44 protein-coding genes (2 of these 44 running past the window's edge) are annotated in these 57,671 nt (G+C 68.2%); 20 read left to right on the top strand and 24 right to left on the bottom strand.

The window, feature by feature from the left end:
* The 4 genes from ACCD06_RS25285 to ACCD06_RS25270 form a co-directional block, all read right to left on the bottom strand.
* A protein-coding gene (locus tag ACCD06_RS25285; protein ID WP_413344360.1) for a tetratricopeptide repeat protein crosses the window boundary here: on the bottom strand, positions 1-102 show its 5' portion. The gene continues 3,924 nt to the left of window position 1, outside the view; only the first 102 of its 4,026 coding nucleotides appear in the window; its start codon is at positions 100-102; its stop codon lies off the left edge, out of view.
* Entirely contained in the window at positions 99-2,102 is a 2,004-nt protein-coding gene (locus ACCD06_RS25280) for a tetratricopeptide repeat protein (protein ID WP_413344358.1), read from the bottom strand. Before ACCD06_RS25280 ends, ACCD06_RS25285 begins: the two co-directional genes overlap by 4 nt.
* A 142-nt stretch (positions 2,103-2,244) precedes the next feature.
* The gene (locus ACCD06_RS25275; protein ID WP_413344356.1) at positions 2,245-4,554 is read right to left on the bottom strand and encodes an NADP-dependent malic enzyme; all 2,310 of its coding nucleotides are present in this window, start codon (positions 4,552-4,554) and stop codon (positions 2,245-2,247) included.
* Positions 4,555-4,793: 239 nt separating this feature from the next.
* Positions 4,794-6,125, bottom strand: coding sequence for a dicarboxylate/amino acid:cation symporter (locus ACCD06_RS25270; protein ID WP_136703838.1), 1,332 nt, complete (start codon positions 6,123-6,125; stop codon positions 4,794-4,796).
* Positions 6,126-6,396: 271 nt separating this feature from the next.
* Between ACCD06_RS25270 and ACCD06_RS25265 the strand changes: the two genes are divergently transcribed.
* Both ACCD06_RS25265 and ACCD06_RS25260 read left to right on the top strand, forming a co-directional pair.
* Complete coding sequence (locus ACCD06_RS25265) at positions 6,397-8,232, top strand: ATP-binding protein (protein ID WP_413344354.1); 1,836 nt, start codon at positions 6,397-6,399, stop codon at positions 8,230-8,232.
* Positions 8,229-9,584 (top strand): sigma-54-dependent transcriptional regulator, encoded by a 1,356-nt coding sequence (locus tag ACCD06_RS25260; RefSeq protein WP_413344351.1) that lies wholly within the window; start codon positions 8,229-8,231, stop codon positions 9,582-9,584. Before ACCD06_RS25265 ends, ACCD06_RS25260 begins: the two co-directional genes overlap by 4 nt.
* Positions 9,585-9,650: 66 nt before the next feature.
* Here ACCD06_RS25260 and ACCD06_RS25255 read toward each other — a convergent pair whose 3' ends face one another.
* Both ACCD06_RS25255 and ACCD06_RS25250 read right to left on the bottom strand, forming a co-directional pair.
* Positions 9,651-9,827: a hypothetical protein gene (locus ACCD06_RS25255; protein WP_413344349.1), complete on the bottom strand. Its 177-nt coding sequence runs from the start codon at positions 9,825-9,827 to the stop codon at positions 9,651-9,653.
* A 73-nt stretch (positions 9,828-9,900) separates the two neighbouring features.
* Positions 9,901-10,065: a hypothetical protein gene (locus tag ACCD06_RS25250; RefSeq protein ID WP_413344347.1), complete on the bottom strand. Its 165-nt coding sequence runs from the start codon at positions 10,063-10,065 to the stop codon at positions 9,901-9,903.
* A 227-nt stretch (positions 10,066-10,292) separates the two neighbouring features.
* Here ACCD06_RS25250 and ACCD06_RS25245 point away from each other — a divergent pair, with 227 nt between their 5' ends.
* The 3 genes from ACCD06_RS25245 (at position 10,293) to treY (ending at position 19,160) form a co-directional block, all read left to right on the top strand.
* Positions 10,293-10,601 carry a hypothetical protein gene (locus tag ACCD06_RS25245; RefSeq protein ID WP_085083633.1) on the top strand — a complete coding sequence of 103 codons (309 nt, stop codon included), beginning with the start codon at positions 10,293-10,295 and terminating at the stop codon, positions 10,599-10,601.
* A gap of 120 nt (positions 10,602-10,721) precedes the next feature.
* Positions 10,722-16,340, top strand: a complete 5,619-nt coding sequence (gene treZ / locus ACCD06_RS25240; protein ID WP_413344345.1) for a malto-oligosyltrehalose trehalohydrolase — start codon at positions 10,722-10,724, stop codon at positions 16,338-16,340.
* A 39-nt stretch (positions 16,341-16,379) separates the two neighbouring features.
* Complete coding sequence (gene treY, locus ACCD06_RS25235) at positions 16,380-19,160, top strand: malto-oligosyltrehalose synthase (protein ID WP_413344343.1); 2,781 nt, start codon at positions 16,380-16,382, stop codon at positions 19,158-19,160.
* Positions 19,161-19,260: 100 nt separating this feature from the next.
* On the opposite strand, the gene ACCD06_RS25230 is transcribed toward treY, so the two are convergent.
* Positions 19,261-19,686 carry a hypothetical protein gene (locus ACCD06_RS25230; protein WP_136703833.1) on the bottom strand — a complete coding sequence of 142 codons (426 nt, stop codon included), beginning with the start codon at positions 19,684-19,686 and terminating at the stop codon, positions 19,261-19,263.
* Between the two features lie 276 nt (positions 19,687-19,962).
* Entirely contained in the window at positions 19,963-20,424 is a 462-nt protein-coding gene (locus ACCD06_RS25225; RefSeq protein ID WP_247871239.1) for a response regulator, read from the bottom strand.
* Between the two features lie 228 nt (positions 20,425-20,652).
* Between ACCD06_RS25225 and ACCD06_RS25220 the strand changes: the two genes are divergently transcribed.
* Positions 20,653-20,871, top strand: coding sequence for a hypothetical protein (locus tag ACCD06_RS25220; RefSeq protein ID WP_413344341.1), 219 nt, complete (start codon positions 20,653-20,655; stop codon positions 20,869-20,871).
* An 8-nt stretch (positions 20,872-20,879) separates the two neighbouring features.
* Here the strand turns inward: ACCD06_RS25220 and ACCD06_RS25215 are convergent, their stop codons facing one another.
* The 9 genes from ACCD06_RS25215 to ACCD06_RS25175 all read right to left on the bottom strand — a co-directional run bounded on the left by ACCD06_RS25215 (position 20,880) and on the right by ACCD06_RS25175 (position 29,477).
* Positions 20,880-21,662, bottom strand: coding sequence for an oxepin-CoA hydrolase, alternative type (locus ACCD06_RS25215; protein ID WP_413344339.1), 783 nt, complete (start codon positions 21,660-21,662; stop codon positions 20,880-20,882).
* Positions 21,659-22,102: a PaaI family thioesterase gene (locus ACCD06_RS25210; protein WP_109156108.1), complete on the bottom strand. Its 444-nt coding sequence runs from the start codon at positions 22,100-22,102 to the stop codon at positions 21,659-21,661. Before ACCD06_RS25210 ends, ACCD06_RS25215 begins: the two co-directional genes overlap by 4 nt.
* A complete protein-coding gene (locus tag ACCD06_RS25205; RefSeq protein WP_109155001.1) occupies positions 22,102-22,824 on the bottom strand; it encodes an ABC transporter ATP-binding protein in 723 nt (240 codons plus the stop codon). The genes ACCD06_RS25210 and ACCD06_RS25205 overlap by 1 nt, the downstream gene beginning before the upstream one ends.
* Complete coding sequence (locus ACCD06_RS25200) at positions 22,821-23,546, bottom strand: ABC transporter ATP-binding protein (RefSeq protein WP_136703828.1); 726 nt, start codon at positions 23,544-23,546, stop codon at positions 22,821-22,823. The genes ACCD06_RS25205 and ACCD06_RS25200 overlap by 4 nt, the downstream gene beginning before the upstream one ends.
* On the bottom strand, positions 23,533-24,489 hold the full coding sequence (locus tag ACCD06_RS25195) for a branched-chain amino acid ABC transporter permease (protein WP_247882659.1): 957 nt from the start codon (positions 24,487-24,489) through the stop codon (positions 23,533-23,535). Before ACCD06_RS25195 ends, ACCD06_RS25200 begins: the two co-directional genes overlap by 14 nt.
* An 11-nt stretch (positions 24,490-24,500) precedes the next feature.
* Complete coding sequence (locus ACCD06_RS25190; RefSeq protein ID WP_413344335.1) at positions 24,501-25,379, bottom strand: branched-chain amino acid ABC transporter permease; 879 nt, start codon at positions 25,377-25,379, stop codon at positions 24,501-24,503.
* Positions 25,380-25,531: 152 nt separating this feature from the next.
* Complete coding sequence (locus ACCD06_RS25185; protein WP_413344333.1) at positions 25,532-26,710, bottom strand: ABC transporter substrate-binding protein; 1,179 nt, start codon at positions 26,708-26,710, stop codon at positions 25,532-25,534.
* Positions 26,711-26,760: 50 nt separating this feature from the next.
* Positions 26,761-28,329, bottom strand: coding sequence for a class I adenylate-forming enzyme family protein (locus tag ACCD06_RS25180; RefSeq protein ID WP_413344331.1), 1,569 nt, complete (start codon positions 28,327-28,329; stop codon positions 26,761-26,763).
* The gene (locus ACCD06_RS25175; protein ID WP_413344329.1) at positions 28,326-29,477 is read right to left on the bottom strand and encodes an acyl-CoA dehydrogenase family protein; all 1,152 of its coding nucleotides are present in this window, start codon (positions 29,475-29,477) and stop codon (positions 28,326-28,328) included. The genes ACCD06_RS25180 and ACCD06_RS25175 overlap by 4 nt, the downstream gene beginning before the upstream one ends.
* Positions 29,478-29,739: 262 nt before the next feature.
* Here ACCD06_RS25175 and ACCD06_RS25170 point away from each other — a divergent pair, with 262 nt between their 5' ends.
* From ACCD06_RS25170 to ACCD06_RS25145, 6 genes are all read left to right on the top strand, one after another.
* Positions 29,740-30,447: a glutathione binding-like protein gene (locus ACCD06_RS25170; RefSeq protein WP_109156101.1), complete on the top strand. Its 708-nt coding sequence runs from the start codon at positions 29,740-29,742 to the stop codon at positions 30,445-30,447.
* Positions 30,448-30,829: 382 nt separating this feature from the next.
* Positions 30,830-32,071, top strand: coding sequence for a GNAT family N-acetyltransferase (locus tag ACCD06_RS25165; protein WP_136703822.1), 1,242 nt, complete (start codon positions 30,830-30,832; stop codon positions 32,069-32,071).
* An 18-nt stretch (positions 32,072-32,089) separates the two neighbouring features.
* Complete coding sequence (locus tag ACCD06_RS25160; protein WP_413344326.1) at positions 32,090-33,292, top strand: ATP-grasp domain-containing protein; 1,203 nt, start codon at positions 32,090-32,092, stop codon at positions 33,290-33,292.
* A gap of 11 nt (positions 33,293-33,303) precedes the next feature.
* On the top strand, positions 33,304-34,137 hold the full coding sequence (locus ACCD06_RS25155) for a metallophosphoesterase family protein (RefSeq protein WP_413344324.1): 834 nt from the start codon (positions 33,304-33,306) through the stop codon (positions 34,135-34,137).
* Positions 34,138-34,281: 144 nt separating this feature from the next.
* A complete protein-coding gene (locus ACCD06_RS25150; RefSeq protein ID WP_413344322.1) occupies positions 34,282-35,853 on the top strand; it encodes a bifunctional metallophosphatase/5'-nucleotidase in 1,572 nt (523 codons plus the stop codon).
* Entirely contained in the window at positions 35,853-38,345 is a 2,493-nt protein-coding gene (locus ACCD06_RS25145) for a sensor histidine kinase (protein ID WP_413344320.1), read from the top strand. Before ACCD06_RS25150 ends, ACCD06_RS25145 begins: the two co-directional genes overlap by 1 nt.
* Positions 38,346-38,352: 7 nt before the next feature.
* Here the strand turns inward: ACCD06_RS25145 and ACCD06_RS25140 are convergent, their stop codons facing one another.
* Positions 38,353-38,691, bottom strand: coding sequence for a DUF1491 family protein (locus tag ACCD06_RS25140; protein ID WP_413344318.1), 339 nt, complete (start codon positions 38,689-38,691; stop codon positions 38,353-38,355).
* 82 nt (positions 38,692-38,773) lie between these two features.
* On the opposite strand from ACCD06_RS25140, the gene ACCD06_RS25135 reads away from it, so the two are divergent.
* The 4 genes from ACCD06_RS25135 (at position 38,774) to ACCD06_RS25120 (ending at position 46,658) form a co-directional block, all read left to right on the top strand.
* Positions 38,774-40,246, top strand: coding sequence for a tetratricopeptide repeat protein (locus ACCD06_RS25135; protein ID WP_413344316.1), 1,473 nt, complete (start codon positions 38,774-38,776; stop codon positions 40,244-40,246).
* 209 nt (positions 40,247-40,455) lie between these two features.
* Positions 40,456-43,089 (top strand): flagellar hook-basal body complex protein, encoded by a 2,634-nt coding sequence (locus ACCD06_RS25130; RefSeq protein ID WP_413344314.1) that lies wholly within the window; start codon positions 40,456-40,458, stop codon positions 43,087-43,089.
* A gap of 114 nt (positions 43,090-43,203) precedes the next feature.
* Positions 43,204-44,613, top strand: a complete 1,410-nt coding sequence (gene flgK, locus ACCD06_RS25125) for a flagellar hook-associated protein FlgK (RefSeq protein WP_413344312.1) — start codon at positions 43,204-43,206, stop codon at positions 44,611-44,613.
* Complete coding sequence (locus ACCD06_RS25120) at positions 44,610-46,658, top strand: flagellin (RefSeq protein WP_413344310.1); 2,049 nt, start codon at positions 44,610-44,612, stop codon at positions 46,656-46,658. The genes flgK and ACCD06_RS25120 overlap by 4 nt, the downstream gene beginning before the upstream one ends.
* Before the next feature lie 75 nt (positions 46,659-46,733).
* On the opposite strand, the gene ACCD06_RS25115 is transcribed toward ACCD06_RS25120, so the two are convergent.
* On the bottom strand, positions 46,734-47,834 hold the full coding sequence (locus ACCD06_RS25115; RefSeq protein ID WP_109156088.1) for a TRAP transporter substrate-binding protein: 1,101 nt from the start codon (positions 47,832-47,834) through the stop codon (positions 46,734-46,736).
* Between the two features lie 152 nt (positions 47,835-47,986).
* The gene (locus ACCD06_RS25110; RefSeq protein WP_413344308.1) at positions 47,987-49,648 is read right to left on the bottom strand and encodes an alpha-amylase family glycosyl hydrolase; all 1,662 of its coding nucleotides are present in this window, start codon (positions 49,646-49,648) and stop codon (positions 47,987-47,989) included.
* 213 nt (positions 49,649-49,861) lie between these two features.
* Between ACCD06_RS25110 and ACCD06_RS25105 the strand changes: the two genes are divergently transcribed.
* Positions 49,862-51,457, top strand: a complete 1,596-nt coding sequence (locus ACCD06_RS25105; RefSeq protein WP_413344306.1) for a DUF4384 domain-containing protein — start codon at positions 49,862-49,864, stop codon at positions 51,455-51,457.
* 9 nt (positions 51,458-51,466) lie between these two features.
* Here the strand turns inward: ACCD06_RS25105 and ACCD06_RS25100 are convergent, their stop codons facing one another.
* Positions 51,467-52,300 (bottom strand): PP2C family protein-serine/threonine phosphatase, encoded by an 834-nt coding sequence (locus tag ACCD06_RS25100; RefSeq protein WP_109156083.1) that lies wholly within the window; start codon positions 52,298-52,300, stop codon positions 51,467-51,469.
* 310 nt (positions 52,301-52,610) lie between these two features.
* Between ACCD06_RS25100 and ACCD06_RS25095 the strand changes: the two genes are divergently transcribed.
* Positions 52,611-53,027, top strand: a complete 417-nt coding sequence (locus tag ACCD06_RS25095) for a flagellar basal body rod protein FlgC (RefSeq protein ID WP_109156082.1) — start codon at positions 52,611-52,613, stop codon at positions 53,025-53,027.
* A 45-nt stretch (positions 53,028-53,072) separates the two neighbouring features.
* On the opposite strand, the gene ACCD06_RS25090 is transcribed toward ACCD06_RS25095, so the two are convergent.
* Positions 53,073-53,273, bottom strand: coding sequence for a putative motility protein (locus ACCD06_RS25090; RefSeq protein WP_146205356.1), 201 nt, complete (start codon positions 53,271-53,273; stop codon positions 53,073-53,075).
* A gap of 45 nt (positions 53,274-53,318) precedes the next feature.
* On the bottom strand, positions 53,319-53,930 hold the full coding sequence (locus ACCD06_RS25085; protein WP_413344303.1) for a hypothetical protein: 612 nt from the start codon (positions 53,928-53,930) through the stop codon (positions 53,319-53,321).
* A gap of 211 nt (positions 53,931-54,141) precedes the next feature.
* Here ACCD06_RS25085 and ACCD06_RS25080 point away from each other — a divergent pair, with 211 nt between their 5' ends.
* Complete coding sequence (locus ACCD06_RS25080) at positions 54,142-55,044, top strand: tetratricopeptide repeat protein (RefSeq protein WP_413344302.1); 903 nt, start codon at positions 54,142-54,144, stop codon at positions 55,042-55,044.
* On the opposite strand, the gene ACCD06_RS25075 is transcribed toward ACCD06_RS25080, so the two are convergent.
* Positions 55,041-56,294, bottom strand: coding sequence for a methyltransferase (locus tag ACCD06_RS25075; RefSeq protein ID WP_413344300.1), 1,254 nt, complete (start codon positions 56,292-56,294; stop codon positions 55,041-55,043). The genes ACCD06_RS25080 and ACCD06_RS25075 overlap by 4 nt on opposite strands.
* Before the next feature lie 150 nt (positions 56,295-56,444).
* On the opposite strand from ACCD06_RS25075, the gene ACCD06_RS25070 reads away from it, so the two are divergent.
* Positions 56,445-57,671, top strand: partial view of a tetratricopeptide repeat protein gene (locus ACCD06_RS25070; RefSeq protein ID WP_413344298.1) — the beginning only. The gene runs 2,340 nt beyond the window's last position; 1,227 of the gene's 3,567 nt are visible here — the first part of the coding sequence; the start codon lies at positions 56,445-56,447; its stop codon lies beyond the right edge, outside the window.

Below are 57,671 nucleotides of genomic sequence, written 5' to 3'. Positions count from 1 at the left end.
CGGTTCGGCATCCAAGACACGTCGGTACAGGGGTTCGGCGGCGTCCAGAGCGCCGGCCTGATGATGGCGAAGCGCCTCGGCGAACCAATCTGAAATGCTCACAGATCACCTGCGGAAAGTCTGTTAAGCATCTGCGCTGCCTTGGGAATGGCGCCACCGATGCCGGCCGACCCATCGGGATGGATGCAGCGCATGGTGGGGAACCAGGGACGCACCGCTGTGCCGAGTTGCGTCCAGTCGCGCCGTCCCAATCGCCAGACCGGCACGCCCAGCGCTGCCGCCATTTCCCCGGCGGAGGACGCGACGGTGATCGCCAGATCGAGGTTCGCCATCAGGGCGGCGGTGCCCTCCAGATCGGCGATCTGGTCGAGGTCGGGCCAGCGGTGGATGCGCAGCCTCAATCGCTCTTCGACCGCAGCGATCTCTTCCTCGCGTCCGTCATATTGAAGGCTGACGGCATGAATGCCGGGCAGGCACAACAGGGAGTTCCACTCCTCCAGGTCGGTATAGGACTGGCGCCGTTCGGTGGTGATGCGCCGGCTGGTCCAGGCAATCCCGACCCTCAGGCCGGGGCCGAGCGCATCCAACCGGGACCGCCATGCCGCCACCCGCTCCGGATCCGGCTTCAGCCAGCCGGCGGGCGGCGGTGGGACCGGTGCGGTCTTCCACAGCAGGCGCGGCAGCGAGCCGAAGGGGAGATGGCAGTCGGCATCGGTCGGCCGCCGCGTCGGCGCGCGCACCGTGGTGCGGGGAAAGGAGCGCTGGAACAGCGCGACCAGCCGCGGTTCGCATTCGACGATGGCGGCAGGGAAACGCGACAGGGCTTCCGGTAGAAGGGCGCCGAACATGAACTCGTCGCCCAACCCCTGTTCGGCCCACAGCAGCAGGCGGCGCCCGGCAAGCTCGCCGCCCTCCCATTCCGGGATGTTGAAGGGGCGCTTCGGCCGCAACCGCCCGGAATCGAAGCGGACGGTGTAATCTTCCCATCCCTCGGCCAACCGGCCTTGGCGCAGGCGCAGGATGGCGCGGTTGAAGCGGGCGAGCGCCTGCGCCGGATCGGCAGCCAGCGCCTTGGTGAATTCCCGCTCCGCGCCGACTTCGTCGCCCAGATCCTGAAGGGCGAGCGCCAGATTCGTATGGGCGGCGGCATAGTCGGGGCGCAGGTCCAGCGCGTGGCGTTGCAACTCGGCGGAGTCCGTAGCCCGACCCTGCTGACGACGGATCGTGCCGAGGTTGGTCATCGCCTCCGCCATATTCGGGTCGAGCCGCAGAGCGCGGGCGAAGGCGTCGGCGGCGGGCGCGATGCGGTCGGCACCTTGCAGGGCGAGACCGTAAGCGTTCCAGCCCTCGGCATCCGCCGGTTCCAGCGTCAGGTAGCGGCGGTATGCGGGTTCTGCGTCTCCGCAGCGGCGTTGCCGCGATCCGGCCAATGCCAGGGCCGCCGCGGAATGGTCCGGCCGGCGGGCAAGCACGGCACGCAACTCCGCTTCCCCTTCATCGGCTCGCCCAAGGTCGAGCAGGGCGAGGCCCAGGGCGGCGCGCGCTTCCGTCAGGGAGGGATTGGAGGCAAGCGCGTGGCGCAGGAGCGGTTCCGCCTCCGCCGAGCGGCCAAGGCTGCGAAGCACCGCGCCCAGGTTGCCCTCCGCCTCCCCGTAGTCGGGGCGGGCGCGCAGGGCGGCACGGTAGGCATCGGCGGCCTCGGCGGCCTTGCCTTGGGCGTTCAGGGCATTGCCCAGAGTGTTGGCGGCCTCGGGGAACGGGCGGCGCAGGCGCAGGGCGTTGCGGGCCGCGCGTTCCGCCTCGGCGGAGCGGCCGAGCGCCTGGAGGGCGTAGGCGAGGTTGGCGTGGTAATCGGGAACGTCGCGCTTGGCCGCCACCGCCTGTCCGATCAGGTCGGCGGCCTCGGCAAAGCGGCCGGTCTGACAAGCGATCATGCCCAGCAGATGCAGGGCGTCCGGCTGGCGCGGCTGAACGGCGATTGCCTGGCGATAGAGCGCCTCGGCTTCAGGCAGGCGGCCGGCTTGGTGCAACGGGACGGCCTGCCCGACCAGCGCCGCGGCGGTGGCGGCAGCGGCGTTGCCGGTTTTGCGCTGGTTGGTCATGCCCCGTGCCGTTCCTGTTGGCTACGGGTAAGGGATAGCACGAATTGGGTGTGGTGGAAGGGGTGGAGACCCGTGCCCCCACCCCGGCCCTCCCCCGCTGGGCGGGGGAGGGAGCAAGTGGTTGCACGGGAGCGAGATTGCCTTACGCCACGCCCACCGGCGGGGTCGGGGCGGCGTTGACCGGGTCGGCCAGCTGGGCATCGACCACGGCGACGGCGGTCATGTTGACCAGACCGCGGGTGGTGACCGACGGGGTGACGATGTGGACCGGCCGCTGGACGCCCAGCAGGATCGGACCGACATTCTGCGCCTCGCCCAGGATCTTCATCATGTTGAAGGCGATGTTGGCGGCGTCCAGCGTCGGCATCACCAGCAGGTTCGCCTCGCCCTTCAGGCGGCTGTCGGGCAGCACTTCCTTGCGAATGGCAGGGGCGAGAGCGGCGTCGGCATGCATCTCGCCGTCGATCTCGACATCAGGCATCTGCTCGGACGCCAGCTCCACCGCCGCACGCATCTTGCGGGCGGACGGGGTGTCGGCGCTGCCGAAATTGGAGTGCGACAGCAGGGCCACCTTCGGTTCGATGCCGAAGCGCTTCACCTCGTCCGCCGCCAGCCGGGCGATCTCGGCCACCTGCTCGGCGGTCGGGTCGGGGTTGACGTAGGTGTCGGTGATGAAGTGGACGCCCTTCTGCGAGATCAGCGCATTCATCGTCGCGGCGACCTTCACGCCGTCGCGCAGGCCGATCAGGCCGCAGATGTGCGCCCAATGCTCGTTGAAGCGGCCGGTGGTGCCACAGACCAGCGCGTCGGCCTCGCCGCGGCGGACCATCAGGGCGCCGAAGACGGTGGGCTGGGTCCGAACCACGTTGGCGGCATGGCTGGGCGACACGCCGCGGCGTCCCATCAGCTTGCGGTAATGTTCGGTGAAGTTGTGATAGCGCGGATCGCGGATGATCTCGATCACCTCGACGTCCTGGCCGATCTTCAGGCGCAGGCCCATCTCGCCGATCACCCGCTCGATCACCTCGCGGCGGCCGATCAGCACCGGATGGGCGATGCCGTCATCGACCACCACCTGGGCGCAGCGGATCACGCGCGGGTCCTCGCCCTCGGCATAGACGACGCGCTTGGGCGCGGTCTTGGCCTTGGTGATGACCGGCTTCATGAACAGGCCGGAGCGGATGACGTACTGGTTCAACTGGTCCTGATAGGCGCGGAAATCGGCGATCGGCCGGGTGGCGACGCCGCTGTCCATGGCCGCCTTGGCGACCGCCGACGACACCTCGACGATCAGGCGCGGATCGAAGGGCTTCGGCAGGATGTAATCCGGGCCGAAGCGCAGCGATTCACCGACATAGGCCGCCGCCACCACGTCCGACGGTTCGGCGCGGGCGAGGTTGGCCATGGCGTGGGTCGCCGCGATCTTCATCTCCTCGTTCACCGTGGTGGCGCCGACGTCCAGCGCACCGCGGAAGATGAAGGGGAAGCACAGGACGTTGTTGACCTGATTGGGGAAGTCGGAGCGGCCGGTGGCGATGATGGCGTCCGGACGGGCCTCGCGGGCCAGATCCGGCATGATCTCCGGCTCCGGGTTGGCGAGCGCCAGGATCAGCGGCTTGTCGGCCATGCGGGCCAGCAGCTCCGGCTTCAGCACCTTGGCGCCGGAAAGGCCGAGGAAGATGTCGGCGCCGTCGATGACGTCGGACAGCGTGCGCGCCTCGGTGTCGTGCGCGTAGGCCTCCTTGTATTCGTTCATCTCCTCGTTGCGGCCCTTGTGGACCACGCCGATGCGGTCGACCAGCCAGACATTCTCGCGGCGGACACCCAGCGACAGCATCAGGTCGAGGCAGGCGATGCCGGCCGCGCCGCCGCCGGTGGAGACCACCTTGACCTTGGAGATGTCCTTGCCGACCAGCGCCAGACCGTTCAGCACGGCGGCACCCACAACGATGGCGGTGCCGTGCTGGTCGTCGTGGAACACCGGGATCTTCATGCGCTCGCGGCAGCGGCGCTCGATCTCGAAGCAGGCGGGGGCGGCGATGTCTTCCAGGTTGATGGCGCCGAAGGTCGGTTCCAGCCGGACGATGGTGTCGACCAGCGCATCGACGTCATGCTCGTTCAGCTCGATGTCGAAGCAGTCGATACCGGCGAATTTCTTGAAGAGGACGGCCTTGCCTTCCATCACCGGCTTGGCGGCGTAGGGACCGATGTTGCCCAAGCCCAGCACGGCGGTGCCGTTGGTGACGACCGCCACCAGATTGGCCCGCGCCGTCAGCTCCGCCGCCTTCGACGGATCCTCGGCGATGGCGGTGCAGGCATGGGCAACGCCCGGCGAATATGCCAGCGCCAGATCGCGCTGGTTGGCCATGGGCTTGGTCGCGACTACTGCCAGCTTACCGGGCCGCGGGTTGCGGTGATACTCAAGCGCCATCGCCTCAAAATCGCCGGACATCGGGTCTCTTCCTCCGGTTAACGTGATTTCAGTTAATTCTTTGCGTTCGCTTTACCTGATTGGCGGTTATAGCCCATTCGGGCTGCTGCGCCAACCGCCCCGCGAAACGGAAAGGGGACGATTCGAACCAAATCGAAGCGTCCCCCTTACCTTACAGGATCCTCATGGAGGCCGGATGGATCATCTTTGGAATTTCCGAATCCGGTCCTGCATGTGTGCCGCGCGTTCTTTGCGGATCGTCAGATCCGGGCGAGCGCCGGCTCCTTGAAGTGCTGCTGGTATTCGGCGACCGCCTTGCTCTCGTCGAACTCGCCTTCCATCTTGGCGACGACGACGGTGGCGACGCCGTTGCCGATCAGGTTGGTCAGCGCGCGGGCTTCCGACATGAAGCGGTCGACGCCCAGCAGCAGGGCCAGCCCTTCGATCGGCAGGACGCCGGTGGCCGACAGGGTGGCGGCCAGCGTCACGAAGCCGCCGCCGGTGACCGCCGCCGCACCCTTTGAGGTCAGCATCAGGATGATGAGGATGTAGAGCTGCTGCCAGATCGTCAGGTCGACGTTGAAGGCCTGGGCGATGAAGATCGCCGCCATCGACAGGTAGATCGAGGTGCCGTCGAGGTTGAAGGAATAGCCGGTGGGGATCACCAGACCGACGACATGCTTGGAGCAGCCGAACTTCTGCATCTTCTCCATCATGCGCGGCAGAACCGACTCCGAGGAGGAGGTGCCGAGCACGATCAGCAGTTCCTGGCGGATGTAGCGGATGAAGTTCCAGATGCTGAAGCCGTAGGCCTTGGCGATGCCACCCAGCACGACGAAGATGAAGATCGCCATGGTGAGGTAGACCGACGCCATCAGCTGGCCCAGCGCCGTCAGCGACGAGATGCCGTACTTGCCGATGGTGAAGGACATGGCGCCGAAGGCACCGACCGGGGCGACGCGCATCAGGATGCCGATCACGCCGAACAGGGCATGGCCGATCTTGTCGAAGATGTCCTCGACCAGCTTGCCCTTCTGGCCCATGGCGGACAGGGCGACGCCGAACACCACGGCGAAGAACAGGATCTGCAGCATGTCGCCCTGGACGAAGGCGCCGACCACATTGTCGGGCACGATGCCGACGACGAAGTCGATGAAGCCGTGCTCGTGGGCGGAGGTGGCGTATTTCTGAACCGCGTCGGCCTTCAGCTGGCCCGGCTGGATGTTCATGCCGGCGCCGGGGCGGACGAGGTTGACGATCAGCAGCCCGATGCCGAGTGCGAAGGTCGTCACCACCTCGAAATACAGCAGGGCCTTGCCGCCGACCTTGCCGACCTTCTTCAGGTTGCCGATCGAGGAGATGCCGGTCACCACCGTCAGGAAGACGATCGGGCCGATCACCATCTTGACCATCTTGATGAACAGGTCGCCCAGCGGCTTCATCTGCACCGCGATGGCCGGGTAGAAGTGCCCCAGCAGGATGCCGAGGCTGATGGCGGTCAGAACCTGGAAGGTCAGGTTGGTGTAGAAGGGCTTCTTCACCGCACCCTGGGTCGCGGCGGTGGGGCGCGCGGCGGTCGCGTCTGCGCTCATGCTACTCTCCTCGTGGCGTTCCTCAGAACGGCGTTCCTGGCGGGGTGCCCGTTCTTTCGTCCGGCATTTGCACCGGCTGGGCGGGCGGACCCCAACTGATTGCTCCTGAAAGCAAGCGGTGGGCCAATTGCTGAATCCAGCAACATCAAGCATTTGCCGAATGGCCGAGGGCGAGAATCCGCACGACAGGGGGGCCAGCGATGTGCGAAAATCCGCACACTTCACAGCGCTGCGGCATCAATGTTGCGGCGCAGCACGATCAGGGAAGACGTTGCTGAGCAATCCGACCGATCCGGCGACAGATTCGACCGCCCCTCCCCCCCTCGCCGCGACGCTCTCGCCGGCGACGCAGCTGGTCGCCCGGGCACTGGAACGGCCGCGCCGGCTGCTGATGGTGGCGCTGCTGCTCGGCGTCCCGGCGGCAGCGGCATTGGCGGCGGGCTGGGCCTCGTCCCTGGCGCTGGACGATCTGAAGGACAGCGCGCGGGCGCAGCTGGCGCTCTACAACGCCAACCTGCGGGCGGAGCTGGAGCGTCATGCCGCCGTTCCGTTGGCACTTGCGCAGGATGAGGAGGTGCGCGCCCTACTGGTCAACCCGACGCCGGCCGCTGTCGACCGGCTGAACCGCAAGCTGCAGGGCATCGCCCAGGCGTTGGATGCGCTGGCGCTTTATGTAATGGACGCCAAGGGAACGACGCTGGCGGCCAGCAACTGGAACAGCGCCGCCAGCTTCGTGGGCGAGAATTTCTCCTACCGTCCCTATTTCCGCATGGCGATGGACCAGGGGGAGGGGCACCATTTCGCGCTGGGCACCACCTCGCTGGTGCCGGGCTATTACACGGCGAACCGGGTGGTGGCGGAAAACCGCACAGTGGGGGCGGTGGTGCTGAAGCTGGGGTTCGACCGGCTGGAGCGGGGCTGGACGCCGGGGCAGGAAAAGCTGCTGGTGACCGACCGCGACGGGGTGGTGTTCATCACCAACATGCCGTCCTGGCGCTATCACGCCCTGCCCCGCCGCCTGCCGATCAGCCTGCCCATCGTGCCGGAGGGCACCAGCGAGGGGCTGGACGTGCTGCCCTGGGCCTTTGGCGGAGCGTCCGACCGCATCGCGCTGGAGGAGAAGGACGGGCAGCGCCGCTATCTGCTGACCTCCGTCGCCATGCCCGGCGGCGATTGGACCCTGCACAGCCTGACCAGCCTCGATCCGGTGACCGCCCGCGCCTGGGTCGCCGGGCTGCTGGCCGCCGCCGCGGTGGCGATGGCCGCGCTCACCGCCTATGCGGTGGCGCTGCGCCGGGTGGCTCTGGTCGAGCGGATCGCGCTGCAGGAGGAATCGCGGGCGGAGTTGGAGCGCCGGGTCGCCGCCGCCACCGCCGATCTGCGCGCCGCGGAGAACGAGCTGACCCAGGCGGCCAAGCTGGCGGCGCTGGGGCAGATGTCGGCCGGCATCGCGCACGAGATCAACCAGCCGCTCGCCGCCATGCGCAGCTTCGCCGACAATGCCGTGGTCCTTCTGGAGCGCGGGCGGATGGACGCCGTGCGCGGCAATCTGGCGGAGATCGCCGAACTGACCGACCGCATGGCCGCGATCACCCGCCAGTTGAAGGGCTTTGCCCGCCGCGCTTCCGGCACGCTGGGGCCGGTGTCGGTGCAGGGCGCGGTGAGCCAGGCGCTGGCCCTGCTGGAATCCAAGCTGCGGCGCGAGGACATCACGGTCGAGGTCGATCTGCCCGACCAGCCGGTCCGGGTGGTGGCGGAGGATGTGCGATTGCAGCAGGTGCTGGTCAATCTGATCGGCAACGCCGCCGACGCCATGCGCGGCTGTCCGGTGCGTCGCCTGCGCATCGGGCTGGTCGCGGCGGAGGGCGAGGCGCTGCTGAGCGTCGCCGATACCGGCGGCGGCATCGCAGAGGCCGACCTGCCCCGGCTGTTCGTCCCCTTCTTCACCACCAAGGAAGCCGGCGAGGGGCTGGGGCTGGGGCTGTCGATCAGCCACGGCATCGTCGAGGATTTCGGAGGCAGCCTGACCGCCGCCAACCGCAACGGCAAACCGGGCCACGGCGCCGTCTTCACCCTGCGGCTCACCACCACGGAGCAGGCCACATGAGTCAGTCCATTCCCGAGGCCGCCGGCGCCGTGCTGTTCGTGGATGACGAGCGCGCGGTGCGGCTGGCCGGGCAGCAGGCGCTGGAACTGGCAGGATTCGAGGTGACGGCCTGCGACGGGGCGGAGCGGGCCTTGCGCCATCTCGGCCGCGACTGGCCGGGCTGCCTCGTCACCGACGTGCGCATGCCGCAGATGGACGGGCTGGCCCTGCTGGCGCGGGTGCGGGAGATCGATCCCGACCTGCCGGTCATCCTCATCACCGGCCATGGCGATGTGCCGATGGCGGTGGAGGCGATGCGCAACGGCGCCTACGACTTCCTGGAAAAGCCTTTCCCGTCCGACCGGCTGACCGAGATCGCCCGGCGCGCGGTGGAGAAGCGGCGGCTGGTGCTGGAGAACCGCCGGCTGCGGGCGCAGATCGCCGGCGGAACCGATCCGGCGGGGACCATCGTCGGCCGCACGCCGGGCATCGAGCGGCTGCGCGCCACCATCGCCACGGTCGCGGACACCGACGCCGATGTTCTGGTGTTCGGCGAGACCGGCACCGGCAAGGAGATGGTCGCCCGCGCGCTGCACGCCGCCAGTCGCCGGCGCAAGAACCCTTTCGTCGCGCTGAATTGCGGCGCCATGCCGGAGACGATCTTCGAGAGCGAGCTGTTCGGTCACGAGGCCGGCGCCTTCACCGGGGCCGCCAAGCGCCGGGTCGGCCGGATCGAACATGCAGGCGGCGGCACCCTGTTCCTGGACGAGATCGAAAGCATGCCGCTGGCCCTGCAGGTCAAGCTGCTGCGGGTGATCCAGGAACGGGTGGTCGAACCGCTGGGATCGAACGAGCAGGTGCCGGTCGATCTGCGGGTGGTCGCCGCCACCAAGGCGGATCTGCGGCAGGCGGCGGACGAGGGGAAATTCCGTGCCGATCTCTATTACCGGCTGAATGTGGTGGTGCTGACCATTCCGCCGCTGCGCGAACGCCGCGACGACATCCCGCTGCTGTTCCAGCATTTCGTCGCCCAGGCCGCTTCCCGTTACAACCGCGAGCCGCGGACGCCCACCCGCGAGCAGATGCAGCGGCTGATGAGCCAGGACTGGCCCGGCAACGTCCGCGAACTGCGCAACGCCGCCGATCGCTTCGTGCTGGGGCTGGAGGATGTGGCCCCGGCGCCGGTGTCGGCACCGTCGACGCTGTCGCTGGCCGAGCAGGTGGATCTGTTCGAAAAGGGCCTGATCCAGTCCGAACTCGCCCGCCAACGGGGCAGCGTGAAGGCCGCCATCGAGGCGCTGAACATCCCGCGCAAGACCTTTTACGACAAGCTGAAACGCTATGGGCTGAGCCGGGAGGATTTTATCGAGTGACTATTTCAGACTGACCCCAGCCGCCACGGACGCGAGGATGGCGCCGACGATCACTGCAAGGACTGTCTACAGGTAACCTTTGCCCGGCTTTTCAGCCAGCTTCTCCAGCAACTCACCCTTTGTCGCGGACAGGTCGGCCTTGGTCGCGAGATGGTTCAGCCGCTCATCGAGACGCGCCAGCAGCGGCTTCATCTCGTCGAGAAGCCCCTCCATCCGGTCAACGCGTCGGGTCAGGTCGTCCATACCAGGAGGATGGCCCCCGCCGCCGTTTCCGTCAATGGGCGCGGGTCCGCTGTCCCGTGTGATCGACTGGCGATCATCCACGCCGGATGCTCTGTTCGGAAGGGCCATCGGCTTCTTTGTCCTGGACCGTCAGCGGACGCTGCTCGCGCAATCCGCCGCATGTTTGTAATGCGATGGTGTTTTTACGAATTTTCTGAGCAGGCTCCACAACTTTCCGGGCAATGCGGTGGATCGCCACCCTTCACTTCCCCCATTCGTGCAGTTGACATCCGGTTCCGCTTGCCGGCCGCACGCGCGGTTCCCATGTGGCTCCTGGTGTCCGGCCGCCCTTTCCATGATTCGGGAAACCGGCCTTCGGACAGCTCGGCCGGGCGGACCTTTCCTTCGTTTCGGCTGTTGTACTGGAGACCACACAGCACCGACGTCGAAGGGGACGGCCTTAGAATGTCACCGAGGATTAGCACCATGACCCCCCGTCTCCTTGCGGAGCTTCTGGAACCGATCCTGACCGCAGCGGAAGACGACGAAGAGGCCCTGTCCGAGGCCGTGAACCTGACCGCGGAGGCCATGGCGGCGCTTGGCGCCACCGTGCTCGATCCCGACGGGAAGCCGGCCCGCGGGGTGTCCGATGAACGGGCCGTCGTCGCCGCGCTGAACACCCACGCGCACAATCTGATGCGCGATGGTCGGCTGGACGACGTGGTCGAGGCCCTGCAGGTGGCCGAGCGGATCGGCCGTCTCGCCCATCTGCCGCACCACCCGCGGACCGTCTGACCACTCTTTCGGGAGAAGGGCGCGGTCGTTCGTGGAAGCGGCTTCGCGGGTGCGGGAATTTCTCCCCGCCGTGCTGTTTGAGCGACGTGCCACCCAGCGCTCAACAGGGGAGGAGCCCTCGTGCCCACCGCGCCGCAGCCACATGCCCAGCCGAATGTATTGGCCAACCCGCTGGAAAGCGGGATTCTCTCCCGCCTTCAGGACGACCTGCTGCCGGACCATCTCCTGACCCGCCGCTGGTATGCGGCGAAGGACGCCGGCCGGCCGGTCGTGCGCATCATAGACGCCCTGCCGCTGCCGCTCGCCGGCGGATCGCAGGCCCAGCTCTGCCTGTTGTGGGTGGAGCCGCCGGGACGGGAGCCGCAGCTCTACCAGCTTCCCCTGATCCTCGACCGCGGCACCGGCGAGGATGCGTCGGTGATCGCAGGTTCCAAGGACCTGCCGGTTCCGGGGCGCCTGCGCGACGGCTATGCCGATGACGGCGTGGTCCGTGCGCTGCTGGGCGCCATTCTGAAACGTGATCCCGAACCCAGCGAAACGGCGCTGTCCGCCGGCCTGACCGCCGGCCACACCCGTGCCTGCGAGGCGCTGGCGGAACGGTTGCACAGCGATGCCCCGCTGCATCGGATGACCGCCGAACAGTCCAACACCTCCATCTGCATCGGCGACGCCGCCATCCTGAAGGGGCTGCGCAAGCTGGAACCCGGTATGCACCCCGAACTGGAGGTCAGCCGCTTCCTGACCGAGGTGGCGCAGTTCCCCAACACGCCGGCCCTCCTGGGCTGGGTCGAGCGGTCCAACAGCTCCGGTTCCACCACGCTGTGCGTGATGCAGGAGTTGGTGCCGGAGGCGAAGGACGCCTGGGGCCATGTCACCGGCTATCTGAACGACCGCGTCGCCCGCTTCGAGGACAGTGAGGCGGCGCAGGCCGCCGATGCCGACAGCGTAGCCTTTCTGCGCCTGCTGGGTCAGCGGACGGCGGAGCTTCACCGGGCGCTCGCCACTCCCGGCGGCGGCGACGCCTTCACGCCCGAGCCGGCGACGGCGGAGCGGCTAAGGGAGTGGGCCGGCGGCGTGCGCACCCTGGCGAAGCGCGTGCTGGAGCGTCTGCGCGCTGCCGGGCAAGGGGATAAGCAGACGCTGGACCCGGCGATTGCCGCACAGGCCAACGCCCTCGCCGCCAGCGAGGCGGCGATGATGGCGCAAATCGACGCGCTGATCCCTGCAGACGCCGACCTCAGCGCCATGCGGCTGCACGGCGACTATCATCTGGGGCAGGTGCTGGTTTCGCGCGGTGACGTGCAGATCGTCGATTTCGAAGGCGAGCCGATGCGCCCGCTGGCTGAACGGCGGGCCAAGCATTGCATCCTGCGCGACGTCGCCGGCATGTTGCGCTCTATCGCCTATGCCGCCGCCATGGCGCGCGACGCGATGCCGGCCGGCCTTGATGCTCCGTCGCGCGATGCCCGCATCGCTTGGCTGTCCTGGTGGGAGGGGGCGGCGTCGGCTGCCTTCCTCGACGGTTATCGCGGCTCCATCGGCGACTGCCCCGGCTTCCCGCGCGACCCGCAGGCGGCCCCTGCCCTGCTGAAGCTGTTTCTGCTGGAAAAGGCGCTGTACGAGGTCGGATACGAGCTTGCCAACCGGCCGGGCTGGGTGGGGATCCCGCTGGCCGGCGTCACCGCCATCATCCGCGCCGATGCAGGGCCGGAGATCGCCAGCCGCGACCGTGACCGCATCCCCCCGGTGGACGAGCGCCGTCGCAGCCATTCCATGCCCTTCGGCGCGGAGGTGCAGGCCGACGGGTCCGTCCGTTTCTCCCTGTGGGCGCCGACGGCGGCGTCCGTCCTGCTGTCGTTGGAGGACGGCGGCCAGCCGGTCGGGATGGAAGACCAGGGAGACGGCTGGTTCGGCCTGACCACCGCGCGGGCGCAGGCCGGCAGCCGTTACCGCTTCGTCCTGCCGGACGGGCTGGCAATTCCGGATCCGGCCTCCCGCTTCCAGCCGGACGACGTGCATGGCTCGTCCGAGGTGATCGACCCCGGCGTGCATGTCTGGACCGATGCCGCCTGGACCGGCCGCCCCTGGCACGAGACGGTGCTGTACGAGCTGCATGTCGGCACCTTCACGCCGGAAGGCACCTTCCTGTCCGCCATCGACCGGCTGGACGATCTGGTCGAGCTGGGCGTCACCGCGATCGAGCTGATGCCGGTGGCCGACTTCCCCGGCTCGCGCAACTGGGGCTATGACGGCGTGCTGCCCTTCGCGCCCGACAGCGCTTATGGCCGGCCGGAGGATCTGAAGACGCTGGTGCAGGAGGCGCATGCCCGCGGGCTGATGGTCTTCCTCGACGTCGTCTACAACCATTTCGGGCCGGAGGGGAATTACCTCCACGCCTTCGCCGACAGCTTCTTCACCGACCGCCACAAGACCCCCTGGGGCGCAGCGATCAACGTCGATGGCGAGCGCAGTGGGCCGGTGCGCGACTTCTTCGTCCACAACGCGCTCTATTGGCTGGAGGAATACCACCTCGATGGCCTGCGGCTGGATGCGGTCCACGCCATCATCGACGACGGCGACCGTCATGTGCTGGAGGAGCTGGCGGAGCGGGTTCACGGCCATTTCCAAAACCAGCGCCACGTCCATCTGGTGCTGGAGAACGATGCCAACCAGGCGCGTTTCCTGGCCCGCCACCGTGAGGGCGACCCGCGCTGGCACACCGCCCAGTGGAACGACGACCTGCACCACTGCCTGCACAGTGCGGCGACCGGCGAGGATGGCGGCTATTACGCCGACTACGCCCACGACCCGGCCAAATGGGGCCGCGCGCTGGCGGAGGGTTTCGCCTTCCAGGGCGATCCGTCGGTCTATCGCGACGGCGAGATGCGCGGGGAGCCGTCGGCCCATCTGCCGCCGACCGCCTTCGTCACCTTCATCCAGAACCACGACCAGATCGGCAACCGGGCTTTCGGCGAGCGCATCACCCACATCGCCAAGGCCGAGGCGGTGCGCGCCGCCACCATCCTCTATCTGCTGGGTCCCGGCATCCCCATGCTGTTCATGGGCGAGGAATGGGCATCGGCCAAGCCCTTCCCCTTCTTCTGCGACTTCGGCGAGGAACTGGCGGAAGCCGTGCGCAAGGGCCGGGCAGAGGAGTTCGCCAAATTCCCCGAATTCCAGAATCCTGACGCCCGCGCCCGCATCCCCGACCCCACCGCCCCAGAGACGGCGGAATCGGCCAAGCTGGATTGGGAGGCGCGCGGACAGGCGGAGCATGCCGATTGGCTCGACTGGTATCGGCGGGCTCTCGCCACGCGCCGGGCGGAGATCGTGCCGCGGCTGGATGGGGTTCCCGGTGGTGCGTCGAGCCATAAGGCGGTCGGCAAGACCGGCTTGACGGTCTGCTGGAAGCTGGGCGACGGCAGCCGCCTGCATGCTTTTGCCAATCTCGGCGACAAGCCGGCCGCCGGCTTCCCGGAGGCGTCGGGCCGTGTGCTGTGGACCGAAGGCGACGGGCTGACGGGCGACAGGCTCGGCCCATGGTCGGTGGTGCTGTGGCTGGAGGAGGCCTCGGCGCTCGACCGGCTGGCCGACCGCATGAGGGTGGAACGCTCCTTCGACAATGCCGCCGGAGAGACGGTGACGGCCAGCGAGGAGACCATCCGCGCCCTGTTATCGGCGATGGGGGTGGAGGCGGGGGACGAGGCCGCCGCGCTGGCCCATCTCGACCGGCTGGACGAGGAGGAGTATGGCCGCGCCCTGCCCCCGGCGGTGGTCCGCCGCGCCGGGGCGGCGGTCACCGTGCCGGTCACCTTGCCCCACGGCACGCGGACTCTGCGCTATACCCTGACGCTGGAAAGTGGGGCGACGCAGAGCGGCGTGGTCGGCTTCGGCAGCCTGCCGCGTTGCCGCTGCATCACCGCCGGCGACGTGACCTATGCCGAGCGGCGCCTGCCGCTGGGCAAACTGGACAAGGCCGGCTACCACACGCTGCGGGTGGAGACGGAACATGGCGTGGCGGAAACCCGCCTGATCCTGGCGCCGGCCCGCTGCCATCTGCCGACACCGATGCTGGTGGGGGAGAAGCTGTGGGGGCTGTCGGCGCAGCTTTACACCCTGCGCAGCGACCATGACTGGGGCATCGGCGATTTCGGCGATTTGCGGACGCTGGCCGAAATCGCGGCGGCGCGCGGGGCGGCGGTGATCGGGCTGAACCCGCTGCATGCCATGTTCCTCGACAATCCTGACCATGCCAGCCCCTATTCCCCGGCCAGCCGGCTGTTCCTGAACCCGCTCTACATCGACGTCACCGCCGTACCGGAATTCCTGGACGACGCCGACATGCGCCGCAAAGCGGCTTCGCCGGAGTTCCGGCAGGCGTTGGAGGCGGCGCGGTCCACCTCCCACGTCGATTACACCGCGGTCGCCAAGCTGAAGTTGCCGATTCTGGAAAAGCTCTTCGCCGATTTCCAGACATCGGCCAAGCCGGAACGCCGCGCCGCCTTCGATGCCTTCTGGACTGGCAGCGGCATCGGGCTGGAGCGGTTCGCCACCTTCCAGGCATTGCGGGAACGCTTCGCGCAAGAGGGCAAGGCCGATTGGCACCGATGGCCGGCGGAGTACCACGACGCCACCGCGTCGGCGGTGGAGCGGTTCGCCGAGGAGCATTCCGATCGCGTCGCCTATTTCGCCTGGCTGCAATGGCTGGCCGACGATCAGCTGCGCGCGGCGGCGGAGCGGGCGACCGAGCTTGGCATGACCATCGGCTTCTACCGCGACCTTGCGGTCGGTGCCGACGCCAGCGGGGCGGAGACCTGGATGACGCCGCAGGCGGTGGTGGACGCGGCCCATGTCGGCGCCCCTCCCGACCTGTTCAACCCGGCCGGCCAGGATTGGGGGCTGCCGCCCTTCCATCCACAGGCGTTGCGCGCGGCTGGCTATCAGCCCTTCATCGATCTGGTGCGCGCCAACATGCGCCATGCCGGTGCGCTGCGCATCGACCACGCCATGGCGTTGCAGCATGTCTATTGGATCCCGGACGGCCGCCCGCCGGGTGAGGGCGCCTATGTTGCCTATCCGATGGAGGATCTGCTGGGCATCCTGGCGCTGGAGAGCCAGAGGCACCGCTGCCTCGTCGTGGGCGAGGATCTGGGCACCGTGCCCGACGGTTTCCGCGAGCGGATGACCGAGGCCGGGGTGCTGAGCTACCGCGTCGTCTTCTTCGAATGGACGGAGGACGGCGCCTTCAAGGGGCCGGACGAGTATCCGGAACTGGCGCTCGCCACCGTTGGCAGCCACGACCTCGCCACGCTGCGCGGCTGGTGGGAGGGCGACGACATCGTGCTGAAGGCCGATAAGGGTCTCTATCCGGCGGCGGACGAGGCGGAGAAGCAGCAGGCCCGCCGCTCCGCCGACCGCAACGCCCTGGTCGATGCCCTGCGCGCCGCCGACATCGCCCTGCCCGCCGGCTTTGGACCCGACAGTCCTTATGACGAAGTGCTGGACCATGCGGTGCATGCCTTCCTCGCCCGCACCAACGCGGCGCTGGCGGTGGCGCAGCTGGACGACATGACCCGCGAACGCGATCAGGTCAATCTGCCCGGCACCACCGACCAATACCCCAACTGGCGCCGCAAGCTGTCGATGACGCTGGAGGAACTGGCCGATGCGTCGGAGCCGGCGGCGATCGCCGACATCCTGGCCGCGGCCCGCCCGTCCTCTTCCCCCGTCCGCCGCTAACTAAAAAACGCCCTTCCCTACTCCGAGGAGCACACACCCATGGCCCCCGCCGCCGGCAAGCCCATCCCTCGTGCGACGTACCGGGTCCAACTGAATGGCGAGTTCGGCTTCGACCGCACCGCCGCCATCGCCGATTACATCGCCCGTCTGGGCGTCAGTCATCTCTATGCCTCCCCCTACATGAAGGCGCGGCCGGGCAGCACCCACGGCTACGACATCGTCAATCACAACGAATTGAATCCGGAGGTCGGCGACCAGAACGACTTCCGCGATCTGGTGGAGGCGCTGAAGCGCAACAACCTGGGCCAGATTCTGGATTTCGTCCCCAACCACATGGGTGTCGGCGGCAGCGACAACGAATGGTGGTTGAACGTGCTGGAGTGGGGTCCGGACAGCCCGTATGCCGGGTATTTCGACATCGAATGGGAATCCGACTACCGCTATCTGCAGGGCAAGGTCCTGGTGCCGTTCCTGGGCGACCAGTATGGCGCGGTGCTGGTGTCGGGCGGGCTGGAGCTTCGCTTCGATCCGGAGACCGGCAGCTTCGCCGTCTGGGCCTATGGCAGCCACAAGCTGCCGGTGCGGCCGCAGGATTACGGCACCATCCTGAGCAGCGACCACCCGGATCTGGAGCGGATCGCCGACGCCTTCACCCATCTGATGGATGCCCGCCCGCACCAGCTTCGCCGCGCCTCCGACCTGAAGGCGGAACTGGCGGGATTGGTGGCCACCCGGCCCGACATGGCCGACGCGATCAACCAGCGGCTTGCGGTCTTCCGTGGATACCAGGGGGAGATCGACACCTGGGGCCATCTGCATGAGCTGATCGCCGGCCAGAACTGGCGCGTCGCCTATTTCAAGGTGGCGGCCGACGATATCAACTATCGCCGCTTCTTCAACATCAACGAGCTGGCCGGCCTGCGCATGGACGAGCCGGAGCTGTTCGACGTTGCCCACCGCATGGTGCTGGGGATGGTGGCGGACGGCACGCTCGACGGCATCCGCATCGACCACATCGACGGGCTGATCGACCCCAAGGGCTATTGCGAGCGGCTGGTCGCGGCCTCCTCCAAGCCCTTCTATCTGGTGGTGGAGAAGATCCTCGCCCGGCATGAGCGGCTGCGCGAGGATTGGCCGATCGACGGCACCACCGGCTACGAATACGCCAACCTGATGGGCGGGCTGTTCGTCGATCCGAAGGCGGAGGAGGTCTTCACCCGCCTCTACGCCGACTTCATCGGCCGGCGCGACGATTTCGAGGACGTGGTGCGGCAGTGCAAGATCCGCATCATGGAAAGCGAGATGGCGAGCGAGTTGAACGTGCTGTCGCGCAAGGCGTCGCGCATCGCCCGCTCCAACCCCGCCACCGCCGACTTCACCGCCAACATCCTGCATCAGGCGCTGAAGGAGACCATCGCCCGCTTCCCCGTCTATCGCACCTATGTCGACGGCGGCGTGCCGAGCGACCTCGACCGCCGCGACATCGACTGGGCGATCTCCCAGGCGCGGCGGGTGGAACAGGGGCCGGACGGCTCGGTCTATGATTTCCTGCAGCGGCTGCTGACCACCGATCTGGTGGCGGCTCCCAAGAGCGGCTACAGCCATCAGCAGGTCACGCGCTTCGCCATGCGGTTCCAGCAGTACAGCGGACCGGTGATGGCCAAGGGGCTGGAGGACACCGCCTTCTACCGCTACAACCGGCTGGTGGCGCTGAATGAGGTGGGCGGCCATCCCGACCATTTCGGGGTCAGCATTTCCGCCTTCCACCGCGCCAACCAGGACCGCGCCCGCAACTGGCCGAACAACATGCTGGCCAGCACCACCCATGACACCAAGCGCGGCGAAGACACCCGCGCCCGCCTCTACGCCCTGTCTGAGATGCCGGAGGAGTGGGAACGGCAGGTCCAGACCTGGAGCCGTCTGTTGCGCGCCCGGCGCGGCGATGTGGAGGGCACCGCCCCGCCCGACCGCAACGACGAGTACCTGTTCTACCAACTGCTTCTCGGTGCCTGGCCGGCGGAACTGACCGGCGCCTCGGTCGAGCAGATCGACCAGCCTGCGATGACCGCCTTCGCAGAGCGCATCGTCGGCGCCATGACCAAGTCGATGCGCGAGGCCAAGGTCCATTCGACCTGGGCCGCTCCGAACGAGGCCTATGAGGGGGCGGTCGTCAGCTTCATCCATGATGCGCTGGACGTGACCCGCCGCAACGCCTTCCTGGAGGCCTTCCTGCCCTTCCAGGCGGCGCTGGCGCGCATCGGCATGGTGAATGGGCTGTCCCAGACGCTGCTGAAACTGACCAGCCCCGGCGTGCCCGACATCTATCAGGGTTGCGAGCTGTGGAACCTCAGCCTCGTCGATCCGGACAATCGCCTGCCGGTGGATTACGATGCCCGCCGCAAGCTGCTGGACGAGGTCGAGGAGGCGGTGGAGCGCGGCGCCGTGCCCGGTTTGCTGGAACGCTGGACGGACGGTGCGGTGAAACTGGCGCTGACCCGGCAGGCCCTGCAGGTCCGGGCGGAGATGCCGGAGGTCTTCAGTGCCGGCGAGTATCTGCCGCTGGAGGCGACCGGCGACCGCGCCGACCATGTGGTGGCCTATGCCCGGCGCAATGGTGACGACACGGTTCTGGTGGCGGTGCCGCGGCTGGTCGGGCAGTTGGGCGAAAGCCCGGACTGGGGAAACACCGCCATCCCGCTGCCGCGCGGCGCCCGCTGGCGCAACCGGCTGACCGGGGCGGAGGTGGAAGGCGGCGACGCCATGATGGCGGCGACGCTGTTCGCCGATCTGCCGGTGGCCCTGCTGTCACAGGAAGGGTAAGACGGGGAGGCTTCTCCGCAAATTCAGGCACTATCCAGGGAAACTCTCCCTCTCCCCGGGGGGAGAGGGGATTCCCTTAGCTTATGTCAAAGAGCTGGGCTCAGCGGGTTGTGCCGCCGGCGCCCGAGGTGGAACCGCCCGTCGAGCCGCCCATCGAGCCTGACGGCTGCTGCGTGCCGACCGGGCCGTCAGAGCCGGTGCCCATGGAGCCGCTGTTGCCCAGGCTGTTACCGCCCGTGCCGCTGGTCGAGTTGGATGAGCCCGAACCGGTCATCGACCCGCTGCCTGTGGATGACCCGCTGGTGGATGACCCGCTGGTCGCGCCGCTGTTGCTGTCGACGCCGCCCATGCTGCCGCAACCCAGCTGGTTGTTGGAGGTGCAGGGCGGGTTGGTCTGGTTGGCGTTGGTGCTCGGACCGGCGCTGGTCGCGGCGGGGCTGCCGGAGATGGAACCGCTGCTGTCGGCGAAGGCCGGGGCGGCCATCAGGGCGAGAGCGGCGGCGGTGCCGATCATCAGGCTCTTCATGACGATTCCTTTCGCTGTGCATGCCCGTCGACACCGGTCTGTCGGCGGCCGGGCTGCCGTGGTCCGGGGAGCATCGAAATCTTGCGCGGGGCCGGGTCCGTTCCCGCTTTCCAGCCCACCAACAGCGGTGGTCCGCAATGGTTGCGCCGTTATCTTCCGCGGCCTGCGATGCCCCGACGATGCCACACCGGACCGCCGGCATCGCGCGCGGCGCAAAAAAGAGAACGCCCGCCGAAGGGCGGGCGTTCTCAAGGGACGATGCGCCAGGGGGGCCGGTCAGGCCGTGCGTGCCTTGGGCAAGTTGGTGGCGCTCAGGCTGGCGGTGGTGGCGACGGAGCCGTGGAAGATTTCCAGCGCTGCCGGCGTGGAAGACGGCCGCATGCCACCCAGGATTTCACCCGCCGCGCCGACGGCCTGCACCAGCGCGTCCGGCATCACCGGCTTGCGCAGCAGGCCCATGGCGAATTCGCGGGCTTCGGCCGCGTGGTGGTCGAAACCGGTCATCAGCAACGACGGAACGCCGTTTTCTTCCCACAGCCGGCGGGCGAGCACCAGACCGTTCTCCCCACCGGCGAGATTGACGTCGACCAGCGCCAGGTCGGGACATTCGCGGGCACCGACCCGCGCGGCCTTCACGGCATCGCGCAGCGGTCCAACCACGGTGTAGCCCGCATTCTCCAGAACGGCCTTCACGGCCGGACCGATCAGCGGATCGTCCTCGACGACAAGCAACTTCAAGACGGCATGCTCCCTTGATTGACGGTGCGGGCTTATAGCCCGTCCCGTCCGGTTTTCGAAGCGGGTTTGGCTTCGATCAACTGAACCGCCCATGTTTGTCGCGGTTCCGCTCCGTTCAAGAGGTCTAAGGGGTACTCCCTTGCGGGTATGCCGCCTCACTGAACGTCCGGGTTGGAAACATACACCATTGCAGCGCGTTTTACCCGGACGCGAGAGAGGAAAAATGCAATGACTTTCGTTGAATTGACCGATACGACCGGGGACTCCGTTCTGGTGAATCCATTCGCGGTCGCATATCTGCGGGCGACCGCGGACGGCGGCACCGAACTCCATTTTGCCGGCCGGGCGGAGCCGTTGCGGCTGCCGGGCGCGCCGTCCGACATCGCCCGCACCCTGGAAAACGCCGCACCCACCCCGCCCGATCCTACCCTGTCGTTGCTGGCCTGACGATAGGCTCAGCCTCGGGGGTAGCGTGGCGCACGCTTCTCGAAGAAGGCGGTGATGCCCTCCGCCGCCTCTGCCCCATGCAGGGCCTCAACGAAGAAGGCGGCCTCGCGGTCGAGTTGATCGTCGGGCGCCCCGAAGCCGCTTTCGATCAGCCGCTTGGCCCGGCCGATGGCGAGCGTCGGCCCCTCGGCCAGCCGCTCCGCCCAGGCCAGCGCTTCGGCCAGCGCGGTGCCCGGAGCCACCACCCGGTTGACGATGGCAAGCTGGGCCAGCCGCGCCGCGCCGATCTTGCCGCCCTCGAACATGATCTCGGCGGCGAGCTGCGGCGTTGCCGCACGGGCGAGGAAGGCCGACGCGCCGCCGTCCGGATTCAGCCCGACCTTCACATAGGCAAGCGTGAACACCGCATCCTCGGCCGCGACGATCAGGTCGCAGCCGAGCGCCACCGAGAAGCCGGCTCCGGCGGCGGCCCCTTCAACGGCGGCAATCACCGGCTTTGGGCAGGCGCGCATGGCGCGGGTCCAGCCATGGAAGCGTTCAAGGCTGGCGCGGGTCACCTCCGGATCGGCCTTGGCGTTGCCGAGCAGCCGGCCAAGATTGCCGCCGGAGCAGAAGCTGCCGTTGGCCCCGGTCAGGACGATGGCGCCCACCCCCGGATCCTCGGCGGCCTGGGTCAGCGCGTCGCGGGCGGCGGCCATCATCTCCGGCCCCAGCGCGTTCCTGGTGGCCGCGTCGTCCATCGTCAGCACCATCACGCGGCCCTGGCGCGCGACGGTCAATTGTCCGCTCATAGCTCGGTTCCCTCCCGGTTCTCGCTGCCCGGCCGGTATTTGAACATGCCTTCCGACGTGGCGATCAGGGCGCCGGTGTCGCCATGGCGGAGTTCCGCAGCCACCCCGACGATCTTGCGCCCGCCGCCACGCAGCCGGCCGGTGGCGACCAGCGTACCGGTGCGTGCCTGCCCCAGGAAGCTGGTCGACAAGGACAGCGTCACCACCCGCCGCACCCGGTTGGGGAAGGGACAGTAAGTTGCCGAAAATCCGGAAACCGTGTCCAGAAGCGTCGTCATGACCCCGCCATGCACGACGCCGGCCCGGTTCAGGTGGCGCTCGTCTATGGCCATGGTGAGTTCCGCCGCCCCCTCCTCCCAGCGACTCAGGGCATAGCCCAGCAGGCGCTGGAAACCGGATTCCGGCTCCCCGTTCAGCAGATCGTCCATACCCTGTCCCATCACGCGGCTGTTTCGTGTGCGAAGTAAAGCGCGTGCAGGCGCTCCAGGTCCACCCGGTCTCCGCGCTCCGACAGCACCACCTTGCCGGATTGCATCAGATAGACGTGGTCGGCGATCTTCAGCGCGCGGCTGGTGTTCTGCTCCACCAGCAGGATGGTCAGCCCCTCCGCCCGCAGGCGGGCCAGGATGCGGAAGATCTCGTCCACCACCACGGGAGCGAGGCCGAGCGACGGCTCGTCGATCAGGCAGACGCGCGGCTGCTCCATCAGGCCGCGGCCGATGGCGAGCATCTGCGCCTCCCCGCCCGACAGGGTGCCGGCGATCTGGCCGCGCCGTTCCGCCAGTCGCGGGAACATGTCCATGACCATCGCCTTGTTGCGCTTCCAGTCCTTGCGGCAGCCGCGCGGGAAGGCGCCCATCATCAGGTTGTCCTCCACCGTCATGTCGGGGAAGATCATCCGGCCTTCCGGGATCATCACCACCCCGTCGGCCACCCGGTCCCAGGTCTTCACCGCCTTGCGGCTCTGCCCGTCGACGCGGATGTCACCAGATGTCGCGGGAACCAGCCCCATGATGGCGCGCAGCAGCGTGGTCTTGCCGGCGCCGTTCGGGCCGACGATCACCGTGGTCTTGCCGGTCTCTACCGACAGCGAGACGTCCCACAGCACGTTGATCGCGCCATAGCCGGCGCGAAGCGTCAGGATGTCGAGCGCGTTGGTCATGACGCCTCCGCAAGTGTGGTTTCGCCGGTGTAGCTGCGGATCACCTCCGGGTCGCGGAACACCGCGTCGGGGGAGCCGTCGGCGATGATCTGGCCGAAATTCAGCACCAGCACCCGCGGGCAAAGCGCGGCGATGGTGGCGATGTCATGCTCGATGATGACCATGGCGAGGCGGTAGCGGTCGCGCACCGCCGCCAGCCGTTCCATGAAGGCGCGCTTGCTGCTGGTCTCCAGCCCGGCCAGCACCTCGTCGAGCAGGAGCAGGCTGGGTTCGGTGGCCAGCGCCTTGCCGACCTCCAGCGCCTTGTGCTCGGTCAGCGCCAGTTCGGTGGTGGCGTCGCGGTCGGCCTTGTCGCGCAGGTTCAGGATGTCGAGGATCTCGTCGATCCTCCTCAAATCCTTTTTCCCGGCGCCGAAGCGCTGGGCGACCAGCAGGTTCTCCCGCACCGTGCAGTGGCCGAAGGGGCGTGGGATCTGGAAGCTGCGGCCGATGCCGAGCCGCGCCCGCTTCCATTCCGGCAGCTTCAGCAGCGAGGTGCCGCGGAAGTCGAGCCGGCCGGCGGTCGGCCGCACCACGCCGGAGATGACGTTGAACAGCGTGGTCTTGCCGGCGCCGTTCGGGCCGACCAGACCGATGCTTTCGCCCTCCGCGACGGAGAAGCTGGCGCTCTTCAGCGCCTGGACGCCGCCGAAATTGACCTGGACGCCTTCAAGCGTGAGCATGGCGGCTCTCCTTCACGGTGCGGCGGCGCAAGGCCGGCATCAAACCGCCGGGGCTGAACAGGATCATGGCGCAGAGCAGCACGCCCAGGATCATCTGGTGGCCGTGCGGCAGGATCGGCTTGAACAGCAACTGGTCCACCAGATAGATCGCCAGCGCCCCGACCACCGGGCCCCACACCGTGCGGTAGCCGCCGAAGATGGCTGCTGCGATGGGCAGGACGGTCCAGCCGCTGGAAAAGGCGTAGTCGGGATCGAGGAAGCTGATGAAATGGGCGTTGAAGGCGCCGACCACACCGGTGATGAAGGCCGACAGCACCAGCATGGCCGCCTTCAGATGCGTGCTGGGCACGCCGACGACGCGGGTCGCCACCTCGGTGTCGTGCATCGCCTTCAGCGCGAGGCCCCAGGTGCTGCGCCGGACGGCGTCATAGGCGAGCACCGCCAGCACCACGATGGTCAGAATGATGAGGTAACCACCCAGCTTCTCGCCGAAATCGAAGCCCAGAATGCTGGGAAAGCGCGGGATCGACAGCAGTCCGCCGGCCCCGCCGGTGACCGTGGTCATCTCGGTCGCCAGGATCTGGAAGATATGGGCATAGGCGAGGATGGCGAGGGCGAAATAGGGACCGCGCAGCCGCAGCGCCGGCAGCATGGCGATGGAGGACACCGCCGCCCCCACCCCGCCCAGCAGCATGGATGCTACGACCGGCACCCCCAGCTTCATCGCCAGCACCGCGGAGGTGTAGGAGCCGACTCCGAAGAAGGCGGCGTGCCCGAAGCTGACCATGCCGCCGAGATTGCCCAGCAGCGCCCAGGCCACCGCCACCCCGGCAATGGTCAGCGCCGCGACGATCAGCCCCAGCACATAGGCGTTGCCGCCGAACAGCAGCGGCACGCCGACATAGGCGACGGCAAGGGCCGCAATCAGGAACAGTCGGTTCATCAGGGAATTCCTCATCGCGCCAGTGCCCTCCCGCCGCCGAACAGGCCCGAGGGCGAGACGAACAGCACGACCAGGAACAGGATCATTCCCGCCAACTCCTGCAGCGAGGCCGACAGATAGGTGACCGTCAGCGATTCGATGACGCCGATCATGATGGCGCCGATCAGCACGCCGGGGATCGATCCCATTCCGGCCAGCACGGTGATGATGAAGGCCTTGACCGTCAGCACATGGCCCAAGGCCGGGAAGACGGTCTTGCCGGTGTAGATGGCGAAGCCGGCGAAAGTGGCGAGCAGAGCGGCGATCAGGAAAGACAGGATTTCGATCTTGCGCGGGTTGACGCCCATCAGGGTCGCCGCCGCCCGGTTCGACGACAGCGCCCGCACCGCCCGGCCCTGCCAGGAATGGTTCAGCCACCACCAGACGCCCGCCATCAGCACCAGCCCGCCGACGAAGGCCGCGACCTCCGCGTTCATCGCGAACAGCGTGTCGGCGATCACCATCGAATCCTGGAACCAGGGGTCGGAGGTCGAATGGATGTCGGCCGCCCAGATCGACAGGATGGTATTGGTCAGGATGATCCCCAGCCCGAAGGTGAGGATCAGCGAGTTGATCTCGCGGTCCTGATGGATGCGGCTGAGCAGCGCATAGACGATGGCCGACGCCGTCCCGACGATCACCAGCGCCACCGGGATCGCCATCACCGGGCTGACGCCATAGTTGGTTTCCGCCGCATAGGCGACATAGGCGGCCAGCAGCACCAGCTCGCCATGGGCGAGGTTGATGACCCGCATGGTGCCGAACACCAGAGCCAGACCGACCGCCACGGTCGCGTAGTAGCCGCCGGCGAGCAGGCCCGAGAACAGTGCCTGGAGCGTCAGTTCGAACATAGGTTGCGCCCTGTTGGGGGTGGCCTCATTCCCTCTCCCCCCCGGGGAGAGGGTTAGGGTGAGGGGGTCGCGCAGCAGGGATTCTTGGGATATCCACGCCGTGCAACCCCCCCACCCCGACCCTCTCCCCGGGGGGGAGAGGGGGTATCCCCTCACCACGGCACCGCCGGGAAGTTCATCTTTCCGTTGGCGGCGTCCTTTGGCCAGACCAGGACCACCTTGCCGCCCTGGTGCTGTCCCATGCGGTGGGTGAAGTTCAGGTTGTCGCCGTTCTTGTCAAAGGTGACGCGGCCGATCAGGGTGTTGGCGTCCGTCTTGCGCAGTTCTTCCGGCAGGCCGCCCTTGCCCAGCGTTCCGGCCTCGTCGGCGCGGACGACGGCGTCGATCAGCAGGCGAGTCTGGACGTAGCCGAACTGGCCCAGATAGTCCGGGTCCTTGTTGAACAGCTTTTTGTAGGTGGCGGCGAATTCCACCGCCTCAGGCTGGGTGAACTCCACCGGGTAAGGCAGCATGGAGGTGCCGTAGACATTCTCCATCAGGTCGGGGAATTCCTTGGCCATCTGCGCGGTGGCGAGCGACCAGACGCCGACCATCGCCTTGACCTGCGGCTTCAGCACCTTGGATGCCCGCAGGATGCCGACATAGTCGTTCTCGTAGCCGACCATGGCGATGACGTCGGGGCGGTCCTGCAGCTTCACCTTGTTCATCAGCGGTTTGAAATCGCTGGTCGAGCCGTCGAACTCGTGCATGCCCACCGTCACGCCCTTGGCGGTCAGCGCCGTGTTCACCTGCTTGGCGAGGCTGCTGGTGGCGTCTTTGTTCAGATAGACGATGGAGACCTTCTTGGCGCCCATCTCCTGGATCAGGCCGATCATCGCCAGCGCATAGCCGTCGGTGTTGTTGATACGGAAGAAGGTGGGATAGCCGCGCTGGGTCAGTTCCGGCGAGACGCCGCCGGAGGTGATGTAGACCAGCCCGGCCTTCTGCGCCGCTTCCGACGCCGGGCCGATGATGTTGGAGCCGTAGCCGCCGGTGATCGCCACCACCCCTTCGCCCGCCAGCTTCTCCACCGCCGCGACCGCCTTGGCGGGGGAGGTCTCGTCGTCGATGGTCTCGACCTTGAAGCTGTGCTTGCCGGCATAGCTCTTGTTGGCCATGTCGATGGCGACGGCAATGCCTTCATGCATGCCCTGGCCGACGCGGGCGAGGCTGCCGGTCAGCGGCAGTTCGGAGCCCAGCAGGAACTCCTTGGCCTGCGCCGCCCCGGCGCCCAGCGCCACCGACAGGGCCAGTGCAGATACGGTTAGGAGATTGGCGATCGTCCGGGTCATGTTTTCGTTCCCTCCCAGGGACTTTGTTGTTTGGGGCTTTGTCGGCGGTGTCAGGCGGCCATCACCTCGGCGGCGAGCGCCCGGAGGCCGCTTTTCAGCAGCTTGCCGGTCGGGCTGGCCGGCAGGGCGTCCATGGCGACGATGCGCGACGGGCGCTTGTAGGGGGCGAGCCGTTCAGCGGCCCAGGCCTTCAACTCGTCCTCCGTGGCACTGCGGCCGGGGACGAACTGGACGAAGGCGACCACCTCCTCGTTGCCGGCGACGGCATGGCCGACGACGGCGGCCAGAGTCACCGCCGGGTGGCTGGTCAGCACGCCCTCCACCTCCTCCGGATAGACGTTGAAGCCGGAGCGGATGACGATCTCGCGGATGCGGCCGACCACGGCGACGCAGCCGTCCGGCTCCAGCCGCGCGACGTCGCCGGTCTTCAGCCAGCCGTCATCGGTGATGGCCTGGGAGGTCAGCGCCGGCTCGCGGTAATAGCCGAGCATCACGTTGGGGGCACGGACCCACAGTTCTCCCGGTTCGCCGTCGGCCACGTCCTGGCCGGTGACATGATCGACGAAGCGCATCTCCACCAGCGGCAGGGCCGGACCGATGGAGGTGTCGCTGCGCGGCGCATCCAGCCGGGTCTGCGTCACCGTCGGCGAACATTCGGTCAGGCCGTAGCCGTTGTGCAGCGGCAAGCCGAAGACCCGCTCAACCGCCAGCTTGAGGTCGAGGTCCAGCACCGAGCCGCCCGAGGACAGGTAGCGCAAAGCGGGCGCCGACAGAGTCCGGCCGGTGACGGTCGCGTGCTCCACCAGCTTGGCATACATGGCTGGAACACCCTGGAACACGGTCACGCCATCCTGTTCCAACGCCTGCCACACGGCTGCGGGGGCGAAGCGGGGGACCGTGTGCAGGCAGCCGCCGGCATAGAGCGTGCCGAGGCAGGTGGAGGCGAGGCCGAAGACATGGCTGACCGGCAGCACGCCATAGGTGCGGTCGCTGGGACCGAGCCCGCGCATCCAGCCCGACACCGAGGCGACGAACAGCAGGCCACGGTGGGACAGCATCACGCCCTTGGGCTTGCCGGTGGTGCCGGAGGTGTAGATCAAGGCGCCGACCTGCCGCTGGTTGCCGGCATGGACCGGCTCCGGATCGGCATCCAGCAGCGAGCCGACCACCATCGGCGGCAGGTCGGGGTCGCCCAGCGGCTCCGCGCCATGGCGGGCGGCGTGGGCGGCGGCGTCGGGGGATACCGTATCGGTATAGAAGATCCGGCGCGGCCGGCAGTGGTCGCGGATGGTGTCGATCTCGCGGTCCGACAGGCGGGCGTTGACGATGACCGGCCAGGCGTCGCACTCGCTCGCCGCCAGGATCAGGGTGACCGCCGCGAGGCCGTTCTCACAGACGATCATCACCCGGTCGCCGCCGACCACCCCCAGCCGCCGGAGATGCGCGGCGGCGCCGCCGACCGCCTGGGCAAGGCGGCGGTAGCTCCATTCCTGCGTCCCGTCGAACAGGGCGGGGGCGTCCGGCGTCCGTTCCGCCCAGGCGAGCGCGGCGTGGCTGATGCGCGGCGGCAGCGCCGCCACCATCGCGGCGAAATCGGGAACCGGCCGCCCCACAGTCATGCCGCCTCCCGGATCATGTTGCGGGCGATGACGAGCTGCTGGATCTGGGTGGTGCCCTCATAGATGCGGAACAGGCGGACGTCGCGATAGAAGCGCTCGATCCCGTAATCGGCGATGTAGCCGGCACCGCCATGAATCTGAACCGCGCGGTCGGCGACGCGGCCGACCATCTCGGTCGAGAACATCTTGCAGCAGGCGGCGTCGGTGTTGACGTTCTGCCCGGCGTCGCGGCGTCGTGCGGTCTCCACCACCATGCAGCGGGCGGCGTAGGCTTCCGCCCGGCTGTCGGCCAGCATCGCCTGGATCAGCTGGAATTCGGCGAGCGGCTGGCCGAACTGCTTGCGCTCCATGGCGTAGGACAGGCTGTCGCGGATCAGCCGCTCCGCCAGACCGACGCAGACGGCGCCGATGTGCAGGCGGCCGCGGTCGAGAACCTTCATCGCCGTCTTGAAGCCCTGCCCTTCCTTGCCGCCCAGGATGGCGCTGGCCGGAACGCGGCAGTCCTCGAAGATGACGTCGCAGGTGTGGGCGCCCTTCTGCCCCATCTTCCTGTCGATGGGGCCGAGCGACAGGCCGGGCGTCCCGGCTTCCACCAGGAAGGCCGACACGCCGCGGGCGTCGCGGCTGTCCAGGTCGGTGCGGGCGAAGACGGTGAAGAGACTGGCCTGCGGCGCGTTGGTGATGTAGCGCTTGGTGCCGTTCAGGACGAAATGGTCGCCGTCGCGCCGCGCGGTGGTACGGAGCGAGCCGGCGTCGGACCCCGATTCCGGTTCGGTCAGGGCGAAGGCGCCGACGATCTCGCCGGCGGCCAGACGCGGCAGATAGGTCTGCTTCTGCTCCTCCGTCCCGTCGATGACGATGCCTTGCGAGCCGATGCCGTTGTTGGTGCCGATCAGCGAGCGGAAGGCCGGCGAGGTCTGGCCCAGTTGGAAGGCGACCTGCACCTCGTCCGACATCGACAGGCCGAGCCCGCCATATTCCTCCGGGATCGACAGGCCGAACAGGCCCATCTCGCGCATCGCGGCGATCACCTCGGCCGGGATGGCGTCGTCCTCCGCCACTTTATGTTCCAGCGGGACCAGCTTTTCGCGGACGAAGCGCCCCAGCGTGTCCAGCAGTTGATCCAAAACGTCCTTGTCCAAGGCCATGCGTGCTCTCCGTCTGGGGAGAATGATTTCAGGGAAAAATCATGGATTGAGGGGCGCCGCCTCATCTGTTCGTTGGCCACGCTGACAGATGGGGAGGATGCTGTCAACAAAATGAAATTGTATTCCGATATACGGAATTAGCGTGGCGGATCGAGGGTCTGCCGCGCGTGCGTGCGGGCTTGCCAGCCGGAGCGAAGCGGTTAACCTTTTCGGAAATCAGCGGCCCGGCATCACGGGCCGACAAATGACCGGAGGGTTTGGGATGATCGACCTCTATTTCTGGCCGACGCCGAACGGCCACAAGATCACGATCTTTCTCGAGGAGGCCGGGCTGGACTACCAGTTCAAGCCGGTGAACATCTCCACCGGCGACCAGTTCAAGCCGGAATTCCTCGCCTTCTCGCCGAACAACCGCATGCCGGCGATCATCGACAACGCCCCGGCCGATGGCGGCGAGCCGATCAGCGTCTTCGAATCCGGCGCCATCCTGGTCTATCTGGCCGAGAAGACCGGCAAATTCCTGCCCAGCGACGTGCGTGGCCGCAAGACGGTTCTCGAATGGCTGTTCTGGCAGGTCGGCGGCCTCGGCCCGATGGCGGGCCAGAACCACCATTTCGTGCAGTACGCGCCGGAACGCATCCCCTACGCCATGGAACGCTACGTCAAGGAGACGGGTCGCCTCTACGGCGTTATGGACAAGCGCCTTGCGGACAACGAGTTCCTGGGCGGGGCCGAGCTGTCCATCGCCGATATGGCGAGCTATCCCTGGATCGTCCCGCATGAACGCCAGCAGCAGGATCTGGACAACTTCCCCAACCTGAAGCGCTGGTTCAACGCGATCAAGGAGCGGCCGGCGGTGGTGCGCGCCTATGAGAAGGGGCAGGCCGTCAACCCCAACCGCACGCCCACGGTGAACGAGGAAAGCAAGAAGATCCTGTTCGGCCAGTCCGCCGACACGGTCAAGCGCTGAGCTTAATCGCCCTCTCCCGCCTCTCGCACAAACTTCGTTTGTGCTGACGGCGTCAGGCGGATCGAAGATCCGCTGAGAGCCCCGGGAGAGGGAGGGGACCCACCGTAAGGTGGGGAGGGTGAGGGGTGATCCAAGGATAAGCGCAATGATCCTTGTCGTCCCCCTCACCCTTCCCAAGCTGCGCTTGGGCCCCTTCCCTCTCCCGGGACGGGAGAGGGAGTGATTTGAGCCAGCCCGCACGGCAACTTCGTATAGCGCCCTACTTCTTCGCCTCATCCTTTTGCGTCGCGCAGACTTTCGGGGCTCCCCGGCGTAGACGGGACCGTTCCCGGATCCAGCGTGTTGTTTTCGGTAGAGAATATCTTCCGGAGACGCCGCGCCGATGAGCATCTGGCCCAGCCCCGACTCCGCCCGCCCGACCTCCGACGGTCCCGCCATCGAAACGGCGACCGGTCCCGCCACATCTACCGAGATACGGATCGCCCTGTACCCCCTGCCCTCCATGCCGCAACTGGCGCAGGCATGGACGGAGCTGGAAAGCCGCGCCGACTCCTCCTTCTTTCTCTCCTGGACCTGGATCGGCTCCTGGCTGGCGCAGATGCCGGATGGCATCGAGCCGCATTTGCTGGTGGCCTTGCGGGGCGATGAAGCGGTCGGTCTGGCCGTGCTCTGCCCGCGGGTGCGGCGACGGTTCGGGCTGCTGCCCAGCCGCTGCTGGATGCTGCACGAGACCGGCGACCGCAGCTATGATCGCCTGTTCATGGAGTATAACGGCATCCTTGCCGACCGCCGGGTCGCCGACGAGGTGACGGACGCCATGCTGCACTGGCTGGACGAGCGGCTGGCCGCCAACGACGAGCTGGTGCTGGGCGGGCTGACCCTGGCGGCGGAGCGGGCCGCCCGGCGGGTGGCGGCGCGAACCGGTCATACGCTGCAATTGCGCATCGCGGATTCGGCGCAGTGGGTCGATTTCGGCACGGTTCGGGCCGGCGGCGGCGATTTCCGCGGCGGTCTCGGCCGCAACACGCGGGCGGCGGTGAACCGGACGGAGCGGCTTTACCGCGCCCGCGGCGCGCTGGAACACCGCGTCGCCGCGTCGGTGGACGAGGCGATGGACTATTTCGCCGGGATGGAGGTCCTGCATCAGGCCGGCTGGCAGGCGCGCGGACAGGCGGGCGCCTTCGCCAATCCGGCCTTCCGCCCCTTTCACGAAAGGCTGATCGCCGAGGGGATGCCGCGCGGCGCGGTGCGGCTGAGCCGGGTCAGCGCCGGCGGGCGGCCTATCGGTTATCTCTACAACTTCGTCCATCGCAACCGCGTCCTGAATTATCAGGGCGGTTTCGCCTTCGAGGCGGACAACCGGCTGAAGCCGGGACTGCTGAGCCATGTGCTGGCCATCGAGGATGCGCTGGCCCGCGGCGAGGATTGCTACGACTTCATGTCGACACCGGCCGGGCACAAGCCGCTGCTTTCCAACGCCGAACAGCCGATGAACTGGTTGACGCTCGGCCCCGACCGGTTGAGCCGGCGGATGGAGGCGCATTGCCGCCGGGCGCGCGGGGTGACGATCGACGCCGTCAAACGCTCGTTGCGCGGCTGGATCGCGCCGGCAAAAGGCATCTGAGAAGGGAGAGCACTCGCCATGGCAACGGAACCGAAAGCCGGGCCGCTGGCCTGCGTGTTGGGCGACATGGATCTGGTGCGCCCGCTGGGGCTGGCCGGCATCCGCTGTGCCGTGGTCGGACCGCCGGGCGGGGCGACCGCCCACTCCCGCTTCACCGAGCGGCTGATCCCGTGGGAGGGCGGCAACGACGACGTGCTGGTCGACCGGCTGCTGCGTTTCGGTGCCGCGCAGGCCGAAAAGCCGGTGCTCTATATGGAGGAGGACGCGCAGCTTCTGATGGTGTCGCGCCACCGCGACCGGCTGGCTGCCGTCTTCCGCTTTACCCTGGCCGAGGCCGATCTGGTGGAGACGCTGGTCGACAAGGGCCGGTTCCAGGCGCTGGCGGAGCGATTGGACCTGCCGGTTCCCCGCACCCGGCGCCTGAGCCCCCTGCCCGGCAGCGAGGCGCCGGATCTGGACCTGCGCTATCCGCTCATCGTCAAGCCGCTGACCCGCCGCCCGCCCTGGGACGAGATCGAGGGGCTGGGCAAGGCGATCCGCCTGAACGGGCCGGAGGAACTTCGCGCCCTGTGGCCGCGGCTGATCCCGGTCGGCATCGACCTCTTGGCGCAGGAACTGATCCCCGGACCGGAGACGCGGATCGAAAGCCACCATGTCTATATCGATGCGGGCGGTGCCGTGGCCGGCGAGTTCACCGGCCGCAAGATCCGCACATATCCGGTCGATTACGGCCACAGCACCGCGCTGACCATCACCGACATCGACGGCGAGGGAGCCGACGTGGCGGCGCTGGGACGGGACATCGCGGCGCGCATCGGCCTAAAGGGCGTCGCCAAGTTCGATTTCAAGCGCGATCCCGACGGCCGGCTGCACCTGCTGGAGATCAATCCGCGCTTCAACCTGTGGCACCATCTGGGCGCCGTCGCCGGGGTCAACCTGCCGGCGATGGTGCAGGCGGACCTGACCGGCCGTCCCCGCCCAGAACGCCGCCCGGGCTCTGCCAAGGCCCGGCCCGGCGCCTGCTGGTGCCACATCAGCAAGGACCGGCTGGCGGCGCGCGACAGTGGGGTGCCGACGGCGCGCTGGCTGGCCTGGGTGGCACGCTGCGAGACGAAGGCGATCACGCCCGACGACCCGATGCCTTTCCTGCGGCCGAAGCTGGACCGGCTGCTGGCGCGCATTCCCGGCTTCGCCGGCCCGGCACGGCTGGCGAAGCCCTGAGCGCAAAAACCATGAAGATCGCACTCATCTCCGACATCCACGCCAATCTGGAAGCCTTGCAGGCGACGCTCGACGTCATCCGGGCGGAGGGGGCGGAGCGCATCGTCTGCCTGGGCGACATCGTCGGCTACAACACCGATGCCGCCGCCTGCATCGCCCTGCTGCGGCAGGCCGGCGCCGTCTGCATCGCCGGCAATCACGACCGGGCGGTGACCGGCGCCATTGGGACCGAGGGGTTCAGCGGACCGGCGGCGCGCGCCGTCGCCTGGACGAAGGCGCGGCTGGACGAGGAGAGCCGTGCCTTCCTGTCCGCCCTGCCGCTGACGGCCGTGGTTGACAGATCCCTGGTCGCCGTTCATGGCGCCCTGCATCCGGAGGTGGGCAAGGAACTGGTGCGGCTGGACGATGACGGCAAACGCCGCTTGAGCCTGCAGGCGCTTCTCGGGCATCCCTCCGGCGCGCGGGTCTGCGCCTTTGGCCACACCCACCGGGCGGGGCTGTGGGAATGGCGGGACGGGGCGGTGCAGGTGGTGCCGCTCGACGGCGGGGTGCAGTTGCGGGCCGACGGGCTGTATCTGCTGAACCCCGGCACGGTGGGGGAACCGCGCGGCGTCGATAGCCGTGCCAGCTTCGCCTGCTTCGACACCGCCAGCCGGCGGGTCACCCTGCACCGCGTCGCCTATGCCCGCCGGGCGGCGCTGGCGAAAACCCGGCGGGCCGGTCTGGCGCCGCGTTTTGCCGCAGTTCCGGCGCCGGTGAGGATGAAGTTGATCGAAATACTGAGGATTCTCGGTGTCTACGAACGGGTAAAACGGGCTCTTCCACGCCGTGTGTCACCAATATGACAATCCCGTAACGCGGCTTTGCTTCAACAGTGACGTGGAAATGAGCATAATCCGGCGCGGGGGCAGAGGTGACGCCGGGCTATGGACACTATCGGTATATTCAACGGCGCTGCCGGCGGGATGCGGCCCCGGTTCGGCAGGACATTGTCGTCCCTGGCTGCATCGCTGGCGATCGGCCTTGGTCTTGGCCTGCCTGCGGCGATCCTGCCGGCGCAGGCGCAGCAGCCTGACGCCGCGGTCGTGGCCCGGGATGGAAAGGCCGCGGCGGATACCGGACCGGTCCAACTGACGATCCTCTACACCCAGGGCACCACCGATCTGGACGAGACGGCCGGGCGCGGCGGCATGGCCCGGCTGGCCGGGACGATCCGCCAGGAACGGGCCGCCCATCCCAATCTGCTGGTCCTGCATGGCGGCCAGACTCTGGCGCCATCGGTGCTCGCCTTCTACGACCAGGGCGCGCACATCATCGACCTGCTGAACGGCATGACCGTCGACGCGATGGCCGCGCTGAACCGTGAATTCCACCATGGCGACGACCGGTTGAGCGCCCGCGCCTTCGAGGCCGGCTTTCCCATCGTCACCACCAACACGGTGGACCGCGCCACCGGCCGCACGCCGGACGGGCTGGAGGACGCGGTGGTGCTGAGCGCCGGCCCCTTGCGCATCGGCGTGATGGCGGCGACGCCGGTGCTGACGCGGGAGACCACCCGCGCCCAGCGGACGGAGTTCCGCGACCCGGTTCCGGCGCTGACGGCCAAGGCCGCGGCTTTGAGGGCCGACGGCGTCGATCTGGTGGTGGCGATGACCGGCTATGCCGGCGACACCCACCGCAGCGTGCTGGCCGCCCGCCCCGCCGACATCGTGCTGTACCAGGACCGCAACCACCCCTTCGCCGTCGATTACGACGGGCGTTTCCTGTCCGCCACCGTCGGGCCGCAGGCTGCTTGGGTGCTGGCTTTGGATTTGACGGTGGAACGCAGGACCGGGCCGGACGGCAAGCCGCAAGTGAGCTGGACCCCGGCGCCCCGCCTGATCGACAGCGCGACGGTGCCGCCCGATCCCGCCACGCTGATCCAGGCCAAGGCTTATGCGGCGCGGCTCGACACAATGCTGCGGATGGAGGTGGGACATCTCACCGCTCCGCTCGACACCCGCAAGGAGGCGCTGCGGACGGGCGAGAACGCCTTCGCCAACGCGGTGGTCGACACCCTGCGCAAGACGCTGGACGCCGATGTGGCGCTGATGAACGGCGGCGGCATCCGCGGCGATCGCCAATATCCGGCCGATGCCCTGCTGACCCGGCGCGACATTTACACGATCCTTCCCTTTCACGATGTCGGCGTCGTGCTGGACGTCACCGGGCAGCAGCTTTGGGAGGCGGTGGAAAGCGGCGTTTCGGCGGTGGAGCAGCTGCAGGGCCGCTTTCCCCACCTGTCCAACGCCCGCGCGGAGATCGACCTGACCCGCCCGCCCGGCCAGCGGCTGCGCAGCCTGTCGGTCGGCGGCAAGCCGGTCGGCCGGTCCACCCGCTACCGGCTCGCGACCAGCAGCTTCCTGGCGGCGGGCGGCGACGGGTACGGCGTGCTGGCGGGCGTGCCGAGGCTGGTCGAAGACCGCAACACCGAGTTCATCTCCACCCAGATGATCGACCACATCGCCCGCAGCGGCGAGTTCGTGCCCCGGCTGGACGGCCGCATGACGGTGAGGCGGTGATGGACGGCCAGTTTCCCTCCAGCCTGTCTTCCACCATCGCGCGGAGCACGCCGCGGGTCGCCACGCTGCCTGCGCCGGCGACGGACACGACGCCAAGTCCGCAGACGCCGCCGCCGAACCGGACGCGGCGTTTCGGCATCGCGGTGCGCATCACGCTGGGGCTGTCGGTGATGGCGCTGCTGGTGATGCTGATCGGCGGCGTGTCGATGTCGTCCTTCCGCCTGTTCCGGGCAGAAGTCACGGTCCTGTCGACCAACACGCTGCCGGAGGTCATCACCAGCGCCGAACTGCACGGATCGCTGCAGAAGCTGGTGGCGCAGCTGCCGCAGCTCGCCGCCGCGAATTCGACGCCGCAGCGCCGATCCATCTACGACGGGTTGGTGACGGAGCTGGATTCGATGCAGCTTCTGGTCGCCCGCATGCGCGGCCTGATGAAGGAGGACGGCGGGGATGGGAAGGAGCGCGACGGCAATGTCCGCCTGCTGGAGCAGACCCGCTCCACCCTGCTGATCCTGGCCGCCACCGTCGCCGACCTGAACGCCGAGGTCACCCGCCAGATCGAGTATGGCGACCGTCAGGCCGAAGCGGCCCGCGCGCTGAGCCGGCTGGCGGCGGCGATCGAAAGCATGCCCGACACCGGCGCCTGGGCCGCGCGCATCGGTGCGCTGATGGCGCGGGCGGCGGGGGCGACGCAGCTCGACCATCTCAGCCGGCTGAAGGGGGAGGCGCGGTCGGCCGAACGGACGCTGGCCGAGCTGGCCCGCCTGACCGGCGGTGCCCCGGACGCCACCGGCCAGATGATGTCCACCGTGCAGGAGGAGCTGTTCTCGCTGCTGGTGGCGCCGGGCGGGCTGTTCGAGAGCGCCATCGACCGGCTGCAGGCGCGCAACCGCGCCCAGGCGCTGACCGGGCAGGCCCAGGTGCTGGTGGAGACGGTCGAACGGTCCACCCGCGCGCTCTACGACTCCATCCGCGACCAGTCGGCCGAGCGCACCGGTGCGCTGGCCGAGCTGATCGCCGAACGCACCCGCACGGTCATGATGCTGGCCGGCGCGTCGATCCTGCTGGCGGTCGGCGTCTATTTCATCTTCCGCCGCTTCCTGTCCTCGCGGCTGGTGGCGATGAACCGGGCGGTGCTGGCCCGGCTGTCGGGAAACCGGCAGACCGGCGGCGGAGCGGCCGGGACGGTTTCGGTCCCGGCCCCGGTCCCGGTCCCGGTGGACGGCGACGACGAGATCACCGACATCGGCGCCTCCATCCGCTATTTCATCGACGAGATCGACCGGCGCCAGCAGGCGCTGGCCGACAACGAGCGGCGATTCCGCGATCTGGTCGAGGGCTCGATCCAGGGCATCATCATCCATCGCGATTTCCACGCGCTCTACGCCAACGACAGCTTCGCCGCCATGCTCGGGCTGACGGTGGCGGAGGTGATGGCCCTGCCGTCGCTGCTGTCCGTCGTGGCGGTGGAGGCGCGGCAGTCGATGATCGACAATTACGACCAGCTGCTGGAGGGCGGGCAGTCCACGCCGCGCCGCCGGATCCGCGCCTGCCGGCCCGACGGCGCCGAACTGTGGGTGGAGCTGACCGGCCGCCGGGTCGACTGGCGGGACGGCCCGGCGATCCAGGCGGTGGTGGTCGACGTGACGCGGGAGGTCGAGGCCGAAAACGCCCTGCGCCAGTCGCGCGACGCCGCCGAACGGGCGCTCGGCGAACTGAAGGCGACGCAGGCCAGCCTGATCCAGGCGGAGAAGATGGCCTCGCTTGGCCAGCTGGTCGCCGGCGTGGCGCATGAGGTGAACACCCCCATCGGCATCACCATCACCGGCGCCTCGCAGTTGCAGGCGCTGATCGGCGAACTGTCTGACCGTCATACGGCGAATGCGCTGAAGAAGTCGGACTTCCAGCGCTTTCTCGGCGACGGGATGGAGATGGCCAACCTGATCCTGTCCAACAGCACCCGTGCGGCCAATCTGGTGCAGAGCTTCAAGATGGTCGCCGTCGACCAGTCCAGCGACGAGCGCCGCGCCTTCCTGCTGCGGGATTACATCGACGAGCTGCTGCGCAGCCTACATCCGACCTACAAGGCGCGGGCGGCGCTGACCATCGACATCGATTGCCCGGCGGATCTGGAACTGGACGGATTTCCGGGGGCGCTGTCGCAGATCCTGACCAACCTGATCATGAACGCGCTGGTTCATGCGCTGGATCCGGAGCAGCCCGGCCGCATCGCCATCGCCGCCCGCGTGATGGACGGCGACATGGTGGAACTGTCGATCGGCGACGATGGCGCCGGCATCGCGCCGGAGGTCCTGCCCAAGGTCTTCGACCCCTTCTTCACCACGCGGCGCGGGTCGGGCGGCAGCGGGCTGGGGCTGCATATCGTCTACAATCTGGTGACCGGCCGCCTGCACGGCACCATCGGGGTGGAGAGCCGCCCCGGCGAAGGCACCCGCTTCACCCTGCGTTTCCCCCGAGTCACGGCCGCCTGAGACGCGCTCAGCGCACCGGTCCGTCGAACCAGTGGCGGCCCTGGCGGTCCTCCACCTCGACCACCCAGACGTCGGGGTCGTAGCGGAGCTGACGGGCGATGTAGGCGTCGGCATCGACCTCCGGCACCGGATCGGTGCCGGTGCCGCGCGCCCAGAACAGCCGCTCGCCATCCGCCTCGCGGGTCTGGACCAGTACGGAGAAGGTGCGGTCGAGCCGGTTGATCTTCAGGATCACCGTGCCGCGGCTGGGATCGCCCTTGCGGACCACGGTCATCGCCACGCCCTGGGCGTCGGCTGCGCGGATATGGGCGGAAACCCAGAGATGCGTCGGAAGACGGTCGTCCATTGCCGTGACAGGCTCCTGATCGTGGGCTCTTGGTGATTTTCGATTCTCGCCCTGCCCGGCCGGCCGGTGTAGAGAAGAAGGTATGGCAACACTCCTGGACGCTCTGAACGCCGCCGTCAACCACCACATGGCCGGCCATGCCAAAGCGGCGGCCGACGCCTATCGCCACATCCTGACGGCGGAACCGGCGCAGCCGGACGCGCTGCACCTGTCGGGCGTGCTGCGGGCGCAGACGGGCGACGCGGCGGCGGCGGTGCGGTGGATCGACCGTGCCGTTCGGCTCCGCCCGACGGCGGCAGCCCCCTGGGGCCATCTGGGCGCGGCGCTGCGGGCGGCGGAGATGCCGGAGCGGGCAGAACCGGTGCTGCGGCGCGCCCTGGCGCTCGACCCGGGCGATGGCGACGCGCTGGAGGCGTTGGGCGCCTCGCTGCACGCGCTGGCGCGCTACCCCGAGGCGCGGCGCTGGCTGGACCGCGCGGCCCGGTTGCGGCCCGGCCATGCGGCGACCCTGCTGAATCTCGGAACCGTCCTGCGCGACCAGCGCCGCTTCGACGAGGCGGAGGCCTGCTTCGACGCCGTGCTGGCGCGGAGCCCCTCCAATGGCGACGCCCATCTGGCGCGCGCGGTGGGGCGGCTGGTCCGCGGCGACCTGCGCGCGGGTTGGGAGGGGTTCGAGCATCGCTGGCACCGCTTCGCCAGCCCGCCCTGGGCCGGCCAGCCGCCGGGCGGCGCCACCATCCTGCTGCACATGGACCAGGGATACGGCGACGCCATCCAGTTCGTGCGCTATGCCCCGCTGGTGGCGCGGATCGCGGCGCAGGGCGGCGGCCGGGTGGTCCTGGAAACGCATCTGCTGCTCTACCGCCTGTTCAACCGCTGCCTGGGATCGTCGATCCAGGTTCTGGTGCGTGGAGAGGACCCTCCGCCTCACGACCTCCATTGTCCGCTGATGAGCCTGCCGCGGGCCTTCGGCACCGAACTGGAGACCATCCCGGCCGGCGTGCCCTATCTCGCCCCCGATCCCGGCGACGTCGACCGCTGGCGCGGCCGGCTGGCCGGGGAGGACGGGGATGGGGCCGGCCTGCGGGTCGGGCTGGTCTGGGCCGGCAACCCGCAGCACCGCAACGACCGCAACCGCTCGATCCCGGTGGCTGCCTTGGCGCCGCTGCTGTCGGTGCCGGGGGTGCGGTTCGTCAGCCTGCAGACCGGCGACGCGGCAGCCGACCTAAACCGCCTGCCCGGCGTGGCGATCCCGAACGCGATGGAGCGGGTGCGCGATTTCGCCGATACCGCCGCGATCCTCGCCAACCTCGACCTGCTGGTGACGGTCGACACCGCCATCGCCCATCTGGCCGGGGCGATGGGCGTGCCGTGCTGGCTGATGCTTCCCCATGTGCCGGACTGGCGCTGGATGCTCGACCGCGCCGACAGCCCCTGGTACCCGTCGCTGCGGCTGTTCCGCCAGCCGCGCCCCGGTGACTGGACCACCACGCTCGGCACCGCCGCCGCCGTGCTGAAGGCGCAAGCCGCCCGCGCCGCCCGGCGCTTGGGTTAAGGCCGGCAACTTCGGCGGGAGCTTTCTGCCCGCCCGGCCTGCCGGCACTAGGCGAAACTTTCCTACCTGCCGGGAAATTCCGGCCCCGCCGTGTCGCTCTCGTAAAAAATCGGCCGATTACAATGGGTTGCCAACCGCATGGCAGTTGGCACTCCGCTTGCTAGATAGGGCGCAGAAGACCTTTGCCCTTTCTTTCGGAGACCCCGGCCATGAGCATCTTCGGTTCGATGACAACCGCCGTTCTCGGCCTGAATGCCCAGTCGAAGGCGCTCGGACATATCTCGGACAACATCGCGAACAGCTCGACCATCGGCTACAAGCGTGTCGATTCGGCGTTCGAGACGATGGTCCTGCAGTCCAGCCAGCGCCTGCACGAGCCGGGCGGGGTCACGGCGCAACCGGTCTTCATGAACAACATCCAGGGCAGCCTGACCCAGGTGCAGAGCCCGACCAACATCGCCATCCAGGGCCAGGGCTTCTTCAGCGTCACCAAGGTGGCGACCCAGGGGTCGAGCACGCTGGTGCAGACGCAGACGGGCACGGTCAACTCCTCGGCCGCCTTCTACACCCGCGCCGGCGACTTCGAACTGGACAAGAGCCGCTATCTGGTCAACAGCTCGGGCTATGCCCTGAACGGCTGGCTGGTCGATCCGGTGACGGGCGTCCTGCACAAGGACCAGGTGGCGCCGATCCAGGTCAACTCGCTGATCGACAAGCCGGTGGCGACCAACACCATCGACCTGGCCGCCAACCTGCCGGCGACGCCGAAGCCGGGCGAGAAGATTCCCGACAGCAGCATCCAGATCTTCGACAGCCAGGGCAACCCGCGCACCGTCAATTTCAAGTGGCGGCAGCAGGCGGACAGCAGTTGGCGGATGGTCCTGGACGCGCCGGGTTCCAACACCAAGCCGGTCGACGGCACCTTCTCCGGCAATCCGGCCACCGTGACCTTCGGCCAGAACATCGCCGGCCAGACCGCGGTCGCGCAGGTCAACGTCATCACCCTTGCCGGCAACAACACCAACGGCCAGGACAACCTGCGCATCGGCGACACCTATACGGTCAAGGTCAACGGCACCAACTACAGCCTGAAGATCACGGCGGACAACATCGGGTCGATCCGGACCTATTCGGGTCTGGCCGGCGCGCTGGCCAACCAGATCAACTCCGCCTCGCCGGCGGCGTCGGTGCTCGCCACCTCGTCGGGCCAGACGATCCGCGTCACCGCCCGCGAGCCCGGCACGCCGTTCAAGCTGAACACCGACGTGGTGTCCGGCACCAACACCACCAACACCATCGTCTCCCAGACCTCGACGGCGGCGACGGCGAGCGCCGGTGAAATCGACAAGTTCCAGTTCCCGCAGACGCAGGTCGAGGTCGGCGACTCCTTCACCATCAACGTGAACGGCACGCCGATCAGCTACACGGTGACCGCCGCCACCTATCAGAGCTATTCGACGGTGAGCGACGTCGTGTCCCAGCTGGCCGGCAAGATCAACCAGGCGCTGGGCTCCACCGTCACCGCCTCGTCGGCCGGCAACATCCTGTCGATCCAGGCCAATGCGGTGAACACCAACGTCACCTCCAGCGCGACGGTGACCAACTCCAGCGCGTCCGTGAACACGATGAGCTCGCTGCCGTCGGTCTCCAGCGTGGCCGGCGTGCGCCAGAGCCGCACGGTGACGCTGACCGGAACGCCGGGCGACATCGGCACGCAGTACACCCTCAGCATCAACGGCACGGCGGTGACCTACAGCACCACCGGCGAAGAGATGACGATGGAGGACATCACCGCGGCGCTGGCGAACAAGATCAACTCCAACACCTCGCTGCCGGTGACCGCCACCGCGCAGGGCGGCGTCATCACAGTGACCGCCAAGACCGCGGCCACGCCGGCCAACGCCAATACTCTGACTGCGAATACGACGACCGGCGATGTAACCATAACTGGTTCTAGTGTTGACGTCGGGGATGTCTATTCGGTGACTGCCAACGGTGTCACTCATACCCTGACGCTCGATAACGCGAACATTAGTACTTACAACACGCCCCAAAAAGTTCTTCAGTACTTTGCTACGCAGATTGGCGGCACGGCCAGCGTGACCGGCAATGTATTGTCCACCGGCGACGTTTCCGGCAATGCTGCGGCATCTGTGAGCGACGCGACCGCTTATCAGTTCACCCTGGACCAGAGTGCCGTCGCCGGTCAGACGCCGGCCCATATCGGCCTGACCTTCGGCAAGACGCCGGAGACGGTCGGCACGCTGACCAACATCTCCACCGCCCTGGTCGGCACCGGCACGGCGGTCAGCGCCGCCAACCAGTCGGCCGGCTCCGACGCCAACGTCACCTTCACGGTCGATTACGGCTTCGGCCCGCAGCAGATCTCGCTGAACCTCGGCAAGTACCAGAAGCCGGGCGGGCTGACCCAGTATGCCGGCGAGGAGATCAACGTCACCCAGCTGGTCCAGAACGGCGCGCCACGCGGGCAGTTCAAGGACGTGGTGTTCGGCGACAACGGCACCGTCATGGTCAATTACGACAACGGACGGTCGAAGATGATCGCCAAGGTTCCGATCATCACCTTCAACAACCCCAACGCCCTCCAGCGCGAGTCCGGCGGCGTGTTCGTCGAGAGCGAAGAGGCCGGCAAGCCGAACTTCAATGATCCGGAGACGAACGGCGCCGGTGCGGTGGTGGCGAACAGCGTGGAAAGCTCCAACGTCGATATCGCCGACGAGTTCACCAAGATGATCGTCACCCAGCGGAGCTATTCCGCCAACGCGAAGATCGTCACCACGTCCGACGAAATGCTTCAGGAAGTGCTGGGGCTGAAGCGCTAAGCGCGGCCCTGACCTTCTGATTACCTGATCGCCAGTTCCCTGATCGTCTGAATGGGGGGCGGCGGCCATCCCGGCACCGCCCCGACCATCCCGATCCGTGAAAGGTCTCCTGCCATGTCCCTCTTCGCAGCCTTGAACAGTGCCACGGCCGGGCTGCGCACGGTCCAGACCAACGTCAAGCTGGTTTCGGACAACATCGCGCAGGCCAACGACCCGACCCGCACCCGCCACACCGCCCAGCAGTCGGTGGACGCCAGCGGTCAGGTCATCAGCACGACCTATCGCCGGGAAGTCGACAAGGCGCTGATGGCGCAGGTGATGGATCTGACCTCGCGCGACGGCGGATCGCAGGTGACCTCGACCTACATGCAGCAGCTGGGCGACCTGATGCGGACCACCAACGGGACGCCGCTGCTGAACGAGTATTCGGACAAGTTCCAGGCCGCGATCAAGACGCTGTCGACCTCGCCGGAAGACGAGACGGCGCAGTACCAGCTGGTCCAGGCGGCCGAAAGCTTCTCGCGCGAGATCCGCCGCGTGTCGGAAGGCGTGGAGCAGCTCGACCGCGACATGTCGACCGACATCACCAAGTCGGTCGACACAGTCAACGACCTGCTGAAGCAGATCAACTCGATCAACAACGACATGGTTTCGCTGCAGGGCCAGGGGTCCGCCGCCAACGCCGTCGCCGACAAGCGCGACGGGCTGGTGCGCGAGCTGAGCACCTACATGGGCATCCGCACTGTGGAGCGGCCGGACGGCCGGCTGGCGATCTTCACCCCGTCGGGGCTGGCGCTGGTCGATGCCCAGCCGGCAAATCTTTCCTATGACGGCGGCAACATCAACCTACAGGTCGGCAATCAGATCACCTCGATCAACAATCACCTGACCACCGGCAAGCTGGGTTCGCTGATCCAGATGCGCAAGGACGGCTCGACCACCGAGCCGCCGACGCCGGCCAGCGGCGACCCGGCGACCGAGGTCATCCGCAAGCTGCGCTCGCAGCTGGACGAGTTCGCCAAGGCCTTCACCGGCCCGACCAAGGCGGGCGAGCCCACCAGCTTCGCCGACGCCTACAACGATGCCAGCCCGGCCGCCGACGGCGAACAGGCCAGCCAGTTCTTCACCGGCACCGACCGCTTCACCATCGCGATCAACCCCAAGCTCCTGGACAACACCAGCAAAATCAAGCAGTCCGCCATCGACGGCATGGTCCAGGCAGTCAATTCCGCCGGCCGCAGCTTCAATGCCGACGGGCTGCAGATGAAGGACACCACCTACAGCGCCATCGGCAGCGCCATCACCGGAACCTGGATGGCCGCGGCCAAGACGGCCAACACCGCCGCTGATTCAAACAAGGCCTCCATGCAGCTCCTCAGCGAGCGCTACCAGTCGCAGACGGGCGTGAACATCGACGAGGAAATCGCCCAGCTGCAGCAGCTCCAGACCTCCTACCAGGCTTCGGCACGGGTCATGCAAGTGGCCAATGCAATGTTCGATGCGCTGGAGGCGGTGGTCCGATGAGCTCGATAACGGGAGTCAGCAGCTACTCGAAATATCTGAGCCTTGTCCGGAACCTGTCCGGGGGCCAGAACGACATCAACCGACTGTCCGAACAGCTGACCACGGGCAAGAAGTCGGTCGATCTCAACGCCTACGGCCCGGAGGTGCAGAAGCTTCTGGACCTGCGGTCGGAGATGGCGAAGAAGGACAACTACGTCCAGAACATCAACATGGCGGCGCCGCGCGTACAGGCGACCGACAAGGTGCTGACCTCGCTGGAATCGATCGTGTCGAGCTGGACCTCCAGCACCACGATGCCGTTCGAGCCGGGTCCGTCCAGCGTCGCCACGCCGATCAACACCAATCCCGACGGGATGAAGCTGTCGGTCGACGCCGCCAAGTCGAAGCTGACGGTCGGCGCCAAATACACCGTCACCGCGGTTCCGTCGCAGCAGGGCCCCAACGGCACTTTCGACGTGACCGTGACCGACGGGCTGGGCGGCAAGACCACCCGCGCCATCAACCTGGGCACCACCCCGCCCAACGACGGCAAGGGCTACAACTTCAACATCTCCGGCGGCCCCGGCGAGGGCGCGATCCTGAACCTCAGCTTCGACACGCTGAAGGCGTCGGCGAGCAGCAGCTTCTCCGTCACCTTCCCGCAGGCCGATCAGGTGAAGGACCGCGCCGAGGGCGCCATGCGCGACATCCAGGCGCTGATGAACCAGCGCTTCGGCGACCGCTACCTGTTCTCCGGCTCGCGGTTCGGGACGGAACCGGTCACCGACCTGATGGCGACGAAGCAAACCAGCAAGATCACGCTGAACGGCGCCGTGGTGAACGCCGACGATTATTTCGAGGTGACGGTTTCCGGCAAAACCTTCGGCTATCAGATCCAGGGGACCGATCCGAAGACGCTGACCTTCGTCGCCCAGACCCTGACCAACCAGATCAACGCCGCCAACCCGCCGCTGCCGATGACGGTGTCGACTTCCAACGGCATCATCACGCTGGTCGGCCAGGATCCGGGGCAGAAGTTCGACCTGTCGGCCCGCGTCATCAATTCCGCAACGGTGGAGAACACCGTCACCGCGCCGACCACCAGCCAGGCGCCGACGACCGCGCTGCCGCAGATCGACAGCTTCACCCTGAACGGCGCGGCGGTGGACATCGGCGATACCTTCGAGTTCACGGTGGCGGTCGGCGATCCCGACGATCCGTACAACCAGAACTACTACACCAAGAACCCCAACGAGCCGCGGGACCTGCCGCCCTACCAGACCTACACGGTGCGCTACACGGTCAGCGACACCGACTATGCCGCCGGCGTCAACAATGTCAGCCAGGTGGCCGACAAGCTGCGCCAGAATTTCGCCAACCTGAATCCGGCCCCGCCGGTCACCATCAATGCGGTCGGCAACGGCCCGGGCATCGCCCTGACCAGCACGGCCAACGCCGATCCCAACCATCCCGGCCGCAGTTCGCTGTTCTCGACCAGCGCCAAGGTGACGAACGGGTCGCTGCAGAACACCATCTCGGTCGGCACCCTGCCGCCGGAGCAGGACAGCCTGATCGACGTCCCCTATGCCGAGCCGCCCGACCTGCCCTTCTACGATGCCGAATATCTGACCAAGGGCAAGAATGCCGAGGCGTACCGCAAGTCGCAGGTGACCATCGACGACAACCTGAACCTGACCTACGGGGTCAGCGCCGACGACAAGGCGTTCCAGACCCTGGTGAAGGCGATGCAGTTGGTGCGGACGGCGGCGGCCAATCCCGGCAAATGGACGGAGTACAGCACCCAGGCGCGCGAGATGCTGACCCAGGCGACCGACCAGATCCGCTCGATCCACGCCAAGGTCGCGTCCGACGCCGCCACGCTGGAAACCACCAAGAACGCCCACACGGACTCGATCGCCACGGTGACCGACCGCATCGCCAAGATCGAAGGCATCGACCAGACCGAGGTCGCGGCCCGGCTGAGCAGCGCGATGAACGTCCAGCAGGCGACCTATACCGTCGCCGGCCAGACGCAGAAGCTGTCGCTGCTGAACTATTTGGCCTGACGGGGGCTGGCCTGAAAAGAAAAGGGGGCGGCCGGACCGGCCACCCCCCTGTTTCCCGTCAGAACCGGAACGCCGTCACTTGGCGCGGCCGGCCGACTGCATGAAGTTGTCGTAGGGCAGCTCCGCCACGCGGAACCACAGCTGCACCTCGTCCAGGAAGGGCTTCCAGCTGTCGTAGACGGCCTTGAAGTCCGGATTGGTCTTCGCGATGTCGTCGTACAGCTCGTAGGCGATCTTGTGGGCGGCCTCCATCAGGTCGCGCGGATAGGGGCGCAGCAGGGCGCCCTTGGCGACCAGACGCTTCAGCGCCTTGGCGTTCTCCGCGTCGTAGCGGGCGGTCATCGCGCTGTTCGCCTCGGCGCAGGCGGCGGTCAGGATCGCCTGATAGGATTTGGGCAGCGCATCCCATTCCTTCTGGTTGATGTAGAGCGAGACCTGCGGCCCGCCTTCCCACCAGCCCGGGTAGTAGTAGTATTTGGCGACCTGGACGAAGCCCAGCTTTTCGTCGTCATAGGGACCGACGAACTCGACCGCGTCGATGGTACCCTTTTCCAGCGCCGGGTAGATGTCGCTGCCGGCGATCTGGGTCGGGGCGGCGCCCAGCTTGGCCATGATCTGGCCGGTGATGCCGGCGATGCGGATCTTCAGGCCGTTGAAGTCCGCCAGCGACTTGATCTCCTTGCGGTACCAGCCGCCCATCTGGGCGCCGGTGTTGCCCGCCGGGAATTGGACGATGCCGTGCTTGGCGAAGAAGGTGCGCATCACCTCCTGGCCGCCGCCATACTGGTACCAGGCATTCTGCTGCCGGGCATTGGGCCCGAAGGGAATCGCGGTGTCGAAGGCGAAGGTCGGGTCCTTGCCGACATAATAGTAGCCGCAAGTGTGGCCGCACTGGACAGTGCCGTTCTGCACGGCGTCCAGCACCTGCAGGCCGGGGACGATCTCACCGGCGGCATGGACGCGGATCTGGAACTTGCCGTCGGTCGCCTCCGACACGCGCTTGGCGATCATCTCGGACGTGCCGACGAGGATGTCGGTGCTCTTCGGGAAGCTCGAAGCCAGGCGCCACTGGATGGTCGGCTGGGTCTGCGCGATGGCCGGGGCCGCGAGGGTCGAGGCGGCAACGGTCGAAACGGCACCGACGCCGGCCTTGGTGAGAAACGCTCTTCTTTCCACTCCCGCTACTCCGCAAGATTATTGCTATTGCTGACGATTTCCCTGACCCGCGATGAATCAGGGAATTACAGCGACTTAGGCGAGAGTGTAACAAAGCATCCGATGCAGAGCCCTGCATCGCATAAATGTGCATGCCTGCCTTTCGAGGGGGGTCAGGAGGCGGTGCGCAGCCGTCCCAGGAAGACCGACAGCGGCGGCATCACCAACGTCCGGCCATCGGCGGTCAGTTCCGGCGGCAGGGCGCCCGGAACGCGCGGGACAGGCAGATCCTCCAGTTCGCCGCGACCGCGCAGAGCGAACTCGGCCGGCCGGTCGGCCATGTTGAAGACGGCAAGCAGGCGGTCCTCCCCTGACACCCGTTCGAAGGACAGCAGGTCGCCATGCTCCTCCACGGCGGTGACGGCGCCGGCGCGCAGCGCCTCCAGGTCGCGGCGCAGGGAGAGTGCCGCACGCCACACCGCCAGCGGGCTGCCGGCGGTCCGCTCCTGCCGGTCAACGGCGAGATCGAGATGGGCGTCGGGCACCGGCAGCCAGGGCTCGGCGGCGGAGAAGCCGGCGTGGGGCTCGGCGGCGCGCCAGGGCATGGGCGTGCGGCTGCCGTCGCGGCCCTGAAAGTCGGGCCAATAGGTGATGCCGAAGGGGTCGCGCAGCTGGTGCTGTTCCAGCACCGCGTTGGGCAGGGCCAGTTCCTCCCCTTGATAGAGGCAGACGGTGCCGGGCAGCGCTGCCGCCAGCATCGCCAGAAGGGCGTTGAACGACTGCGGATCGGCACCGGCGAGCAGCCAGCGGCTGGCGGCGCGCTCCACATCGTGGTTGGACAGGCTCCAGCAGATCGACTCCGGCCGCCCCGCGGCGCCCAACGCCTGGGCGAACCCCTTGGCGCTGAAGGGCTGTTTCGCCAGCGACAGGGTATAGGCGGCGTGCAGCCCCTGCGTCGTGCAGTAGGCGGCGATGCGTTGGCCGGCGCCGGGCTGGCTGGACAGCTCGCCCAGCAGGACGCGGCCGGGATAGCGCTCCACCGTCCCGCGCAGGCGGGACAGGATGCCGCCGATCGCCGGGTGCATCATGTCGTAGACATGCTGTTGCAGGGCGAAGGGCTTCAGCGGCGGCTCGGCCTCGCGCCAGATGGCGGCGGGATTGGAGCGCAGCTGCGGGTCGTGGGCAAAGAAATCGACGGCATCGATGCGGAAGCCGTCGACGCCGCGCTCCATCCAGAACTCCGCCGTCTCGCACAGCGCATCCATCACGGCCGGATGGTGCAGGTTCAGCGCCGGCTGGCTGGCCAGGAAATGGTGCAGGTAATACTGGCGCCGTCGCGGCTCCCAGGTCCAGGCGGCTCCACCGAACACCGACAGCCAGTTGTTGGGCGCGGTGCCGTCGGGCTTGGCGTCGGCCCAGACATACCAGTCGGACTTGTCGCCGTCCCGCGACCGCCGGCTGTCGACGAACCAGGGATGGGCGTTGGAGGTGTGGCCGCAGACCAGATCGACCAGCACCTTCAGCCCCAGCCCATGGGCGCGCTCGATCAGCCGGTCGAAGACGGCGAGATTGCCCATGCGCGGGTCCACTGCGCGATGGTCGGCGACGTCATAGCCGAAGTCGGTGCGCGGCGACGGGTAGAAGGGGCTGATCCACACCCCATCGACGCCCAGCGAGGCGACATGATCCAGCCCCTCGATCACGCCGTCGAGGTCGCCCCACCCGTCGCCGCCGTGGTCGCGGAAGCTCAGCGGATAGATCTGGTAGAGCGCCGCCCCGTTCAGCCAGGACGCATTGGGGGCCGACGGTTTGGACTGGGAGGATGTGTGGGGCAAGGCAGGAGGCTCCGCGCCGGAGGTCGCATAAGCGGTTCGCGGTGCCAGAGTCGCCTGTCGTGGCTAACGAAAGGTTACCGGCCGTTCGTGGTCACAAGACCCTGCCTTTCGCAGGGATCGGCCATCGGGACAGAAACTTCCGGACGGGTGTCCTGGGGCTTGGCCGCCGCGCTGCGCTGCGGCTATACCAGCGGCTCAGTTCGGGGAGTGGGGATGCGACGCGGCGGGACGGCGACCGAATCGGCGGCGACGGAGAAGGAGCGGCGGCTTGGCCGTTACCGGCTGCTCGACCTGATCGGTCGGGACGGCGATGCCCGGCTGCACCGCGCGCTGGACGGCAACGGTCAGACGGTGGAGCTGTGGACGGTGCCGCTGGCTCGCCTGTGCGCCGATGCCGCGGGGGTGGAGCGGTTCCGGCAGATGGCGACCGCCGCGGCCCGGCTGTCCCACCCGGCGATCCCCGCCATCCTGGCGTCCGGTGAACATGCCGGAACCGCCTTCGTCGCCACCCTGCCAGCGGAAGGCCGGACACTCGCCGCGCGGCTGGACGACGGTCCGTTGGCGTGGGACGAGGCGGTCGCGACGCTCGACCGCATTCTGGACGCGCTGAGTGCCGCACACCGGGCTGGTGTCGTGCATGGTGCGCTGACCGCCGACACCATCCGTCACAGCGGATCGGCGGCGGTGGTCGGCGGTTTCGGACGGGCTGCGCTGACCGCGGCTCGGGCGGACCACAAGGACGATCTGGAGGCCGCCGCCCGGCTGACGGAACGGATCCTGGCGGGGCATGAGGACCGGCCGGCAGTCGCGGCCTTGCTGGCGGCTCTGCGGGACGGCGGCACCTTCCCGGACGTTGCGTCCCTGCACATTGCGGTGAGCGGCCTGACTGGAGCGCCCCGCCCTCGGGCCGCCGCGCCTGTACGCTCCACCCGCTGGCCGTTGTGGGCCGGCGGAGCGGTTCTGGCGGGTGGCGTCGTGGCTGCCGTGACGATCCTGAATTGGCCATCGCCTCCCCATACCGTGGCCGAGAGTCCGGCCGCAGAATCGGCGGCGGTTGCCTTGCCCATGCCGCCCCCTGCTGCCACTCCCTCTGCGCCGCCCTCACCGCCGGCGGCGAGCAGGCAGCCGCCGGTCGCCGAGATCGCACAGGCGCTGCGCACCATCCCCTGCGCGCTGGTCACGGTGGAGAAGACCGGCGGCCGGCTGCTGGTTTCCGGAACGGTGGCGGGGGAGCGGGCGGAGACGGAGGTGCGCGAGACGGTCGAGGCGCTTGCCGCCGGCTGGGACCATGGCTTCGACCTCGCCAATGCGGAAGCGCAATTCTGCGCGCCGCTGGGCAGCGTCGCCACGGCGCTGGACGCCAATCGCGGGCTGGCGGAACCGTTGGCGGCGAGCGTGCTGGAGGGGCCGGATCTCAGTGCCGGCGAACCGCTGGTTCTGGAAATCCGGGCGCCCGCCCGTCCGGTGCAGTTGCAGGTCGATTACTTCACCATCGACGGCAGCGTCGTCCACCTGCTGCCCAACCCGTCGGACAGCGGAGCGGCACTGGCCGCCGGTGCGTCGCGCCGGCTTGGAGAAAAGGCCGAAGACGACAAGCCGCAGAGCGGCCGCTACTGGACCATCGGCCCGCCCTTCGGCACCGAGATGCTGCTGACCATCGCCACGGCGGCGCCTCTGTTTCCGACCCCGCGGCCGGAACAGGAGCCGGCGGCCGACTATCTGGCCGCCTTGGCCGACGCGCTGGCGACCTTGCCGGACGACGCCCCTGCCCCGCTGGCGGATGCGCAATTCATCTCCACCGGCCCCTAACGAACGGCCTCACGCCGTCGCGGCGAAGCGTCCGACCACGACGGTGACGTTGTCCTGCCCGCCGGCCGCATTGGCCGCCTCGACCAGTGCGGCGGCGGCGCGGGCCGGGTCCGGCTCCTCCCGCAGGATGCGGGCGATGAGCCCATCCGGCAGCATGCCGTTCAGCCCGTCGGAACAGAGCATGATGGTGTCCTCGGGCATCAGCGAATGCACGCCGACCTCCGGCTCCACATCCTCCGCGGTGCCGAGCGCCCGGACGATGATGTTCCGCTGCGGCGCGGTCCCCCGCCCGCCGTTGTCGAGCCAGATCTGGTAAAGGCTGTGGTCGCGGGTCAGGGTGCGCAACTCGCCGTCGCGCAGGCGATAGACCCGGCTGTCCCCGGCATGGAACACGACCATCTGCGCCGTGCCGGGAACACGCCAGACGCCGGCCACGGTGGTGCCCATGCCGCGCCCCTGCGCGAATCCGCGGGATGTGTTCAAATCGAAGATCGACCGGTTGGCCTGCTGCACCGCCGACCGTGCGACCGACAGGGCCAGGCGCACCGCCGGTTCGGCTCCCGCCGGGTCGGTCAGGGTGCGGTCGGCATCGTCGTGGTCCGCCACGGAAATCCCGTCCACCAGCGTGATCGGTTCGACTTGCGCATGACCCTGCAGAAGACCGCAGATCACCTCGACCGCCTTGCTGCTGGCGATGTCGCCGCCGGCATGGCCGCCCATTCCGTCGCAGACGACCGCGAATTCACCGTCGCTGCTGGCCCGGAAACTGTCCTCGTTGCGGGACCGGGTGCGCCCGACGTCGGTCAGGCCGGCGACGGTCAGGACATAGGCTGAGTTCGGCATTCAGGCGGCGGCTCCCGTCTCGCGACTGTCTGGCCCCACGAATGCTGGGACCGGATTTTCGGGCCGGCTCCATCGGGACCGGAAGCACCGGGAGGCCCGGCAATACGGGAAGGGAGCGGCGGCGGTTTGTCCGATAATGGCGCAAGCACCCCGAAAGATACAGCGGCGATTATACCCGCCGATTGTCCCGGCCCGCCGATTGCCTCTGCCGATGATCGCACGGCGCAACCGCGCGGGCATCACCCGGCTGGCCTTGGAAAATTGATGTGGTAGACTTCGCCCATTCCCAGCGGACGAAGGATGGACCGTCATGGCCGCCAGCATCGGAATCGCGCTCAGCGGCCTGACCGCCCAGACGCGGCGGCTGGACGCCTCGGCCTCCAACGTCGCCAATGTCCGCTCCACCGGGGCGGTTCCCGTGACCGGCGGCACGACCGATGGGGCGGCAGAGGGCAAGCGCGCGCCCTACCAGCCGCTGGCGGTCGCCCAGACCGATGCCAATCCCGGGACGCGCGCGACCTTCACGCCGATCACGCCGGCCTATCTGCAGGAATATGCGCCGGACGACAGTGCGGCCAACGGCGACGGAATGGTGGCGGCGCCCAACGTCGATCTGGCGGCCGAGCGCGTCAACCAGATGGCCGCCAGCCGCGCCTATGGCGCCAACGTTGCGGTCGCCCGCACACAGGATGAAATGCTGACGTCTCTGCTCGACTCGAAAGTCTGAGCGGCCGGGGGTGCTTGCGGACGGGTTCAGACTGTGATGTTCAGATCAGACTGTGATGTTCAGATTCTGGCCGCGTGTCGGCGTGACGTTGCCGCCGCCGGAGCCACCCTCCGGCTGGACCAGCGCGGCGACGGTCGCCTGCTGCTGATCGGCGTTCTGGCTCAGCGCCTTCACGCCGAAATTCATCTGGTTCTGCGCCTGCTTCAGAGCGATCGCCGCGCCTGCGGTCGACGACGTGACGTCCATGCCCATCCCAGCCCCCGGAAATAGCGCCCCGCGAAGAGAGCGTCCTCAGATGACCACATTCACCCGCGAGGCAGATCCGCCGGCGGAACCGGTGGTGGTCGAGGATGATTGTGCCACGGAGGACGACGTGGCGGAAGGCACAAGCGCAACCGGGGCGGCGGTTGGGGCGGAAAGGGCGGAGGTCGAAATCCCCGTTCCGGCAGAGAATCCGGTGCCGGCGGCCGGCGAAGCGCCGGAACCGCCGCGACCATAGGCCGCAGACTGGCTGCCAGCTTGCCCGCTTGCCTGCCCACTCCCGTTCCCATCCCCGCCCACCGTCAGCTTCAGAAGCGACGCGCGTTCCGCGTTCTTTTCCTTCTGCTGGGCTTCCTTGTACTGCTTCAGCGCCGCTTCGGTCGGGATCTGCGACACCGTTTTCCCATTGGCCGGGTCGCGGTACAGCATCACCAGCCGCGAGGCGTCGGTGTCGAAGCTGAAGGCGATGGTCGGGAATCGATTGACCAGCGGATCGGCGCCGCCGGCATCCGGCTGGGGATCGGCAGGCGCGGATGCGGTCGGAGTCCGGGTGCCGGCCCCTGTTTCTACGGCATCGCTGCCGCGGGGCGTCATGAAGGCGAACGGCCGCGAGACCGTCGATGTGGCTGCCGCCACGTTCATGACCGGCTTATCCGAATTGGTGAGAGTTGAACATTAAATTACCGTAACCCCGGCAACGCGTAAAGGCTTTCTTTACTCTTATTTGGGTTGGCACATCTAACCCATTCGGCGAAATGTGGTTTCGCGATACGGGCATACTCATGGCGAAAATCCAGATTTCCGCGCGGGCGGGCTTGCAGCGACGGCACCGGCCGTCCTAAAGCGTTGAGTCATGGCCACGATCCTCGAAGCCTTGACGCTGGCGCTCGACCTTCATCTTGCCGGCCGCTTCGGCGAGGCGCAGGAGCTCTACACCCGCATCCTCGATGCCGAGCCGGAACAGCCGGACGCCCTGCATTACCTCGGCGTCCTGGCCGGCCAGATCGGCCGCGGCGAGTTCGGCCTGACGCTGATCGACAAGGCGCTGGCCCTGCGGCCGGAGGCGGCGGACATCCACGCCAACCGCGCCAACCTGCTGCGCGGCCTGGATCGCCTGGACGAGGCGGAGTTGGGCTATCGCCGCGCATTGGCCCTGCGCCCCGATTTCGCCGAGGCCTGGACCGACCGCGCCTTCGCCCGCCATGGCCGCGGCGATGCGGCAGCCGTCGATACCGCCGCCGGGTTGCTGGAGCGTGCCTTGCGGATCGAACCGGCACTGGAGCCGGCGCGGGAAAAACTGGTCGACCTGCTGCACGCGCGCGGGCGGCTGCGGCTGGAATCGGGGCAGGTGACGCCGGCCCTGGCCGACCTGATCCGGGCCGCCGCACTAGACCCGCGGGATGTCGACATCGCCTTCCTGCTGGGCAACGCCCTGTTCGCCGCCGGGCTGCGCGCGGATTCGGTGATCGCCTTCCGCAACGCTCTGGCGCTGGTGCCGGATTTCCTGTCGGCCGCGCTCAACCTCGGCATCGCGCTTGCCGCCACCAACCGGGCGGAGGCGGCCCTGGCCCCGCTGCGCCACGCCGTGTGCATCGACCCGGCCCATCCCGCGCCGCGCGACACGCTGGCCCTGGCCTTGCGGGTGCTGGGCCGTGGCGAAGAGGCCGATGCGCTGGCCCAGCCGCCGCCGGCCCCATCCCAACCGACAGCGGCGCCGAAACCGCCGTCCGCCCGCCGGCCGCGCCGGCCCCGCTAAGCGGCGGGCCGTTCCGCCAGCACCACCAGCCCCATCACCGGCTCGCCGCTTTCGTAGCGCAGCCGGTCATGGTCGCAGCGCAGGATCGCGAGCCCGGCCCCCGCCACCGCCGCCCGGATATAAGCCTCGGCATGGGCATAGCGGCCGTGGGTGGCGACACGGTGGGGCCGTCCGTCGGCCGGCTCCAGCTCCTCCACCGTGAAGGCCAGCCGGCCACCGGGGCGAAGCGCCGCGCGGGCAGCAGCGAACGCCTCGTCGAGGACGCCGAAGTAACAGAAGACGTCGGCGGCGATGACGAGGTCGAAGGCGCCCGGCTGCTCGGCAAGGAAGCCGACCAGTTCGGCCGCCTTCAGTTCGTCATACAGGCCGCGGGCGCGGGCGCGGTCCAGCATGCCGTCCGACAGGTCGACGCCGACCAGCCGGCGGGCATAGGGCCGGAGCGAGGCGGCGCACAGCCCGGTGCCGCAACCGGCGTCGAGCACGTCCAGGCCGCTGCACCGCTCCTCCTCCGCCAGCAGGCCGGCGAGCAGCGACGGCGCGCGGTAATCCAGCTCCGCCAGCTTGCGGTCGAACTCCTCGGCGAACAGGTCGAAGGTCTGGCGCACATAGTCGTCGGGCGCACGCGCATCGGCCTCCTCCCCGGCGATGGCGGCGCCGATGTGGCGGGCCAGCGGGTTGGCGGGATGGTCGCGCCGCCACAACCGGGCCAGCGCCGCCGCTTCCTCCACCCCGCCCTGCTCGTGCAGCAGATAGAGCACCGCACCGAGATTGTCGTGGGCGTCGGCCCAGTCCGGCCGCAGGGCCAGCGCCCGCCGGTAGCCCATTGCCGCCTCGCCGAAGCGGCCGAGGTCGCGCAGCAGGTTCCCGCGGTTGTTCCAGGCCTCCGCATGATCCGGCCGCAGCGCCAGGGACTGGCGGAACGCATCGTCGGCCTCGCCATGCCGCTCCGCCTGCCGCAGGACGGAGCCGAGGTTGTAGTGTGCCATCCCCTCATGCAGTCCATGGGTGACGGCGGCGCGGTAGGCGGCGGCGGCCTCCTGCAGGCGGCCGAGAGCGCGCAGGGCGTTGCCGTGGTTGTTGTGGGTCCCCGCCAGGGTCGGATCGGCCTCCAGCGCCCGCGCATAGAGCGGCTCCGCCCCCGCCGCGTTGCCGGCCGCTGCCAGCGCGTCCGCCTGCCGGCTGAGCCTGACCGCCGGCGGCAAGGCGGCTCCCCGCAGTCCACCGCGCAAGGACAAGCGTGACCCTGCCATCGCGTGCTCTCCTCTTTCCCGTCGCCGGCGCCTGCACCGGCCGATTTGCCGCCGACATCAATGTCATCTTTATCAATGGCATCTTTACCGTGATCCCCCGATGATGGCACTCCCTTTGAGGGTGCGGACAGTCAGGGACGGGGCCGGAACGTGGCGAAGCACACCAACATGCTGGCGCAGGCCGTGGCACACCATCAGGCCGGGCGCCTCGCCGAGGCGGAGCGCGGTTATCGCGCGGTGCTGAGGGCGGACCCGCGCAATGCCGACGCCCTGCATCTGCTGGGGGTGGTGGCCCTGCAGTCGGGCCGTGCGGACGAGGCGGTGACCCAGATCGGCAAGGCGCTGGCGCAGGTGAAGGGCGTCGCCGACTATTGGGACAATCTGGGCAGCGCGCTGTCCGCCGCCGGCCGGCCGGACGACGCGGTGCAGGCCCACCGAAACGCCGCCACCCTGGACCCGCAAGGGGCGCAGCGCCGACACAATCTGGGCAACGCCCTGGCCGTCCTCGGCCACCATGACGAGGCGGAACGGGCCTTCGCCGCCGCGCTGGCGCTGAAGCCCGACTATGCCAAGGCCTGGTACAATCTCGGCAACGGCCACACTGCGCACCATCGCCATGGCGATGCGGTGACGGCGCTGGACCACGCCGTGCGGCTGGTGCCGGGCATGGTGGAGGCGCACAACAACCTCGGCGATGCGCTGGCGATGAGCGGACGGCTGGACGAGGCCATCGCCCAGCACCGGCTGGTGACCCGGCAGCGTCCGGACGACGCCACCGCCCACTACAATCTGGGCGCCGTCCTGCAGCAGAAGGGCGCCCTGGAAAGCGCGGAGATCGCCTATCGTCAGGCGCTGAAGCGCAACCCGCGCCACAGCGCGGCGCTGAACAATCTCGGCAGCGTGCTGAAACGGCTGGGCCGTCCCGATCAGGCGGAACTGTGCCATCGGCAGGCGCTGGAGCTTCATCCGGAATTCGTGGAGGCGCGTTACAACCTCGGCAACGCACTGCAGGCACTGGGGCGCTTTGACGAGGCAGCGGCCTGCTTCGAGGAGGCGCTGGCCCAACAGCCCGACCTTGCCACCGCGATCTACAACCTGTCGCTCCTGGCGTTGCGTCACGGCGACCTGACGCGCGGCTGGGCGGGGTATGAGCGGCGCTTCGCGGCCGGAGAGACGCTGCCCGACCGGCGCTTCGACATCCCACGCTGGGGTGGCCAGCTGTTGCGCGGCAAGCGGCTGCTGGTGTGGCGCGAGCAGGGGGTGGGCGACGAATTCCTCTTCGCGTCCTGCTATCCGGACGTCGTCGCCTGGGCGGGCGGGCCGGTCACCATCGAATGCGACCCGCGTCTGGTTCCGCTGTTCCGCCGCTCCTTCCCC

This window comes from Azospirillum sp. CT11-132, from assembly GCF_047302835.1.
Lineage (GTDB): Bacteria > Pseudomonadota > Alphaproteobacteria > Azospirillales > Azospirillaceae > Azospirillum.
The sequence above is the reverse complement of the archived record's forward strand: the minus strand, read 5'-3'. Positions and strand labels throughout refer to the sequence as shown.

What these genes read in the sequence shown, in the direction of transcription:
- ACCD06_RS25075 (WP_413344300.1), bottom strand. Translation starts at nt 56,294, where the DNA reads ATGGCAGGGTCACGCTTGTCCTTGCGCGGTGGACTGCGGGGAGCCGCC.
- ACCD06_RS25140 (WP_413344318.1), bottom strand. Translation starts at nt 38,691, where the DNA reads ATGGACGACCGTCTTCCGACGCATCTCTGGGTTTCCGCCCATATCCGC.
- ACCD06_RS25180 (WP_413344331.1), bottom strand. Translation starts at nt 28,329, where the DNA reads ATGACTGTGGGGCGGCCGGTTCCCGATTTCGCCGCGATGGTGGCGGCG.
- ACCD06_RS25130 (WP_413344314.1), top strand. Translation starts at nt 40,456, where the DNA reads ATGAGCATCTTCGGTTCGATGACAACCGCCGTTCTCGGCCTGAATGCC.
- ACCD06_RS25280 (WP_413344358.1), bottom strand. Translation starts at nt 2,102, where the DNA reads ATGACCAACCAGCGCAAAACCGGCAACGCCGCTGCCGCCACCGCCGCG.
- flgK (WP_413344312.1), top strand. Translation starts at nt 43,204, where the DNA reads ATGTCCCTCTTCGCAGCCTTGAACAGTGCCACGGCCGGGCTGCGCACG.
- ACCD06_RS25210 (WP_109156108.1), bottom strand. Translation starts at nt 22,102, where the DNA reads ATGGGACAGGGTATGGACGATCTGCTGAACGGGGAGCCGGAATCCGGT.
- ACCD06_RS25090 (WP_146205356.1), bottom strand. Translation starts at nt 53,273, where the DNA reads ATGGACGTCACGTCGTCGACCGCAGGCGCGGCGATCGCTCTGAAGCAG.
- ACCD06_RS25275 (WP_413344356.1), bottom strand. Translation starts at nt 4,554, where the DNA reads ATGTCCGGCGATTTTGAGGCGATGGCGCTTGAGTATCACCGCAACCCG.
- ACCD06_RS25120 (WP_413344310.1), top strand. Translation starts at nt 44,610, where the DNA reads ATGAGCTCGATAACGGGAGTCAGCAGCTACTCGAAATATCTGAGCCTT.
- treY (WP_413344343.1), top strand. Translation starts at nt 16,380, where the DNA reads ATGGCCCCCGCCGCCGGCAAGCCCATCCCTCGTGCGACGTACCGGGTC.
- ACCD06_RS25170 (WP_109156101.1), top strand. Translation starts at nt 29,740, where the DNA reads ATGATCGACCTCTATTTCTGGCCGACGCCGAACGGCCACAAGATCACG.
- ACCD06_RS25135 (WP_413344316.1), top strand. Translation starts at nt 38,774, where the DNA reads ATGGCAACACTCCTGGACGCTCTGAACGCCGCCGTCAACCACCACATG.
- ACCD06_RS25185 (WP_413344333.1), bottom strand. Translation starts at nt 26,710, where the DNA reads ATGACCCGGACGATCGCCAATCTCCTAACCGTATCTGCACTGGCCCTG.
- ACCD06_RS25245 (WP_085083633.1), top strand. Translation starts at nt 10,293, where the DNA reads ATGACCCCCCGTCTCCTTGCGGAGCTTCTGGAACCGATCCTGACCGCA.
- ACCD06_RS25155 (WP_413344324.1), top strand. Translation starts at nt 33,304, where the DNA reads ATGAAGATCGCACTCATCTCCGACATCCACGCCAATCTGGAAGCCTTG.
- ACCD06_RS25105 (WP_413344306.1), top strand. Translation starts at nt 49,862, where the DNA reads ATGCGACGCGGCGGGACGGCGACCGAATCGGCGGCGACGGAGAAGGAG.
- ACCD06_RS25100 (WP_109156083.1), bottom strand. Translation starts at nt 52,300, where the DNA reads ATGCCGAACTCAGCCTATGTCCTGACCGTCGCCGGCCTGACCGACGTC.
- ACCD06_RS25255 (WP_413344349.1), bottom strand. Translation starts at nt 9,827, where the DNA reads ATGGACGACCTGACCCGACGCGTTGACCGGATGGAGGGGCTTCTCGAC.
- ACCD06_RS25145 (WP_413344320.1), top strand. Translation starts at nt 35,853, where the DNA reads ATGGACGGCCAGTTTCCCTCCAGCCTGTCTTCCACCATCGCGCGGAGC.
- ACCD06_RS25160 (WP_413344326.1), top strand. Translation starts at nt 32,090, where the DNA reads ATGGCAACGGAACCGAAAGCCGGGCCGCTGGCCTGCGTGTTGGGCGAC.
- ACCD06_RS25205 (WP_109155001.1), bottom strand. Translation starts at nt 22,824, where the DNA reads ATGACCAACGCGCTCGACATCCTGACGCTTCGCGCCGGCTATGGCGCG.
- ACCD06_RS25195 (WP_247882659.1), bottom strand. Translation starts at nt 24,489, where the DNA reads ATGAACCGACTGTTCCTGATTGCGGCCCTTGCCGTCGCCTATGTCGGC.
- ACCD06_RS25270 (WP_136703838.1), bottom strand. Translation starts at nt 6,125, where the DNA reads ATGAGCGCAGACGCGACCGCCGCGCGCCCCACCGCCGCGACCCAGGGT.
- ACCD06_RS25215 (WP_413344339.1), bottom strand. Translation starts at nt 21,662, where the DNA reads ATGAGCGGACAATTGACCGTCGCGCGCCAGGGCCGCGTGATGGTGCTG.
- ACCD06_RS25085 (WP_413344303.1), bottom strand. Translation starts at nt 53,930, where the DNA reads ATGAACGTGGCGGCAGCCACATCGACGGTCTCGCGGCCGTTCGCCTTC.
- ACCD06_RS25080 (WP_413344302.1), top strand. Translation starts at nt 54,142, where the DNA reads ATGGCCACGATCCTCGAAGCCTTGACGCTGGCGCTCGACCTTCATCTT.
- ACCD06_RS25190 (WP_413344335.1), bottom strand. Translation starts at nt 25,379, where the DNA reads ATGTTCGAACTGACGCTCCAGGCACTGTTCTCGGGCCTGCTCGCCGGC.
- ACCD06_RS25165 (WP_136703822.1), top strand. Translation starts at nt 30,830, where the DNA reads ATGAGCATCTGGCCCAGCCCCGACTCCGCCCGCCCGACCTCCGACGGT.
- ACCD06_RS25220 (WP_413344341.1), top strand. Translation starts at nt 20,653, where the DNA reads ATGACTTTCGTTGAATTGACCGATACGACCGGGGACTCCGTTCTGGTG.
- ACCD06_RS25175 (WP_413344329.1), bottom strand. Translation starts at nt 29,477, where the DNA reads ATGGCCTTGGACAAGGACGTTTTGGATCAACTGCTGGACACGCTGGGG.
- ACCD06_RS25260 (WP_413344351.1), top strand. Translation starts at nt 8,229, where the DNA reads ATGAGTCAGTCCATTCCCGAGGCCGCCGGCGCCGTGCTGTTCGTGGAT.
- ACCD06_RS25230 (WP_136703833.1), bottom strand. Translation starts at nt 19,686, where the DNA reads ATGAAGAGCCTGATGATCGGCACCGCCGCCGCTCTCGCCCTGATGGCC.
- ACCD06_RS25200 (WP_136703828.1), bottom strand. Translation starts at nt 23,546, where the DNA reads ATGCTCACGCTTGAAGGCGTCCAGGTCAATTTCGGCGGCGTCCAGGCG.
- ACCD06_RS25095 (WP_109156082.1), top strand. Translation starts at nt 52,611, where the DNA reads ATGGCCGCCAGCATCGGAATCGCGCTCAGCGGCCTGACCGCCCAGACG.